Genomic DNA, 51,524 nt, shown 5'->3' with positions numbered 1-51,524 from the left:
GTTACTCCGATCCGATGCAAAGTACGTCGATCGGAGTTAGTGCTTCAGCGGTTACTCCGATCCGATGCAAAGTACGTCGATCGGAGTTAGTGCTTCAGCAGTCACTCCGATCTCATGCAAAGTATGTCAATCGGAGTCGGTGCTTCAGCGGTCACCCCGATCTCATGCAAAGCGAGCCGCACACGGTGGTGCGTCATTTTCCGAAGCGAAGTGTCGATCAAACGCCGCGGGTACGCCGTTTCAAGTTGTAACGATTCGCTGCGCAAACTTGCATGTCAAACACTGTCAAACGCCCGCTCGCGCAAGCGGCGCAAAGGCAGCGTGAAGAAGGGGACGGAAGAAGACGGCGGCGCGGCGGCCGGGATTTACTGGCGGTTACAAAGCAGGCGGGCCTGCCGCCGCCCGCCGCCGCGTTTTGCCCCGGGGAATCGGGCGGGAAAACGGGCGGCGGGCGGCTCGCGAGGCGCTCAGTCCTCGCGGCGCAGATGCGGGAACAGCAGCACGTCGCGGATCGTCGGGCTGTCGGTGAGCAGCATCACGAGACGGTCGATGCCGATTCCGCAGCCGCCTGTCGGAGGCATCCCGTATTCGAGCGCGCGGATGTAGTCGGCGTCGAAGAACATCGCTTCCTCGTCGCCCGCGTCCTTTTGCTCGACCTGCTTCCTGAAGCGCGCGGCCTGATCCTCCGGATCGTTCAGCTCCGAGAAGCCGTTCGCGATCTCGCGGCCGGTGACGAAGAGCTCGAAGCGCTCGGTGATGCCGGCCACCGTGTCCGATTCGCGCGCGAGCGGCGACACTTCGATCGGGTAGTCGATGATGAAGGTCGGCTCCCACAGTTGCGCTTCCGCGGTTTCCTCGAACAGCGCGAGCTGCAGCGCGCCGATGCCGGCGTTCAGGAACGCCGGCTGCGCGACGTCGACGCCGAGGCGCTTCAGTTCGCTGCGCAGGTAGGCGTCGTCCGACAACTGGCCGTCGGTGTACTGCGGCGCATACTTCTGGATGGCCTGCGTGATCGTCAGACGATGGAACGGCTTCGCGAGATCGAGCTCGCGGCCCTGATACTGGATCGTCGCGGTGCCGAGCGCGTCGACGGCCGCCTGGCGGATCAACTGCTCGGTGAAGTCCATCAGCCAGCGGTAGTCGGTGTACGCGGCGTAGAACTCCATCATCGTGAATTCCGGGTTGTGGCGCGGCGACACGCCCTCGTTGCGGAAATTCCGGTTGATCTCGAACACGCGCTCGAAACCGCCGACGATGAGCCGCTTCAGGTACAGCTCCGGCGCGATGCGCAGGAACATCTGCATGTCGAGCGCGTTGTGGTGCGTGACGAACGGTTTCGCGGCTGCGCCGCCCGGGATCGGGTGCAGCATCGGCGTCTCGACTTCCATGAAGTCGGCGTCGCTCATGAACTTGCGGATCGACGCGATCGCCTTGGTGCGCGCGCGGAACGTCGCACGCGTCTCGGGCGTCACGATGAGGTCGACGTAGCGCTGGCGATAGCGCGTTTCCTGGTCGGCGAGGCCGTGGAACTTGTCGGGCAGCGGGCGCAGCGCCTTCGCGAGCAGCCGCAGCTCCGTGCACTTCACCGACAGCTCGCCCTTGTTCGTGCGGAACAGCACGCCGCGCGCGGCGACGATGTCGCCCAGGTCCCACTTCTTGAACGCGTCGTAGGTCTCGGCGCCGACGTCGGCGGGCGTCACGAAGAACTGGATCTGACCCGAGCCGTCCTGCACCGTCGCGAAGCTCGCCTTGCCCATCACGCGCTTGAGCATCATCCGGCCGGCGACCGACACTTCGAGCGGCTTCGCCTCGAGCGCTTCCTTGTCGGCGTCCGCGAATTCGGTCTGCAGATCGGCCGCATGGTGGGCCGGCTGGAAGTCGTTCGGATAGGCGATGCCTTGGTCGCGCAGCGTGCGCAGCTTGTCGCGGCGCTCCGCGATGATCTGGTTTTCGTCCGCTGCGACAGCGGCCTGCGGTTGGGTCGATTCGGTCATGGTGGTCGGGTTCGATGGTAATGCGGCAGCAGCGGGGCGCGGCGCCGACGCGGCCGGCGCGCGGGCCGGCCGGACCGCGCCCGCGCGGGGGCGCTTACACGCCCTGTTTGAGGCTCGCGCTGATGAAGTCGTCGAGGTCGCCGTCGAGGACGGCCTTCGTGTTGCTCATTTCGACGCCCGTGCGCAGATCCTTCACGCGGCTCTGGTCGAGCACGTACGAGCGGATCTGGTGGCCCCAGCCCACGTCCGTCTTGCTCGATTCGAGCTTGTCCTGCTCGGCCTGGCGCTTGCGCAGCTCGGCTTCGTACAGGCGCGACTTCAGCATCGCCATCGCTTCCGCGCGGTTGCGGTGCTGCGAGCGGTCGTTCTGGCACTGGACGACGATGCCCGTCGGCATGTGCGTGATCCGCACGGCCGAGTCGGTCTTGTTGATGTGCTGACCGCCCGCGCCCGAAGCGCGGTACGTGTCGATGCGCAGGTCGGCCGGGTTGATCTCCACTTCGATCGAGTCGTCGATCTCGGGATACACGAACACCGACGAGAACGACGTGTGGCGGCCGCCCGACGAATCGAACGGCGACTTGCGCACGAGGCGGTGAATGCCCGTTTCGGTGCGCAGATAGCCGTATGCGTATTCGCCCGAGACCTTGATCGTCGCGTTCTTGATGCCGGCGACGTCGCCGTCGGACTCTTCGAGCACTTCCGCCTTGAAGCCCTTGCGCTCGCAGTAGCGCAGGTACTGGCGCAGCAGCATCGATGCCCAATCGCACGCCTCGGTGCCGCCTGCGCCCGCCTGGATGTCGATGAAGCAGTTGTTCGGATCGGCCGGGTTCGAGAACATCCGGCGGAATTCGATGTCGGCGACGCGCGCCTCGAGCTTCGCCGCATCGCCTTCGGTCGCGACGAGCGTGTCCTCGTCGCCTTCCTCGCGGGCGAGATCGAACAGGTCCTGCGCGTCGCGCAGGTCGTTATCGAGCCCGGTGAGCGTCATCACGACGCTCTCGAGCGATTTCTTCTCGCGGCCGAGCGCCTGGGCGTTCTTCGAGTCGCTCCAGACGTTCGGATCTTCGAGTTGCTTGTTGACTTCGGCTAGACGTTCGGACTTGACGTCGTAGTCAAAGATACCCCCGTAGCTCGCCCGCGCGCCGGCGCAGGTCCGCGAGGGAGCTTTCGATCGCGTTCAGACGTTCCGCTTCCATGATCTTGTTCGCTTTTGACGCTTCGTGAAAAGGGGAAATTATAGCCGATCGACGGCCTCGGCCGGTACGGCGCCGCCCGCACGGCCGCGCGCGGCGAGGGGCGCGGGAGGCGCCGATCGGGCGGGGCGTGGCGGGGGGCGCCGGGCGGCGGCGGGCGGCGGCGGGCGCCGCGGGATTCGGCGTCGTGCTCGGGCGCCGCGATGGCGTGCGGACGCGCGGACTGCGGGCTGCGCGGATCGTCCGAGCGGTGCCGGCGGTCCGGGACGCGCGGAATCGATTCGCGAGGCAGCCGCGACGGATCGGCGCGCGGGCGTTCGAGCGTGCGACCGCGGCGCGAGCGAAGCGCGATGGAGCGGCGGGCGGGCCGGTGCAACCGCCGAGCGAGGCGTTCGCATGCGCGGCGAACGCGGCACGATGTCGCGTGACCTCGCGTGATGCCGCGCAATGCCTCGCGACGCCGTGTACGCTCGGCATGCGTTCCATGCGTCGCCTGTCGTTGCGCCGAATTTCGTTCGGCCGGTTGCGTATCGCGGCGCGCGTTGCCGCCGCCCGTCGATCGGAAACGCGCGTGGCGTTACGCCGCGTGCTCGACGATCAGCTGCACGCGCGTCATGCCGTTCCACGTGTCGCTCGCGAGCCGGAACGCGACCGTCGCGCGCGCGGGCAGCGGCTGCGCGTGGTTGAACCAGATCGCGTTGAAGCGCTGGCGGCCGCGCATCAATTGCAGCTTCAGGTGCTTGTCCTTGACGAGCGCCTGAGATGCCACGTCGAATTCGCCCGAGAAGAGCGGCGCCGGAAAGCCCTGGCCCCAGACGGCCGAATCGAGCAGCTCGACGATCTGCGGCGTGAAGTACGCATCCTCGAGATCGCCGTCCGTCTCGATCACGCGCGCGAGCGCGTCGTCGGACAGCCATTCGCGCGCGACCGCCTCGAACGCGGCGGCGAAGCGCGGCACGTTTCCGGTATCGAGCGTGACGCCCGCCGCCATCGCGTGGCCGCCGAACGTGACGATCAGATCGGGCTCGCGCTTCGAGATCAGGTCGATCGCGTCGCGCAGATGGAAGCCGGGGATCGAGCGGCCCGAGCCTTTCACGCGCGCGCCGCTGTCGTCCGCGTGCGCGAACGTGAACGACGGCCGGTGGAAGCGCTCCTTCAGCCGCCCGGCGACGATCCCGATCACGCCCTGGTGCCATTGCGGGTTGAAGAGCGTGATCGTCGCCGCGTCGGCCGGGTCGACCGACGCGAGATCGGCGAGCGCCTGCTGCTGCATGCCCGCCTCGATTTCGCGCCGCTCGCGGTTCATCGCGTCGAGTTGCTGCGCGAGCTCCCACGCGCGGCCGACGTCGTCGGTCGTCAGGCATTCGATGCCGAGCGACATGTCCGACAGGCGGCCCGCCGCGTTCAGGCGCGGGCCGAGGCCGAAGCCGAGATCGAAGCCGGACGCGCTGCGCGCATCGCGCGCCGCCGCCCGAAAGAGCGCGGCGATGCCGGGCTGCATCCGGCCGTTGCGGATTCGCTGCAGGCCCTGCGCGACGAGCACGCGGTTGTTGCCGTCGAGGCGCACGACGTCGGCGACGGTGCCGAGCGCGACGAGGTCGAGCAGGCCGTCGAGACGCGGCTCGGGGCGGTCGTCGCCGAACGCGCCGCGTGCGCGCAGCTCGGCGCGCAGCGCGAGCAGCACGTAGAACATCACGCCGACGCCCGCGACGTGCTTGCTCGGAAACGTGCAGCCCGGCTGGTTCGGGTTGACGATCGCGCGCGCGGCGGGGAGCGTGTCGCCCGGCAGGTGGTGATCGGTGACGAGCACGTCGATGCCGCGCGCGTTCGCGGCCGCGACGCCGTCGACGCTCGCGATCCCGTTGTCGACGGTGATGAGCAGATCGGGCTTGCGCGCGGCGGCGAGCTCGACGATCTCGGGCGTCAATCCGTAGCCGTATTCGAAGCGGTTCGGCACCAGGTAGTCGATCTTCGCGCCGAACATCCGCAGGCCGCGCACGGCCACCGCGCATGCGGTCGCGCCGTCGCAGTCGTAATCGGCGACGACGAGCATCTTGCGGCCGGCCTCGAGCGCGTCGGCGAGCAGCGCGGCGGCGGCGGCGCAGCCTTTCAACTGGGCGGGCGGCACGAGGCGCGAGAGCGCGGTTTCGACGTCGGCAGGCGACGTGATCCCGCGCGCCGCGTACAGGCGGGCGAGCACGGGATGCATTCCGTGGCGGGCGAGCGCGTCGAGCGCGGCGGGGGCGGCTATGCGGGTGACGATGCGGGTCATGCGAAATGGTTGTCGTTATTCGAACAGGGAGGCGAGCGCGCGGCGGCGCCAGAACTTGCGCAGGTCGCCGCGCGTCGCGGCGAGCGTCGCGGCGCTCGTGTCGCCGCACAGCGTGAGCGCGAGCTCGCCGATGCGGCCTTGCGCGAGCGCGTCGAGAGCGGGCGCGAACCAGTCGCGCTCGAGCGCGGCGAGCGCGTCGTGCCAGCGCGCCCAGTCGTGCTCGAGGAACGGCGTCGTCAGCGTGTCGAGCTCGACGAGCGTCGCGCCGTCGGGCTGCGGCGCGGCGCCGGCGGCGAGCGCGTCGAACGTGGCGGGCGGTTCGCCCGCGGCCGCGCCCGCGACGAGCGCGAGCCCGCGCGCGCCGGGCGAGCGCGACAGCACGCGCGCGAACGGGCTCGTCACGGGCTTCAGCGCGCCTTGCGCATGAAACCAGATCGAATTGACGGCCGGGTAGCCGCGCGCTTCGCGCGCCTCGTTCACGGGATGCCGGAACCACGCCATCTGCACCTCGTTCTGCAGCTTCATCCATGTGCGCGAGCGTTCGCCCGTCTGCGTCTCGTGCGGCAGCCAGATCTCGATGTTGCGGCCGCTCGCGCGCAGCGGCGCGGCGCCCGCGAGTCCGGCGAGCTGCGGGCTCGACAGGTACCAGCGCGCGGCGCGCGGCGCCTGCACCTTCACGCCGAGTTCCTCGATCAGCGGGCGCGCGGTGTCGAGCAGCGCGGCGGCTTCATCGTCGCCGATCTCGAGCGACGCGGGATCGATCAGCACGAGGTGATCGGTCGCGATCTGCACGTGCACGGGTTCGACGCACGCCCACGTGTCGTCGCCGGGCGTGCCGCCGTCGGCGACGAGCATGTACGGCGCGAGCGGCGCATCGTCGGCGTCCTCGGGAATCGCGCCGAAGCGGCGCGCGAGCCAGCGCTCGTGCGGCAGCGTGCGCTGGAAGTCTTCGCCGACCGTGTGTTCGACGAGGCGCGCGCGAGCGAGAAGCCGGGCGAGCGCGGGGCTGTCGAGCGTGTGGAGGGAAGACGCGGCGTCGGCGGCCGACGGCAGCGCGAAGGGCACGAGGAAATGAAGACGTTGGGCACGCATGATGGTGCGCATTGTAGGCCAAACGGCAAAGCCGGTCGCCGGTGTCGCGCCGCGCGTCGCATGTGCGGCGCGCGCGGCCGAGTTGGTAAAATTGCGGATCGGCGCGCCGTGCGCTTCGGGCCTGCCGCGCGCTCGCGCGCCGGTGGCGCGGCCGCATTCGCGGCTCGATCGGGGCCGAATCGGTCGTGCCGGATTCGGTGGAGGCGCCGGATGGCAGGATGCGGCCGAATCGACCGACCCGATCGACCCGATCGACCCGACTGACCCGATTGATCCGATTGATCCGATTGATCCGATTGATCCGATTGATCCGATCTACCCGTTCGAATCGTTCGAATCGTTCGGATCGTTCGGATCGTTCGGATCGGCCGCGTCGCCGCTGTCCGACTGGCCGGCCGCCGGGCCGCCGTAGCGCGGATCGCTCGATCGCCGGCCGTCCCGGCGCGGGCTGTCACGGCGTGGGCCGCCCTGACGTGGGCCGCCCGATCCGGAACGTTTTCAGGGGCGATTAAGCATTGTGTGGCACACTGCGCGCGTAACCGGGTCCGCCCGGTTCCTGCGCGCGAATTCGCGCAGCGCGCGGCGTTCCAACCAGCAGAAAGGATAGGCTTGAAACTTCCGTACGAATGGCAGATCGGCTGGCGCTACACTCGCGCCGGCAAACGCACGACCGGCAACGGCTTCATTTCGTTCATCGCGCTCGTGTCGATGCTCGGGATCGCGCTCGGCGTCGCGGCGCTCATCGTCGTGCTGTCCGTGATGAACGGCTTCCAGAAAGAGGTTCGCGACCGGATGCTGTCGGTGCTCGCGCACGTCGAGGTCTTCTCGCCGACGGGCTCGATGCCCGACTGGCAACTGAGCGCGAAGGAAGCGCGCCTGAACAAGTCCGTGACCGGCGCGGCGCCGTACGTCGACGCGCAGGCGCTGCTCACGCGGCAGGACGCGGTGAGCGGCGTGATGCTGCGCGGCGTCGAGCCGTCGCTCGAGCCGCAGGTGTCCGATATCGGCAAGGACATGAAGGCGGGCTCGCTCACGGCGCTCGCGCCCGGCCAGTTCGGGATCGTGCTCGGCGACGCGCTCGCGGGCAACCTCGGCGTGGGCGTGGGCGACAAGGTCACGCTCGTCGCGCCGGAAGGCACGATCACGCCGGCCGGGATGATGCCGCGCCTGAAGCAGTTCACGGTGGTCGGCATCTTCGAATCGGGCCATTACGAATACGACAGCACGCTCGCGATGATCGACATCCAGGACGCGCAGGCGCTCTTCAGGCTGCCCGCGCCGACGGGCGTGCGGCTGCGCCTCGTCGACATGCAGAAGGCGCCGCAGGTCGCGCGCGAGCTCGCGCACACGCTGTCGGGCGACCTGTACATCCGCGACTGGACGCAGCAGAACAAGACGTGGTTCTCGGCGGTGCAGATCGAGAAGCGGATGATGTTCATCATCCTCACGCTCATCATCGCGGTTGCGGCGTTCAACCTCGTGTCGTCGCTCGTGATGACCGTGACGAACAAGCAGGCGGACATCGCGATCCTGCGCACGCTCGGCGCGCAGCCGAGCTCGATCATGAAGATCTTCGTCGTGCAGGGCGTGACGATCGGCTTCGTCGGCACCGCGACGGGCGTCGCGCTCGGCTGCCTGATCGCGTGGAGCATTCCGTGGCTCATCCCGATGATCGAGCACGCGTTCGGCGTGCAGTTCCTGCCGCCGTCGGTGTACTTCATCAGCGAGCTGCCGTCCGAGCTCGTCGCGAGCGACGTGATCCGGATCGGCGTGATCGCGTTCGCGCTGTCCGCGCTCGCGACGCTCTATCCGAGCTGGCGCGGCGCGAAGGTGCGCCCCGCGGAGGCGCTGCGCTATGAATGACCGGGTCTTCGAACAGACGATGAATCAGAACCATCAAGGTGGCGCCGCGCGCGAATACGTGCTCGAGGCGCGCGGCGTCACGAAGACGTTCGTGCAGGGCGGCTTCAACGTACAGGTGCTCGACAACGCCGAGGTGTCGGTTCGGCGCGGCGAGAAGCTCGCGATCGTCGGCGCGTCGGGTTCGGGCAAGAGCACGCTGCTGCACGTGCTGGGCGGCCTCGACGAGCCGAGCGCGGGGCAGGTGTCGCTGCTCGGCAAGCCGTTTACGCAGCTCGCCGAGCGCGAGCGCAACGACTTGCGCAATCGCGCGCTCGGCTTCGTCTATCAGTTCCACCATCTGCTGCCCGAGTTCACCGCGCTCGACAACGTCGCGATGCCGCTCAGGATTCGCCGGATGTCGACCGAGGAGGCGCGCCACCACGCGCGCGAGATGCTCGAACAGGTGGGGCTCGGCGCGCGCGCGAAGCACCGGCCGGGCGAGCTGTCGGGCGGCGAGCGGCAGCGCGTCGCGATCGCGCGCGCGCTCGTCACGAAGCCCGCGTGCGTGCTCGCCGACGAGCCGACCGGCAACCTCGACGGCTCGACTGCCGATCACGTGTTCCATCTGATGCTCGATTTGTCGCGCACGCTCGACACGAGCTTCGTGATCGTCACGCACGATCCCGATCTCGCCGCGCGCTGCGACCGTATCCTGCGGCTGCGCGACGGTGTGCTGCACGAGGAGCCGGCCGTGCCGGTGTGACGCGATGTGGATCGACACGCACTGCCATCTCGACGCGCCGGAGTTCGACGCCGACCGCGAGATCGTCGCTGGCGCGGCGCGGGCGGCGGGCGTGTCGCGCATCGTGATCCCGAGCGTCGGGCGAATGAATTTCGCGACGGTGCGCGAGCTCGCGCATGCGACGCAAGGCGCGGTGTACGCGCTCGGCATTCATCCGATGTACACGCCGCAGGCGCGCGACGAGGATCTCGATCGGCTGCGGATGGAGGTCGACGCGAGCCTCGACGATCCGCGCTTCGTCGGCATCGGCGAGATCGGCCTCGACTACTTCGTGCCGGGTCTCGACGACAACCGGCAGCAATTCATCTACGACGCGCAATTGCGGCTCGCGCGCGACTTCGATCTGCCCGTCGTGTGCCACGTGCGCAAGTCGCAGGATCGCGTGCTGGCCGGGCTGCGGCGCGCGGGCGTGCGGCGCGGCATCGCGCACGCGTTCAACGGCAGCTTCCAGCAGGCCGACGCGTATCTCGCGCAAGGGCTCAAGCTCGGCTTCGGCGGCAACGTGACGTTCGGCCGCGCGCTGCAGATCCGGCGGCTCGCTGCGCAACTGCCGCTCGACGCGCTCGTCGTCGAGACCGACGCGCCCGACATTCCCCCCGAATGGCGCTACAAGCAGCGCAATACGCCCGACCAGGTGCCGCTCATCGGCGCGGCGATCGCCGCGCTGCGTGGCATCGACGCCGACGCGCTTTCGCTATCCACTTCGGCCAACGCGCTCGCCGCGCTGCCGCGTCTCGCGCTTTCGTCCGCATAATCGATTCGTGACGGACGTGCGTCGCTCTCGCGGCGCGAAAGACGGAGGCGCGATGCGGGCGATGTGCGGTGCGTTCGCGCTCGGCATTGTCGCGCTGCAGCAGCAGGCGGCGCTGCCGGGTGCGGCGGAATGGGCGGGCGGCGCGCTCGCGCTCGGCTGGTGCGCGTGGCTCGCGGTCACGCTGCGCGGCGATGCGCGCGCGAGCGTGCGACGGGCCGGGTTGTGCGCATGCTGTTGCGCGGCGGCGCTCGCGGGCTTCGGCTACGCGGCGGCGCGCGCGCAGTGGCGGCTCGCCGATGCGCTGCCCAAGCAATGGGAGGGGCGCGACATCGTCGTGACGGGCGCGGTGCGCGGGCTGCCGTCGCGCGACGCGAAAGGCGTGCGTTTCCTGTTCGACGTCGACGCCAACGATGCGGGCATCGCCCGATTTCCCGCGACGCTGTCGCTTGCGTGGTACGCGTTCGGCCGCGCGGCCACGCCGCCGCCCGAATTCGCGCCGGGCGACCGGTGGCGGCTGCGCGTGCGTCTCAAGCGCCCGCACGGCAACGCGAACTTCGGCGTGCGCGACGCGGAGGCGGCGTGGCTCGCGCGCGGCATCCGTGCGCTCGGCTACGTGTCCGCGACGCACGATGCGCGGCGGCTGGCCGGCAGGGCGCCCGGCATCGTCGCCACGGTCGACCGGCTGCGCGCGCGCCTGCGCGGGCGAATCGCCGACGCGCTCGGCGACGCCGCGCATCGCGGGATCGTGGTCGCGCTCGCGATCGGCGCGCAGGACGGCATCGACGACGGCGACCGGCGCATCCTGCGCGATACCGGCACGAGCCATCTCGTCGCGATCTCCGGGCTGCACGTCGGGATGGTCGGCGGCCTGTGCGCGTGGCTCGCGGGCGGGTTCTGGCGGCGCTCGGGCTACGTCGGGCGGAACTGGCCGCTCGTCGTGCCCGCGCAGAAGATCGCGGCGCTCGCCGCGATCGCGGCGAGCGCAGGCTATGCGGCGCTCGCGGGCTTCAACGTGCCCGCGCAGCGCGCGTGGTGGATGCTCGCCGCCGCGGGCGTCGCGTATCTGAGCGGGCGTTCGCTCGCGCCGTCGTCGGTGCTCGCGGCGGCGCTCGGCTGCGTGCTGCTCGCCGATCCGTGGGCGGTGACGTCGCCCGGCTTCTGGCTGTCGTTCGGCGCGGTGGCGGCGATCCTGTTCGTGTCGTCGGGGCGAAGCGCGGCGCGCGACGCACGCGAGACCGACGACGCGCGCGGCGTGCCGGGCGTGATCGACGGCGCGGTGGGCGAGGGAGTGTCGCCGTCGCGCGCGTCGCGGCTGCGCGCCGCGTGCGCGTGGTCGGCGCGGTCGATGAGGCGGCTCTTTCGGCGCTCGAGCGACGCCGCGCGAGCGCAGTACGCGGTGACGATCGCGCTTGCGCCGCTCACCGTGCTGTGGTTCGCGCAGATCCCGCTCGCCGGGCCGCTCGCGAACGCGTTCGCGATTCCCTGGGTCGGCTCGCTCGTCACGCCGATCGTGCTTGCGGGCGTCGTGCTGCCCGCGCCGCTCGATGCATTCGCCTATACGCTCGCGCATGCGCTCGTCGCGATGCTGATGCGGCTACTCGAGGCGACGGCCGGCGCGGGGCGCACGGTCTGGATGCTGCCGACGCCGGACGGTTTCGCGCTCGCGACGGCGGCGGCGGGTGTCGTCTGGGCGCTGACGCCGCGCGGCTGGCCGCTGCGCCGCGCCGCGCCGCTCGCGTGGCTCCCGCTCGTTGTTCCCGCGCCGCTCGCGCCGCCCGAAGGCGCGTTCCGGCTGACGGCGCTCGATGTCGGGCAGGGCTCCGCGGTGCTGATCGAAACCGCGCGGCACGCGCTGCTGTTCGACGCGGGGCCGGGGCCGGAGGCGTCGAACGCGGGCGAGCGGATCGTCGTGCCGTTCCTGCGCGCACGGGGCGTGCGCGTGCTCGACGCGCTCGTCGTGAGCCACGCGGATTCGGACCACGCGGGCGGCGCGCCCGCCGTGCTCGATTCGGTCGCGGTCGCGCAGATGACGGGCGGGCTGCCGCCGTCGAACCGCTTGTGGCGCGCCGCGCGCGCGGCCGGCGTGACGGATGCGCTACCGTGCGCGGCGGGCCAGCGCTGGCGCTGGGACGGCGTCGAGTTCGCGACGCTTTGGCCCGACGGCGGCCCGCGCGCGGGCGGCGCGACGAACGCGCAGTCGTGCGTGCTGCGCGTGTCGGCGGGCGAGGGCTCGGCGCTTCTGACAGGCGACGTCGACGCGCGCTCGGAGCGTGCGCTCGTCGCCGGATCGCGCGATGCGCTCGCCGCGCAGGTGCTCGTCGTCCCGCATCACGGCAGCCGCACGTCGTCGACCGAACCTTTCCTCGATTCGGTCGAACCGCGCATTGCCATATTTCAGGTAGGCTACGCCAACAGGTTTCAGCATCCGCATCCGACCGTCTGGGCGCGCTATGCCGGGCGCGGCATCGAACTGCCGCGCACGGATCGCGACGGCGCGGTGCGCATCGACGTGGCGTCGAGCGGCGCGGTTCCCGCTCCGATACGATACCGGGACGCGCACTGGCGCTACTGGATGGACCGGTGACGTGACGCGGAGGCTACGACAGGGAGACAGCGGCGTTTGAAGGACATCATCCATTTTTCGCATGCGAACGGCTTTCCGGCTTCCACTTACCGGACGATCTTCGCCGAGCTCGCGGACGACTACGAGTGGCGCTACATCGAGCGGATCGGCCACGACCGGCGCTTTCCGGTGACGCGCGATTGGCCGCACCTCGTCGAGCAACTGCTCGACGACATCGGCCGCGCGTACGAGCGGCCCGTATGGCTCGTCGGCCATTCGCTCGGCGGTTACCTGTCGCTGATGGCGGCGCTCAAGCGCCCGCAATGGGTGCGCGGCGTCGTGATGCTCGATTCGCCGGTGATTGCAGGCTGGCGCAGCAGCGCGCTGCGCGTGAGCCAATGGACGGGGCTCGACGAGCGCCTGTCGCCCGCCGCCGCGACGCGCAACCGCCGCGTCCATTGGGCGAGCCGCGACGACGCGTGGCGCCACTTCCGCGCGAAGCCGTCGTTCGCGCGCTGGGACGAGCGGATGCTGTCCGATTACATCGACTACGGCATTCCGCAGACGAGTGCGGCGGGCGAGCGCGCGCTCGCGTTCGATCGGCAGATCGAATACATGATCTACCGGACACTGCCGCACACGCTCGGCCCGCGCCTCGCGCGCGGCGCGCCCGTGCCGGTCGGCTTTCTCGCCGGCACGCGCTCGCGCGAGATCCGCCAGATCGGGCTCGCGGCGACGCAGCGCGCGGCGCGCGGCCGGATCGAATGGCTCGAGGGCAGCCACCTCTTCCCGATGGAGCGCCCGCTCGAGACCGCGCGAGCGCTGCAGCGCATGCTCAACATGCTGCGTGCCGCGGAGGGCGGCGGCACCGACGCGCGGCGCGGGTGATCGCGGCGGCGCGCGGCACGCATATGTCGCATATGCCGCGGCGCGCACCGACGGTCGATTGCGACGCCGGATGAGCCGCTGGGGCGGCGCACCGGATTCGCGTGGCGTGCGGTGCGACGCGCGGTGATACGCGGCATGCGGCGTGCGCGCCCCGCACGACGGCCGGGCGGCTGCCGGCAAGCTCGGAAAGGAGAAGGAAAGGGTGCGATCGAGCGTCGATTGCTGAGTGGCGCGCGGCCTTTACGGTATAATCCGTTTTTCCCGCGAGCATCCAGCGATGACCAAATATGTTTTCGTCACCGGCGGCGTAGTTTCTTCCCTCGGCAAGGGCATTGCCGCCGCTTCTCTCGCCGCGATCCTCGAATCGCGCGGCCTCAAAGTCACCCTCCTCAAACTCGATCCCTACATCAACGTCGACCCCGGCACGATGAGCCCGTTTCAGCACGGCGAAGTGTTCGTGACGGAAGACGGCGCGGAAACCGATCTGGACCTCGGCCACTATGAGCGCTTCATCAGCACGAAGATGCGCAAGGCCAACAATTTCACGACCGGTCAGATCTACGAATCGGTGATCCGCAAGGAGCGTCGCGGCGATTACCTCGGCAAGACCGTGCAGGTGATCCCGCATATCACGAACGAGATCCAGGCGTTCATCGAGCGCGGCGCCGCGTCGGCCACGTGCGGCGAGCCGGACGTCGCGATCGTCGAGATCGGCGGCACGGTGGGCGACATCGAGTCGCTGCCGTTCCTCGAGGCGGCGCGCCAGATGAGCCTGCGCCTCGGGCGCAACAGCGCATGCTTCGTTCACCTGACGCTCGTGCCTTTCATCGCGACGGCGGGCGAGCTGAAGACGAAACCGACCCAGCACAGCGTGCAGAAGCTGCGCGAGATCGGCATTTCGCCGCACGTGCTGCTTTGCCGCGCCGATCGCCCGATCCCCGACGACGAATCGAAGAAGATCTCGCTCTTCTCGAACGTGCCGGAAGACGCGGTGATCTCGGTGTGGGACGTCGACAGCATCTACAAGATCCCGCAGATGCTGCACGACCAAGGCCTCGACAAGATCATCTGCGAAGAGCTCAAGCTCGATCCGAAGCCGGCCGACCTGAGCATGTGGTCGGAGCTCGTCGATAAGCTTCAGAACCCGAAGCACGAGGTGACGATCGGAATGGTCGGCAAGTACGTCGACCTGACGGAGTCGTACAAGTCGCTGATCGAGGCGCTGCGCCATGCGTCGATCCACACGTCGACCAAGGTCAACATCGAGTACATCGATTCGGAAGAGCTCGAGACGAACGGCGCCGCGAGCCTCGCGCATCTGGACGCCGTGCTCGTGCCGGGCGGCTTCGGCCGGCGCGGCACCGAAGGCAAGATCGCCGCGATCCGCCATGCGCGCGAGGCGAAGGTGCCGTATCTCGGCATCTGCCTCGGGATGCAGCTCGCTGTCATCGAATTCGCGCGCGACGTCGTCGGCCTCGCGCGGGCGAACAGCACCGAGTTCGATCAGAACACGCCGGAGCGCGTCGTCGCGCTGATCACCGAGTGGTACGACCGCGAAGGCAAGGTCGAGAAGCGCACCGAGGATTCGGATCTCGGTGGCACGATGCGGCTCGGCTCGCAGCGCTGCCCGATCAAGGTGGGCACGCTCGCCGAGGAGATCTACGGCAAGGACGTGAACGAGCGCCACCGCCACCGCTACGAGGTCAACAATCGCTTCGTGCCGCAGCTCGAGGCGGGCGGCCTCGTGATCAGCGCGCGCACGCCGAGCGAGGATCTGCCGGAAATGATGGAGCTGCCGCGCACGATGCACCCGTGGTTCGTCGGCGTCCAGTTCCACCCGGAATTCACGTCGACGCCGCGTGACGGCCATCCGCTCTTCAAGTCGTTCGTCCAAGCCGCGCTCGCGTATCAGCAGTCGCGCGCCGGAGCGAAAGCATGAATCTCGCAGGGTTCGAAGTCGGGCTCGACAAGCCGTTCTTCCTGATCGCCGGCACGTGCGTCGTGGAATCGGAGCAGATGACGATCGACACGGCGGGCCGGCTGAAGGAAATCTGCGCGAAGCTCGGCGTGCCGTTCATCTACAAGTCGTCGTACGACAAAGCCAATCGCAGCTCGGGCAAGTCGTTTCGCGGGCTCGGGATGGACGAGGGCCTGCGGATTCTCGCCGAGGTGAAGCGGCAGCTGAACGTGCCGGTGCTGACCGACGTGCACGAGATCGACGAGATCGCGCAGGTGGCGGCCGCAGTCGATGTTCTTCAGACGCCCGCGTTCCTGTGCCGCCAGACCGACTTCATCCGCGCGTGCGCGCAATCGGGCAAGCCCGTGAACATCAAGAAGGGCCAGTTTCTCGCGCCGCACGACATGAAGAACGTGATCGACAAGGCGCGCGACGCCGCCCGCGAGGCGGGGCTGTCGGACGACCGCTTCATGGCGTGCGAGCGGGGCGTGTCGTTCGGCTACAACAACCTGGTGTCGGACATGCGTTCGCTCGCGATCATGCGCGAGACGGGCGCGCCCGTCGTGTTCGACGCGACCCACTCGGTGCAGTTGCCGGGCGGGCAGGGCACGAGCTCGGGCGGCCAGCGCGAGTTCGTGCCGGTGCTCGCGCGCGCGGCGGTGGCGACGGGCGTCGCGGGCCTGTTCATGGAGACGCATCCGAACCCGGCCGAGGCGAAGTCGGACGGCCCGAACGCGGTGCCGCTCGGCAGGATGGCCGCGCTGCTGGAGACGCTCGTCACGCTCGATCAGGCGGTGAAGCGCGCGCCGTTCCTGGAAAACGATTTCAATTGATGAACTCGGCGGCCGCGGCGCGCGTCAGTAGCAGGAGCGGCTGCCGCGCACGCATCGGCAGCCGTCGCTGAAGACAGAATCCGTCGTTATTTTCAGAGGAAACCATGAGTGCAATCGTAGACATCATCGGCCGCGAAATTCTGGATTCGCGCGGCAACCCCACCGTCGAATGCGACGTGCTGCTCGAATCGGGCACGATGGGCCGCGCGGCGGTGCCGTCGGGCGCATCGACCGGCTCGCGCGAGGCGATCGAGCTGCGCGACGGCGAAGCCGGCCGCTACAACGGCAAGGGCGTGCTGAAGGCGGTCGAGCACATCAACACCGAGATCTCCGAAGCGATCATGGGCCTCGATGCGTCCGAGCAGGCGTTCCTCGACAAGACGCTGCTCGAGCTCGACGGCACCGACAACAAGTCGCGCCTCGGCGCGAACGCGATGCTGGCCGTGTCGATGGCCGTCGCGAAGGCGGCCGCCGAGGAAGCCGGCCTGCCGCTGTACCGCTACTTCGGCGGCTCGGGCGCGATGCAGCTGCCGGTGCCGATGATGAACATCGTCAACGGCGGCGCGCACGCGAACAACAGCCTCGACATCCAGGAATTCATGATCGTCCCGGTGAGCCAGCCGACGTTCCGTGAAGCCCTGCGTTGCGGCGCCGAAGTGTTCCACGCGCTGAAGAAGATTCTCAGCGACCGCGGCATGAGCACGGCAGTCGGCGACGAAGGCGGCTTCGCGCCGAACTTCGGCAGCAACGACGAATGCCTGTCGACGATCCTGCAGGCGATCGAGAAGGCCGGCTACCGCGCGGGCGAAGACGTGCTGCTCGCGCTCGACTGCGCGGCCTCCGAGTTCTACCACGACGGCAAGTACCAGCTCGCGGGCGAAGGCCTGCAGCTGTCGTCGGCCGAGTTCACCGACTACCTCGCGACGCTCGCCGACAAGTTCCCGATCGTGTCGATCGAGGACGGCATGCACGAAAGCGACTGGGACGGCTGGAAGCTGCTGACCGACCGTCTCGGCAAGAAGGTGCAGCTGGTCGGTGACGACCTGTTCGTCACGAACACGCGCATCCTGAAGGAAGGCATCGAGAAGGGCATCGCGAACTCGATCCTCATCAAGATCAACCAGATCGGCACGCTCACCGAAACGTTCGCGGCCATCGAGATGGCGAAGCGCGCCGGCTACACGGCCGTGATCTCGCACCGCTCGGGCGAAACGGAAGATTCGACGATCGCCGACATCGCGGTCGGCCTGAACGCCGGCCAGATCAAGACGGGCTCGCTGTCGCGCAGCGATCGCATTTCGAAATACAACCAGCTGCTTCGCATCGAAGAGGATCTGGGCGACATCGCGAGCTACCCGGGCAAATCGGCGTTCTACAACCTGCGCTGACGTGCGCTGACGCGTTACTATCGCTCTTGTTCATCGATGATGACGCCGCTTCGCGATATCGTGAAGCGGCGCTTCTTATATCTGCGGCTTATTCATGCGGCTCGTTACCGTCGTTCTGATCGCTTTGCTGGTCGTGATTCAGTACCCGTTGTGGTGGGGGCATGGCGGCTGGCTGCGGGTGCATGAACTGCGGCAGCAGTTGAACGACCAGTTGCAGAAGAACGCCGACGCGAAGCTGCGCAACGAGCGGATTGCGGGCGAAGTGCAGGATTTGCAGAACGGCACGTCGGCGATCGAGGAACGCGCGCGCTACGAGATGGGCATGGTGAAGGACAGCGAGGTGTTCGTGCAGTTCGTGTCGCCGAATTCGCCGGCGCCGACGGCGCAGGGCAACGCGCAGCCGGCGGCGTCGACGCGCGGCGAGGTGTCGGCCGCGCCGGTGCGCGTCGTGCCGAATCCCGTGTCGCGCGCGAAGCCTGAAAAGCGGCACGGCGGCGACAAGGCCCACAAGCCCGCGCACGGCTGACGGGCGCGCCGTCGGGCTGCACGCCGAGCGCGCCGGATCGCGGTGCGGGCGATGCCGGCTCGGAGGTGCGGAGCGGTACGGTTTTCACGCAATCGAGATGCTTCGGAAAGCCTAGTAAAAAAGCGCGGTCTTGCGGCCGCGCTTTTTTGTTTCTCGTGGGTTCTTAATTCGCCGGAACTGCCGGAATTCGGCGTTTCACCACCACCAGCCCGGGTAGCCGTAGCTGAAGCCCGTGCCCCAGCCGTGTCCCCAGCCGCCGCCGTAGTAGCCGCCGTAATAGGTGATGGGCGGCGGATAGTAGTACGACCACGCGCGCGCCGCTTCGTCGGCCGCGATCGCCGCGTTCTGCTCGCGCAGCACTTGCCGGTCGATCTCGTCGTAGCGCTTGCGCTCGTCGGGCGTGAGCGTGTGCATCGTCGTGCCCGCTTGCTCGGGCAGACGGCTCAAGACGGTCATCGACGGCGGCGCGACGCATCCGCTCAGCGACGCGGCCGCAACGAGCGCCGCGAGCGGCGCGGCGCGAACGAGTATCGGTTTCATGCTACTGCCTCCTGGCTTGTGCCGGCGCCGTGCCCGCCGCACGGCGCGCGCGGCGCGTTGCCCGTGCGCGGGCGCCTCAGTGCTTCTGCGCAGCGGCGGGCGCGACGCCCGCACCGAGTTCGGATGTCGAGAATAGCTGCGTGACATCGACCGGATCAAATTCGTAACGCTGGTTGCAGAATTCGCAGTGGATTTCGACGTGGCCGCGCTCCTCGATCACGCCGTCGATTTCGACGCGCCCGAGCATGCGCAGCATCCCGCCGACCTTCTCGCGCGAGCACGTGCACTGGAAGCGCGTGGCGGTCGGTTCGAAGTGCTGCACATTCTCCTGCCAGAACAGACGCCGAAACACGGTCGCGGGTTCCACTTCGAGCAGTTCTTTCGGCGACAGCGTGCCGCCGAGCGTGCAGACGCGCTCCCACGTGTCCTCGTCGGTTTCCTCCACGCGCGGCACGATGCCGCCGTCGCCCGGCAGCTTCTGCAGCAGCACGCCGACCGCGCGATCGTGATCGGCCGCGAGCCAGAGGCGCGTGTCGAGCTGCTCGGAGTGCCGCATGTAATGCTCGAGCACGTCGGCGATCGACGCGAGCGGGCCGTCCTCGCCGTTCAGCGGCACGATGCCCTGATACGGCTGCTGGCCCGGCCGCTTGTCGGCCGGATCGAGCGTGATCACGCAGCGGCCGTGGCCGCTCGCGTTGATCAGCTCGGCGAACGAAGTGCCGTCGCCGACGCTCTGCGCGGCGTTGCCCGAGAACTTCGCGGTCGCGCGCATCGCGAGATCCGAGCTGCACTGCACGACGAGCATCTTCACCGGGCCGTCGCCGAAGATCTGCATGATGAGCGTGCCGTCGAACTTCAGGTTCGCCGACAGCAGCGCGCACGCCGCCATCATTTCGCCGAGCACGTTGCGCACGGGCATCGGATAATCGCGGCGCGTGAGCACCTCCTGCCACGTGTTGCGCAGCGAGACGATCTCGCCGCGCACCGGGGCCGCGTTGAACATGAATTTCTGTAACTGGTCGCTCACTTTTTTCCCTTGACGATCAAACGGCTCGCGCGCGGCGGATCAGCCGATCCGCACGAGCTGCTCCTTGAAATACGCGCGCCGCATCGCGTAGCTCTTCGTGTTCATGTGCATCCGCGCGATGTCCTCGTCGGACAGCGTACGCACGACCTTCGCCGGCGCGCCGAGAATCAGCGAATTGTCCGGAAACGTCTTGCCCTCGGTGATCACCGCGCCGGCGCCGACGAGACAGTTGCGGCCGATCACCGCGCGATTCAAGATCACCGCCTGGATGCCGATCAGCGAGCCTTCGCCGATCGTGCAGCCGTGCAGCATCGCCTGATGGCCGACCGTCACGTTCGGCGCGATCGTGAGCGGGCATCCCGGGTCGGTGTGCAGCACCGCGCCTTCCTGAACGTTGCTGCCCGCGCCGACCGTGATCGGCTCGTTGTCGCCGCGGATCGTCGCGCCGAACCACACGCTCGCGTTCTCTTCGAGCACGACCTTGCCGACGATCGACGCGCTGTCCGCGACGAACACGCTTTCGTGGATGGACGGGGCGTTGTCGCCGAGCTTGTAGATGGTCACGATGTCTCCCTTGGGGCTTGTCTGGGCGGCCGGTACAATGGCGCGCGGTTGTGTCGCGCTTGGATGCGGCGCGATCGAATCCTTTATTGTAAACGGTTGTCCCGGCCGTTCGCGCGCGTGCCGCGCGGGCGCGTCGCCTTCTCATGCCACACGTGCCGATTTCGTCGCCCGAACCCTTGCGCTGCGCGCGCAGCGACGCGCTTGCCGCGCTTTGCGAGCCCGATCCCGTGCGCAAGGCCGCGCTCGTCGCCGAGTTGCGCGCGGCGCTCGCCGACGGCCGCGCGGCGGCCTGGCCCGAGCGCGAGCTGAGCGCGCCCGGGGGCGGCCTGCCCGGGCGGCCCGCGCGCCCGGCGCTCGTCGAGCCGCGCCGGCTCGAGCGGCGCAGCATGCGTTCGCCGCAAGGGCGCGCGGTGCTGTTGCACGCGCTCGCGCATATCGAGTTCAACGCGATCAATCTCGCGCTTGACGCAGTGTGGCGCTTCGCGCAGATGCCCGCGGCGTTCTATGCGGACTGGCTGAAGGTCGCGGCCGAGGAGGCGTATCACTATTCGCTGCTCGCCGCGCGCCTTGCCGAATTCGGCCATGCGTACGGCGATTTTCCCGCGCACGACGGCCTCTGGGAGATGTGCGAGCGCACGGCAGGCGATGTGCTCGCGCGAATGGCGCTCGTGCCGCGCACGCTCGAGGCGCGCGGGCTCGATGCGTCGCCGCCGATCCGCGCACGGCTTCAGCAAGCGGGCGACGATGCGTCTGCGGCGATTCTCGACGTGATCCTGCGCGACGAGATCGGCCACGTGTGGATCGGCAATCGGTGGTTTCGCCATCTGTGCGACGAGGCGGGGCTCGATCCGCGTGCGGCCTACGAACGGCTCGCTGCGCAGTACCGTGCGCCGCGGTTGCGCGGCCCGTTCAATTTCGATGCCCGCCGCGCCGCGGGATTCGACGACGACGAATTGAACGCGCTCGTCGCGCAGGACATCGAGCCGAAGGCATGACGGGCTCGCGCTGCGTGTGCGGCCGTGGTCCGGCGGCCGCGCATGCGCCGTGAGCGGGACGGCAGGTCGACAGGACCGGCGGGCGGATCGGGAGGGGCGGTCGCCGGGTGACGCGGTGACGCGGTGATCGGCGCGTCGAAGCTGTCGTGCGATCTGTGCGCCTCGCTCGCCAAACCGGGGCGTGAGCGCGCCACGATCGGTATCCGCCGATCAACGTTGGCGGTCGGAGATGCCGCCGTTGCTCAACCCGGCGAGTCGCGACGAATTCGAATTGCGGCGAATCGCGGTGAATCGCGACGGTTTTCGACGATTGGTGCCGATTCGGGCCGATTCGTGGCGGTTTGCGCGGTTCCTCTAGATCTGCCCCTCAATTGAGCGCCCGCTGCAGCCGCTCGGCTTACCTAGAGAAGTGCCTCGACACGCACGCCGACTTGAAGCCCGGCCGACGCCAGGTGAGCCGGATCGATATAATCGAACGGTCATTCTTTTTTTGGCGGCTGCGATGCATTCCACTCAATCTGTCTCCGATTTCGTCACGGTTCGCGGCGTGAAACTGCATGTGCGCCGCTGGGGGCGGCCCGATGCGCCGACGCTCTACATGTTGCACGGCTGGATGGACGTCGCGGCGTCGTTTCAGTTCGTCGTCGACGCGCTCGCGGGCGACTGGCAGGTGATCGCCCCCGATGCGCGCGGCTTCGGGCTGTCCGATTGGCCGGTCGCCGCGCAGGGCGGCGGCCATTACTGGTTCCACGAATACCTGGCGGACCTCGATGCGCTGATCGACCACTACACGCCCGACGGCGAAGTCAATCTGATCGGCCACAGCATGGGGGCGAACGTCGTTTGCCTGTACGCGGGCGCGCGGCCGCAGCGGGTGCGGCGGGTCGTCGATCTGGAGGGATTCGGGCTCGCGCCCGCGCGCGTCGAGCAGGCGCCGCGGCGCGTCGGGCAATGGCTCGACGAGCTACGCACGCCGCCGACGCTCAAGCGCTACGCGTCGCTCGAGGACGTCGCCGCGCGCCTCGTCAAGACCAATCCGCGCCTCGAGCCGCGCCGCGCGGCGTTTCTTGCCGAGCATTGGTCGATGCGCGATGCGCACGGTCAATACCAGCTGCTCGCCGATCCCGCGCACAAGCTGCGCGGCCCGCTGCTGTACCGGCTCGACGAGGTGATGGCGATCTGGTCGAAGGTGCGCGCGAAGGTGCTGCACGTCGAGGCGGTCGATTCGCCGACGCTGGCGTTTCTCGCGGGCGAGATTCCGATTCCCGAATTCAAGGCGCGTTTTGCGGCGTTCGCCGACTGGCGCGAAAAACTCGTCGAGGATGCGGGGCACATGGTCCATCACGACCAGCCGGAACAGATCGCGGCGCTGATCGAGGCGTTTTGCGCGTGAGCTGACATCGGGATCGCCGCTCCGGCTCGGCGACAAGTCGACCAATCAGCCAATCAGCCAATCGGCCAATCGGCGAAAGGAGATACGCGAAACGCGAGAGAGCACCGAGGCAAGGCCCCGGAATCGGCCGCGGCCCCGTCCATTGGCATCGGGGGCGCATTCGGCGAATTTGCGCATTGCAGTAGAATGAACGCTTAGTCTCCGATGCCCACGATGAACGCCGATCTCCACTGCCATTCGAACGTCTCCGACGGTCAGCTTTCTCCCGCCGACGTCGCGCGTCGCGCGCATGCGGGCGGCGTCACGCTGTGGGCGCTGACGGATCACGACGAGGTCGGCGGCCAGCGCGCCGCGCGCGAAACCGCCGAGGCGCTCGGCATGCGCTATCTGCACGGCGTCGAGATTTCGGTGACGTGGGCGTCGCGCACCGTGCACATCGTCGGCCTGAACATCGATCCGGAGAACCGCACGCTCGTCGATGGCCTTTACCGCACGCGCAACGGCCGCGCGGCGCGCGCAATGGCGATCGGCGACGCGCTCGCGGCGCTCGGCATCGAAGGCGCTTACGAAGGCGCGCTCGCATACGCGTCGAATCCCGATCTGATCTCGCGCACCCACTTCGCACGCTTTCTCGTCGACAACGGGCATGCGGCGTCGATTCCCGACGTGTTCGACCGCTATCTCGGCGACGGCAAGCCAGGCTACGTCGCGCACCGCTGGGCGAAGCTGTCCGACGCCGTCACGTGGATTCGGCAGGCGGGCGGCGAGGCGGTCGTCGCGCATCCGGGCCGCTATGCGTATACGCCCGTCGAATTCGACGCGTTCTTCGCCGAATTCATCGATTTGGGCGGCGTCGCGATCGAGGTCGTGACGGGCAGCCACACGCCCGACCAGTACCGCGAATACGCCGACGTCGCGCGGCGCTTCGGCTTCGAGGCGTCGCGCGGCTCCGATTTCCACGCGCCGGGCGAAGGGCGTACCGAGCTCGGCAGCCTGCCGCCGCTGCCGTCCGATCTCAAACCCGTCTGGGAGCGCTGGCTGTAGCGGCGTCCGCCGGCGGCGCGTCCGGCCGCGGGCCGGCGTGCGCGCCGAACCATACTCTTTGTCCCCATGTCCCAATTCTTCAGGATTCATCCGGATAATCCGCAGCCGCGCCTCGTCAAGCAGGCGGCCGAAATCGTGCGGGGCGGCGGCGTGATCGCGCTGCCGACCGATTCGAGCTATGCGCTCGCGTGCCATCTCGACGACAAGGACGCGGTCGAGCGCGTGCGCCGCATCCGCGGGCTCGACGAGAAGCAGCATCTGTCGCTGCTCGTGCGCGATCTGTCCGAGCTCGCGACGTTCGCGATGGTCGACAACCGGCAATACCGGCTGATCAAGTCGGTGACGCCGGGGCCGTACGTGTTCATCCTGCAGGCGACGAAGGAAGTGCCGCGGCGGCTGTCGCACCCGTCGCGCAAGACGATCGGGCTGCGCGTGCCCGCGCATGCGATCACGCTCGCGCTGCTCGAGACGCTCGGCCAGCCGCTCCTCGGCACGACGCTGATCCTGCCGCCCGACGACGAGCCGCTCAACGAGCCCGAAGAAATCCGCGTGCGCCTCGAAAAGCAGGTCGACCTCGTGATCGACGGCGGCGCGTGTCCGCGCGAGCCGTCGACGGTGATCGACCTGACGGGCGACGCGCCGCAGCTCGTGCGGGCCGGCCGCGGGCCGCTCGAGCCGTTCGGCCTCGCCGCGTGAGCGCAGCCGCGCCGCCCCGGCGCACCGGAGCGGCCGCCGTTGCGGTCCGCATGCACGCGCGTCGTTCGCGCGTTTCCCGCTTGTTACAATAGCGCGCTATGAATGCTTCTTCCCTGATACAGACAATCGCCGTCTATGCGCTGCCCGTGATCTTCGCGATCACGCTGCACGAGGCCGCCCACGGCTACGTCGCTCGCCTGCTCGGCGACAACACCGCTTACATGATGGGCCGCGTGTCGTTCAACCCGATGCGCCACATCGATCCGTTCGGCACGATCGTGATTCCGCTCGTGCTGTACTTCCTGACGAGCGGGGCGTTCCTGTTCGGCTACGCGAAGCCCGTGCCCGTCACGTTCCGCAATCTGCGCAACCCGCGCTGGGGCAGCCTGTGGGTCGCGCTCGCGGGGCCGGGCTGCAACTTCGTCCAGGCGCTGATCTGGGGCTTCGTGAGCATCGGCCTCGCCGCGCTCGCGATCGACGAGCCGTTCTTCACGCGCATGGCGGGCGCGGGCGTCGGCGTCAATCTGGTGCTCGCGGTGCTGAACCTCTTTCCGCTGCCGCCCCTCGACGGCGGGCGCGTGCTCGCGGCGCTGCTGCCGCCGAAGCAATCGATCGCGCTGTCGCGGCTCGAGCCGTACGGCTTTTTCATCGTGCTCGCGCTCGTCGCGACGGGCCTTCTGACGAAATTGTGGCTCAGGCCGCTGGTGGGCGCCGGCTACGCCGTCGTGACGGCCATCCTGACTCCTTTCGCCTCGCTTTTCTAACGACAATCATGTTCCCAGACCGTATCTTTTCCGGCATGCGACCCACCGGGTCGCTCCACCTCGGCCACTATCACGGCGTGCTGAAGAACTGGGTCAAGCTGCAGTCCGAGTACCCGTGTTTCTTCTGCGTCGTCGATTGGCATGCGCTGACGACGCACTACGAAACGCCCGAGGTGATCGAGAAGAACGTCTGGGACGTGCTGATCGACTGGCTCGCGTCCGGCATCGACCCGGCGCAGGCGACGCTCTTCATCCAGAGCAAGGTGCCCGAGCATGCCGAGCTCGCGCTGCTGCTCGGGATGAGCACGCCGCTCGGCTGGCTCGAGCGCGTGCCGACCTACAAGGAGCAGATCGAGAAGCTGAAGGACAAGGATCTGTCGACGTACGGCTTCCTCGGCTACCCGGTGCTGATGGCGGCCGACATCCTGCTTTATCGCGGCTCGCTCGTGCCGGTCGGCGAGGATCAGGTGCCGCATGTCGAGATGACGCGCGAGATCGCGCGCCGCTTCAATTACCTGTACGGCCGCGAGCCGGGCTTCGAGGAGAAGGCGCTCGAAGCGGCGAAGAAGCTGGGCGGCAAGCGCGCGAAGCTCTATCACGAGCTGCGCAACGCCTATCAGCAGGAAGGCGACGACGAGGCGCTCGAACAGGCGCGCGCGATGCTGCAGGAATCGCAGAGCCTGTCGATGAGCGACCGCGAGCGCCTGTTCGGCTATCTCGAAGGCGCACGCAAGATCATCCTCGTCGAGCCGCAGGCGCTCCTCACCGCGGCGTCTCGGATGCCCGGCCTCGACGGGCAGAAGATGTCGAAGTCGTACGGCAACACGATCGGCCTGCGCGAGGACGCGGAGACGATCACGAAGAAAGTCCGCACGATGCCGACCGATCCGGCGCGCGTGCGCCGCACCGATCCGGGCGATCCGGACAAGTGCCCGGTGTGGCAACTGCACCAGGTCTATACGGACGAAGCAACGCACGAGTGGGTGCAGAAGGGCTGCCGCTCGGCGGGCATCGGCTGTCTCGACTGCAAGCAACCGGTGGTCGAAGGGATTTTGCGCGAACAGCAGCCGATGCTCGAGCGCGCTCAGAAGTACATGGACGATCCGTCGCTGCTGCGCGCGATCGTCGCGGACGGCTGCGACAAGGCGCGCAAGCACGCGGTCGAGACGATGCGCGACGTGCGCGAGGCGATGGGGCTCGCGTACAGTTGAAGACGCTGACGATCGCGGTAGACGGCGCGCCGAGCGCGGCGGCGCACGGCGCGTCGGCCGAGGCGTCCGCGTGGATACGCAAGTGGTCGCATCTCGTGCCGGCGGGCGGCACGGTGCTCGATGTCGCCGCGGGCCACGGCCGCCACGCGCGCTGGTTCGCCGAACGCGGCCATCCGGTGTGCGCGCTCGAGCGGGAGCCGGCCGCACTCGCGTCGCTCGGCGCACTGCCGGGCGTCGCCGAGCAGGCGGCCGATCTCGAAGCCGCGCCGTGGCCGCTTGCCGACGACGCGCGCTTCGCCGCGGTCGTCGTGACGAATTATCTGCATCGTCCGCTGCTGCCGCGTCTCGTCGCCGCAGTCGCGCCGGGCGGCGTGCTGTTGTACGAGACGTTCGCGCAAGGCAACCAAACGGTCGGCAAACCGTCCAATCCGGCGTTTCTGCTCGCGCCGGGCGAGTTGCTCGGCGCGGTGCGCGGGCAGTTGCGCGTCGTCGCGTTCGAGGACGGGTTCGCCGCCACGCCGCGCGACGCATTCGTCCAACGAATCTGCGCGGTGCGCGAGCGCGCCGCGGCGGAAGAAGGGGCGGGATATCCGCGTTACGGACTGGCAGGCTAATCCGCTACAATCAACTTTTACCGATTTTTCATCGCGTTTGTTTCATGGCTAACGGCACTCAAGACGGCATTCAAATCCGCGGCAGCGTCCCCGCGATCGTCACCCCGATGCTCGAGGACGGCGGCCTCGATCTGGCGGCCTTCCGCAAGCTGGTCGACTGGCATATCGAAGAGGGGACGGATGCCCTCGTCGTGGTCGGCACGAGCGGCGAATCGGCGACGCTTTCCGTCGACGAGCACGTCCTCATGATCGAAACCGCGGTCAAGCATGCGGCGAAGCGGATTCCGATCGTCGCGGGCGCGGGCGGCAATTCGACGGCCGAGGCGATCGAGCTGTCGAAGCACGCGAAGGCGGTGGGCGCCGACGCGACGCTGCAGGTGGTGCCGTATTACAACAAGCCGACGCAGGAAGGGATGTACCGCCACTTCAAGGCGATCGCCGAAGCGGTCGACTTGCCGGTGATTCTCTACAACGTGCCGGGGCGCACGGTCGCGGACATGTCGAACGAGACGATCCTGCGGCTCGCGCAGGTGCCGGGCATCATCGGCGTGAAGGACGCGACGGGCAACATCGATCGCGCCGCGCAGCTGATCAACGCGGCGCCCGCGAACTTCTCGATCTACAGCGGCGACGATCCGACCGCGATCGCGCTGATGCTCCTCGGCGGCCACGGCAACATCTCGGTGACGGCGAACGTCGCGCCGCGCGCGATGAGCGAACTGTGCCGCGCGGCGCTTGCCGCCGACGCGAAGGCGGCGCGCGAGATTCATATGAAGCTCCTGTCGCTGCACAAGAATCTGTTCATCGAGGCGAACCCGATTCCGGTGAAGTGGGCGCTGCAGCAGATGGGCAAGATCGCAGGCGGCATCCGCCTGCCGCTTACGCCGCTCGACGAGCGCTGCCACGAAGCCGTGCGCGGCGCGCTTCGCGAGGCCGGCCTCCTGTGAGGCCCAACGCGGCCGCCCGTGCGGCCGCGCCGCATCCCGATCGATCCGACCCGACCCGGCCGCTCCCGGCGTCGTGCGTGACACGCGTTCTAGCAAGACGAAGGACTTCATGAAACATTCCGCCTTTTCCTCCCGTGCGATCCAGGTTTCGGTGCTGGCGCTCGCGCTGGGCGCGCTCGCCGGCTGCGACACGCTGAACGACTATCTCGCGCCCGACCGGGTCAACTACAAGGCGACCGGCTCGGCGCCTCCGCTGCAAGTGCCGCAGGATCTGACGGCGATGCCGCTCAGCCCGTCGTACGTCGCGCCGCCGACGAACTCGGGCCTCGGCTCCGCACCGACGCGCGCCGTGACGGCTGCGGGCAACGCGACGGAAGGGCAGCCGAGCGCGCAGGACCCGTTCGGCATGCACGTCGAGCGTGACGGCGACCGCCGCTGGCTCGTCGTCGACGGCCGCACGCCCGAGCAGCTCTGGCCGCAATTGAAGGAATTCTGGCAGGACAACGGCTTCGTGCTGAAGACGGACGCGCCTTCGACCGGCATCATGGCGACCGACTGGGCGGAAAACCGCGCGAACATCCCGGACGACTGGTTCCGCCGCACGATCGGCCGAGTGATCGATTTCGCCTATTCGTCGGGCACGCGCGATCGGTTCCGCACGCTCGTCACGCGTACGTCCGGCGGCAACACCGACATCTCGATCACGCATAGCGCGATGGAGGAGAAGCTGACGGGCGCGCAGGGCGGCACGTCGTCGCGCTGGGAAGAGCGTCCGCGCAATCCGGTGCTCGAAGCGGTGTTCCTCGCGAAGCTGATGGAAAAATTCGGCCTGACCGACGCGCAGGCGAAGCAACTGCTCGCCGATGCGCGTCCGGCGACGGCGCCCGCGACGGTCGTCGGCGCCAACGGCGGCGCGTCGACGCTCGATCTGGCCGAATCGTTCGACCGTGCGTGGCTGCGTGTCGGCCTCGCGCTCGACCGGACGAACTTCACGGTCGACAATCGAGATCGCTCGAAGGGCATCTACTACGTCCGTTACGCGAATTCGATGGAAGAGCTCAAGCGCGACGGCCTGTTCGGCAAGCTGTTCTACGGTGGCCCGACGGCCGCGAAGCCGGGCAAGGAATTCCTCGTCAACGTGCGCGCGCAGGGCGACTCGAATACGCAAGTGGCCGTCCTCGACACGAACGGCCAGATCGACAACTCGTCCGACGCGCAGCGGATCATCTCGCTGCTGCACGCGCAGCTCAACTAGGCTCGTGCGATTCGCGAGCCTCGGAAGCGGCAGCGAAGGCAACGCGCTCGTCGTCGAAGCATCGGATGGCGTGACGACGACGCGCCTTCTGCTCGACTGCGGCTTCTCGGCGAAAGAACTCGAACGCCGGCTCGCGCGCCTCGATTTGCGCGTCGACGATCTCGACGCGATCCTCGTCACCCACGAACACGGCGACCACGTCGGCTGCGCGCTGACGCTCGCGCGCCGTGCGTCGCTGCCGTTGTACATGAGCTGGGGCACCGCGCGCGCGGTCGGCGCGGACGAAGCCGACGTCGACCTCCACGTGCTCTGGAGCGACGAGGAGGCCGCGCTGGGCGACGTGTGCGTGCGGCCCTACACCGTCCCGCACGACGCGCGCGAGCCGCTCCAGTTCGTCTTCAGCGACGGCGCGGCGCGTCTTGGCGTGCTGACCGACGTCGGCATGTCGACGCCGCACATCGGCGCCGTGCTGAGCGGCTGCGACGGCCTCGTGCTGGAGGCGAACCACGATGTCGCGATGCTTGCGGCAAGCCGCTATCCGGCGTCGCTGAAGGCGCGCATCGGGGGCTCGCACGGCCATCTGAGCAACGAGGCGGCGGCCGCCATCCTCGCCGAGCTCGATCGCAGCCGGCTGCGGCACCTGGTGGCCGCGCACCTGAGCCAGCAGAACAATACGCCGGCGCACGCGCAGGCGGCGCTGGCGGCGGCTTTGGGGGGCGGGGCGGGCGACGTGCTCGTCGCGTCGCAGGAGGAGGGTTTCGGCTGGCTCAGCCTGCGTTGATGCGTCGGCGCCGTCGGCGGGCGTGCACGCGCCCGAGCGCGGCCTGCGGGCGCCGCAACGATTCGTCGGCGTCCGCGAAACCGCGGAACAGATGCACGGGACCGTGCGAAGGACGTAAAAAAAACCGGCCCACGGGCCGGTTTTTTTTTCAGCTGATGCTGGTGCGACTTACTGGCTTGCGCCCGAAGCCGGAGCAGCCGTCGCTGCCGAAGCAGCCGACGCCACAGCAGCAGCTGCATCGCTCGCAGCAGCGGCAACGCTCGAAGCCGCTTCCGAAGCAGCAGCGGCAACGCCCGAAGCAGCCGAAGCAGCAGCGGCGGTAGCGTCGCTAGCAGCCGACGAAGCAGCTTGCTCGGAGCTCTTGTTGCACGCAGCCAGCGCAACGGCAGCCAACAGGGAAGCTACGAGGAGGGATTTCTTCATGATCACGTCCTTTTATGGTTAAAGGTAAGCAACAGCGCGAAACAATACCGGTAATGTGCTCCAACACCGACCTGGGCCGCTGGTGGAGATGCACTTCTAGAGCGTGAATCTTCCCTACGGCTTGGGCGGAAATTATATGCACTTTCCTATCGACCGTCGACAAATGCGGGGTCAATACGTTGTCTTTCCCATACAAAACATGCGTTCGTATGGGCGTACGGCCGGGCAACTCTACTCCATCTCACCCACCCGTATCCAGCCCGCACAATACCACTCGTGCAGCAGGCCTGTCATGGCGGGGTCCCGGGAGAGTGTTACAAACCGTTTCGCCCCCATCCGGCGCGAATCGGCCAGTTCCGGCAGCCATTTCGCCGCCGTCGCGAGCGAATACGCGTCGCCGTTGATGAAGTACGAGCGCGCGTTATACAACAACGCCGCTTTCCTGTCGAGCCGGACGCCCCGGCGCGCGGCCTGGGCCGCGAACGCGGTTTCGCCGAGCCGGCGGGCAGGAGGATCGAAAACGACGTTCGATTTGGGCTCGCTCAAATAGCAGCCAAGAAAATTGCCAATATCGTGCTCGTCCCATTTGATGCCGGCGAGCGTCCTGGCGACGCGCTCGGTCATCTCCGGGGGCAGCCTCGCGGGGGCGTCGACCGCGGGCTGCGCGGGATCGCGATACGGCGCGTCGTCGCGTGCGCCCGTGCGCAAGCCGCCGCGCTCGGCCAGGTGATAGAGGAACTGCGTGCGCAACTCGCCCGCGGACGGAGCTCTGAAGCCGATCGAGCACGTCATGCATTCGCCGATCGCGACGCCGTCGTGCGCGACGTGCGGGGGCAGATACAGCATGTCGCCGGGCTCGAGCACCCATTCGTCGGTCGGCTCGAAATGCTCGAGGATCTTGAGCGGCAATCCTTCCTGCAGCGACAAGTCCTGCTGCGCGCCGATTCGCCAGCGACGCTTGCCGTGCACCTGCAGCAGGAACACGTCGTACGAGTCGAAATGCGGGCCGACGCCGCCGCCGTCCGTCGCGTACGAGATCATCAGATCGTCGAGGCGCGCATCCGGAACGAACCGGAACCGTTCGAGCAACGAGCGGGCGCTGTCGTCATGCAAATCGAGACCCTGCACGAGGAGGGTCCATTCGCGCCGTTTCACGGGCGGCAGATGCTCGAGCGAGAACGGACCATGCTCCAGTTGCCATCTGTTACGAAAATGGGTGATGAGACGCGATTCGACGTCATAGTCGCCCGCGAGCTCGAACAGCGCGTCGCGCGAGAGCGGCGGCGCGACGTCGGGAATCGCCTGCCGGATCAGAAGCGGTTTTTTCTGCCAATATCGGCGCATGAAATGCGCGGGCGTGAGGTTGCCGAGAAGCTGGGTCGGCGCCTCGGACAGCGGCGCGCGAGTGCGCTCGCGCACACGGCCGGACGGTTCGGGTAGTGGCCGTTTGGGCATCGTATAATGACTGTTGTACTTGGGAGAATTGGATGAAAATCGCAAAAAATACTGTCGTGTCGGTCGCTTACAAGCTGTCGGATGCGCAAGGCAATCTGATCGAGGAGAGCGATGAGCCGATGGTCTATCTGCACGGCGGCTATGATGGCACGTTCCCCAAGATCGAGGAACAACTCGACGGCCAGGAACCCGGCTATCAAGCGCAAATCCAGCTGGAGCCGCAGGATGCGTTCGGCGATTACGATCCTGAACTCGTGAAGATCGAGCCGCGCGACCGCTTCCCCGAGCCGCTCGAAGTCGGCATGCAATTCGAAGGCACGCCGGAAGACGGCGACGAGGAAATCGACTCGCTGATCTACACGGTGACCGACATCGCGGAAGACAAGGTCGTCCTCGACGGCAATCACCCGCTCGCCGGCATGGCGCTGCGCTTTTCGCTGACCGTCAAGGACGTGCGCGAAGCGACCGCGGACGAGATCGAGCACGAGCACGCGCACGGCGCGGAAGGGCTCGAAATCGTCGACGAAGACGAGGACGACGATAACGACAACGAAGACAACAGCTCAGTGCGCACCCTGCATTGAGCGGGGCGCGGCGACGCCCGGAGTCTCGCCGGATGTCGCGCTCGACGGCGCGCGGTGATCGAATGGGTCGTCGCGCGCGCCATGCCAATCATCATAGCCGGGCGGTTGCGCGCCGCTCGCGCCCGAATCGGGCAGCGCCGGCGACGCGGGGATTTCCGGCATTTCGGGCAGCGGCGTGTCGTCATGCGGCACGACGGGCAGGGCAGGCGGTTGAGGCAGATGCTTCGGCACGGTCTGCATGCTCACGTTGAACATCGGCTGCTTCGCCGGATCGACGCCGATTCGCACCCATTGAGCCAGGCGCGCATGCGGCGCGATCGCGATGCGCGTCAGGTTGCCGACCAGATCCCCTTTGTCGTCGCGTAACGGACGGTCGATCCTGAAGCCGTTCGCGAGCGTCTCGCCGTTCGGATGGACGACGACGATCGAGCCGCGAAAAACCGTGGCCGCCTTCACCAATGCGCGTTTGAATTCGCGAAAGCCGTCGCGCGTGCGAGGGCGGTTGAAGCGCAGCCATCCGAAGCGCTCCGAACGTTCGTAGCGGTCGAACTGCGGATCGCCCTCGAGAAAGATCACAAGCGCACGCGCCTTGCGGCGCTTCGCGTACTCGGCCGCGTGATCGATCCAGAACGCATTCGCGATGACACGATCCTCGAACTCGCCGTTGCGGCCGCCCGCCGTCAGGTAGCGGTTGTTCGGCGCGGGCGCGTTCAGGCCGATGAACACCGTGTCGTCGCGCACCCAGCGAACGTTCTCCCGATAGGGATGAAAGCGCGGCACTTCGCTCTCGCGCGTGAGCAGCATCGGATTCGCGGCGGGCAGTGCCGGCTCGGTGAAGACGCTTTGGCGCAGGAAGTCGAGCCGTTCGACGGGGTCGTACGCGCCGGCGTCGCGCGCGCCGCACGCGGCCCAGTCGAACTGGCCCGGCAGCAGCACGATAGGAACGCGGGACGTCGCGAACAGTGCGTTGCGCTGCTCGTACAACTGATCGCGGCATGCTTCCTTCGGCCCCTTCAGGTTGCCTTCGTAGACGATGAACGACACCGAGCGGTCGCGTGCGATTGCGTCGAGCAGGCGCCGAGCGGGCGGCTCGTCGTCGGACGACGCGATCACGCCGGACAGAACCCCGAACGTATACGGCTCGCCGCCCGCACGCGACGACGCGGGCGCGGCCAGCATGCCGCCTGCAAGCGCGCACGTGAGCGCGAAAGCGGCGACGCGCGAGCGAAGCGCCGCGTGAGGCGCGTGAGGCGCGTGAGGCGCGATGCCGTCAGCGTTGCGCATCCGTTGCGCCTGTGCGGGCGAGCGCGTGCAGTTCATAGAGCAGGTCGAGTGCGTCGCGCGGCTTCAAGTCGTCCGGATCGAGTGCGAGCAGGCGCTCGAGAGCCGGATGCGGCACGGCCGCCGGCGGTTCGTCGTATTCCGGTTCGTCGACGGCCGGCTGCGCGGCGAAGAGATCGAGCTGCGGCGTTGCTTGCGCGGCGGACTGCTGTTCGAGGTGCGCGAGATGCTTGCGGGCGGCGCGAATCACCGGCGCGGGGACGCCTGCAAGCTGCGCGACCTGCAGCCCATAGCTCTGATTCGCTGGGCCTTCCTCGACTGCGTGCAGGAATACGATGCCGTGCCCATGTTCGACCGCCGACAGATGCACGTTCGCCGCTTGCGGGAATTCGGCCGGCAGTTGCGTGAGCTCGAAGTAGTGCGTCGCGAACAGCGTGTAGCAGCGATTGTGCGACAGCAGGTGGCGCGCGATCGCCCACGCGAGCGCGAGGCCGTCGAACGTCGACGTGCCGCGGCCGATTTCATCCATCAGCACGAGGCTTTGCGGCGTGGCGTCGTTCAGGATCGCGGCGGCTTCCGTCATTTCGACCATGAACGTCGAGCGGCCGCCCGCGAGATCGTCCGCCGCGCCGATGCGCGTGAAGATGCGGTCGATCGGACCGAAGCGGGCCGCCTTCGCCGGCACGTAGCTGCCGACGTACGCCATCAGCGCAATGAGCGCTGTTTGCCGCATGAACGTCGATTTACCGCCCATGTTCGGGCCGGTGATGAGGAGTAGCTTGCGATCGGTGTTCAGCGAGCAGTCGTTCGCGATGAACTGCTCGACCTGCGCTTCGACGACCGGATGGCGGCCTTGATCGATTTCGATGCCGATCTCGTCGGTGAATTCCGGTGCAACCCAGTCGAGCGTGCGGGCCCGTTCGGCGAAGGCCGCGAGCAAGTCCAGTTCCGCGAGGCCGCTTGCGACGCGCTGGCATCCTTCGATGTGAGGCAGCAGCGCCTGCAGTACGCTGTCGTAAAGCGCGCGCTCGCGGGCGAGTGCGCGCTCCTGCGCGGACAGCGCCTTGTCCTCGAACGTCTTCAGCTCGGGCGTGATGTAGCGTTCGGCGTTTTTGAGCGTCTGGCGGCGACGGTAGTCGTCGGGCACCTTATCGGTCTGGCCGCGTGTGACCTCGATGTAGAAGCCGTGGACCTTGTTGTATTCGACGCGCAGATTCGAGATGCCCGTGCGCGCGCGCTCGCGCGTTTCGAGGTCGATCAGGAACTGACCGCAGTTCTCCGAGATGTCGCGCAGCTCGTCGAGTTCCGCGTCGTAGCCGCGGGCGATCACGCCGCCGTCGCGGACCATCGCAGCAGGCTCGGGCGCGATCGCGCGCGTCAGCAGATCGAGGCAGCCGGCGGGCGGCTCGAGCGCGGCTTCAAGGCGGCCGAGCGCGGCCGCGTTCGGTGCGATTTCGGCGACGCGCTCGCGCAGCACGGGCAGGGCGGCGAACGTGTCGCGCAGGCTGGACAGATCGCGTGGCCGCGCGGACAGCAGCGCGAGGCGGCCGGTGATCCGTTCGACGTCGGCAATTTGCCGCAGCGCCGAGCGCAGGCTGTCGAGGCTCGCGTTCGCGGCGGCGTCGAGTAGTGCGCCGATCGCCTGGTGGCGCGCTTGCGCCGCGACCGACGCGCGCGGCGGATGATGCAGCCAATGGCGCAGCAGGCGGCTGCCCATTGCGGTGCAGCAGGTGTCGAGCAGCGAATAGAGCGTCGGCGACTCGGTGCCGCGCAGCGTTTCGGTGAGTTCGAGATTGCGTCGCGTCGACGGATCGAGCCCGATGTATTCGGACTCGTTTTCCACCTTGAGACTGCGCACGTGGCGAAGCTGCTGGCCCTGAGTCGACGCCGCGTAGATCAGCAGCGCGCCGGCGGCCCCACAGGCGCTCGTGAGCGCCTGCGCGCCGAAGCCGTCGAGACTCGCGACTTCGAGCTGATCGCAAAGGCGCTGTGTGCCCGATGCGATGTCGAAGTGCCAGGCGGGCACGCGCGTGATCGCGCCCATGCCGGCCGGCACCGATTCGATCGTGCCGTCGGCCGCGAGGATTTCCGCGGGCCGGATGCGCTCGAGCGCCGCGGCGATCTGATCCGGCGCGACCTCGGCGAGCCGCAGCGCGCCGCTCGCCAGGTTGAGCCAGGCGAGACCGATGTTCGACGCTACGCCGCGCTTGTTGTGTCCGACGCAAAGCGCGAGCAGGAACACGTCGCTCTTGTCGGACAATAATGCGGCGTCGGTCAGCGTGCCCGGCGTGACGACGCGCACGACCTTGCGCTCGACGGGCCCCTTCGACGTCGCGGGGTCACCGATCTGCTCGCAAATCGCGGCCGATTCGCCGAATTTCACGAGCTTCGCGAGGTATTGCTCGACCGCGTGATGCGGCACGCCCGCCATCTTGATCGGTGTGCCGGCGGACGCGCCGCGCTGCGTGAGCGTCAGATCAAGCAGGCGCGAGGCTTTCTCCGCGTCCTCGAAGAAGAGCTCGTAGAAGTCGCCCATCCGGTAGAACACGAGTGTTCCGGGATGTTCTGCCTTGATGCGTAAGTACTGCTGCATCATCGGCGTGTGCTGCGCGGCGGCCGCTGCCGCTGCGTCGGGGGAGGCATCGATTTGGGTGGCCATCTTGCGAATATCTGTCTGCGTATGCGGAATTGGGTGAGAGTTTACCTTGTCGTAGCGCTGCGCGAAGCCGGCCGGATGGCCAACGTGTTCGGGCAGCGCCGATTCGTGCGCATCGTGCGGCTTGATCGCGGGCGAGTGCGGCGTTTCGTGGCGCGCCGGCCGTCGCCTCGAACGAAAGAAAATTCGGTGTTGAACATGCGCGGGTTTGACGAGCATCGTCACGGTTCATTCGCCGGACGCCGTCGACGTTCGAATTCGACGCCGACCCATCGACAATCGAAACCGTTGGGACCGTTTCAGCCGCGCGTCGACGCGGATCGAACCGCGATGTCGAGCGATCGTCGCGCATCCGAGCGTAGGGCGGCGGCAGGCGGGCGACGCGTCGACACCGCGGAGATTCAATGCCCGTATTCGAACGCGATCGCGAACAATAATTGGAACGCGAATTAAAAGGCAAAATTGATGCCGAGCGTGCTGAATTCGGTGCTGCATTGTTTATTGATTCATTCCCGATGTAAAAATATGATTGTATGATGGTGTTTATATTGTCTATTTTGTTATCGATGCATGGCGAATGCTATTGATTGAGGGGGCGGATAAATTAATACCATTGGTTTTGTTGGAGGAGTGGTAATAGTCTCCGTCGAGCGCAGAAATAAAAAGAATCCGGAAATGCGCGATTGCTATCAGGCGTGTGCGACGAAGTGACGAAAACAGCACGTCGACACGCCGGATTGACGATGGCCGTACAGTGTTGACCGAGAAGAAATCAGCATACGGCGTTGTCGGGTATCTCCACCCGAGTATCTCTGCCGGATGATCATTGATTGAAATGCCGATGTCCGCCGATTGACTCGTTCGAGTCGAAACGATGCGGCATCGTGGAAGTCGGGGAAGTAGCGGGAAAATGATTAATCGAACGATGCGGCGATTTCGCGCGCGTCGCCAATATCCCGCGAAAAAAAAGGGGTCATGATGTCTCGTCAAATCTTGTCGGCTTTGCAGCGGGTGGGCTCGATACGAGTGCGCGCGGCGTGGCGCTTCGCACGCGGTCGCGCGATGATGACGGATTCGTGATTTTTCGATTGCCGATGCAGGCCGTGCCGATCGCGGATTCGGCACTGCCATGAATCTCGGCGCTTGAATCCATTGCAATTCACGGTGCGTCCACCGAATCGGGTGGGATGTCATGCCGCGCCCGTTTATTTCGAATTCGACGGATGTGTATCCGGTGCGCGCTGCGGCCGACGCGATGCGATCGAGCGCCCGCGATCCGTACAGGCCGAACTCTGTCGCGCATCGATCCGCGACGAATGCTCGAGTGTTGAAGTGTTGGTGGAGTTGAGTGTGTAGTGCAAGAGTGTATGCATGCAGTCAGTGTTTCAATCGAAGCGTCATTTTTTTATTTAGGAGAATGAAATGAAAAAGACTCTCGCCGCTGTCGTTTCCGCAATGCTTTTGGCTTCGTCGTACGCGCACGCCGATACGTTGTGCACGTCGGGCACGATCAGCAAGCTCTTCATCGACAAGAACGGGGTCATGGAGGTGACGGTCGGCACCCTGTCGTACTTGAACGGAAACAAGGATGTGTATCCGCTCATCACGTCGGCATTTGTGATGGGCAAGCAACTCTACATCTACGCGAGCAATTGCCAGCCGGGCACGTCGATGGGAGGCTTTGCCGTTCGGTAATGGAGGCCGGCGAAGCAGGCGGCGCAAGTGTGATGGCCGTCGTTCGCGTCGCGATGTGGCCCGCCGGCCGCCCTTTTTCGTCGCGATGAAGCGCGCTGCGGTACGTTTCACCGCGACGTCGTAAAGCGGAAAGCGTTATCCGCGATGCGAGCCGGCTCGTTCGAGCCGGCCTGAAAGCGAAACGGCCCGCGGCGCTCGAGGCGCCGCGGGCCGCCGATCTCGCCGCCGAAGCGACTTGGCGTCACGCGCCTTCGGTGCGGCCGCTGCTCATTCCTCGGCCGGCCGCGTGTGCGTGTAGCGGCTCAGGATCGGGATCATCTGCGCGTAGATCTTCGGGTTCGCGGCAACGATCTCGCGCCGATGCAGGAAGTCCGAATCGCCCGTGTAGTTGCCGACGAGGCCGCCCGCCTCGGTGACGAGCAAGCTGCCTGCGGCGACGTCCCAGACGTTGATGCCCTGCTCGAAGAACCCGTCGAGGCGGCCCGCCGCGACGTTGGCGAGGTCGAGCGCGGCCGCGCCCGGGCGGCGTAGCCCGGTGCACGCTTGCGTCATCTCGGTGAAAAGGCGTGAATATGCGTCGAGGCCGTCTTTCTCGCGGAACGGGAAGCCTGTGCCGATCAGCGCGTCGGCGAGGCGGTCGCGTCGGCCGACGCGGATGCGCCGATCGTTCAGGAATGCACCGCGGCCGCGCGTCGCCGTGAAGAGGTCGTTGTGGTTCGGATCGTAGACCACGGCCTGCGTGACGACGCCCTTGTGCGCGAGCGCGATCGACACGCAGTAGTACGGAAAGCCGTGAATGAAGTTCGTCGTGCCGTCGAGCGGATCGATGATCCACTGGAATTCGGATTCGTTGCCCGATTCGCCGGATTCCTCGGCGAGGATCGCGTGATCGGGGTAGGCGGTCTTCAGTGTTTCGATGATCGAGTCTTCCGCCGCCTTGTCGACTTCCGTCACGAAATCGTTCTGCTGTTTCTTGCGGATCTCGATCAGGTCGAGGTCGAGCGATGCGCGATTGATGATCTGTCCGGCGCGGCGAGCCGCCTTGACAGCGATGTTGAGCATGGGATGCATGAGCCTGAATCCTGAAGCCGGCGGCGCAAGGCCGCCACGAGTGGTGATCGAACCAGCGAGACGCGCCCGGGCGCGCACGTGGCGGCAGGCGGGCGTTTCGCTGACGGAAGACGAATTGGCAAAGAGCGGGGGCGGGCCGAACAGTGCGGGCGCCGCGGACAAGGACGTAATTTTACCCGACTCGCGGCGGTTTTTTGTGAAACGATCGCGTGCACGGTTCGGCTGGCCATTCGGACGAGTGGGTTTGTCGGCGAGTTGGCGATACCATACCGGCATCCCGATCAGTCAAATGAAAGTCTTGGAATCTCAGCAGAAACCGTCCGCGCCGTCCGCCGGCGCGGCCACATCCCGTCCGGCGCGCGCCGCACGCGGCGGATTCACGTCGACGCGCTTCGTGCTCGTCGAGCCGAGTCACCCCGGCAACGTCGGCGCGGCGGCGCGCGCGCTGAAGACAATGGGTTTTTCGCGCCTCGTGCTCGTCGCGCCGCGCGTGCCGCACGTGCAGAGCGATCCGGAAGCGCTCGCGATGGCGAGCGGCGCCGACGACGTGCTCGCGTCCGCGCATGTCGTGCCGACGCTTGCCGATGCGCTGAACGGCGTGCAGTGGTCGATCGCGCTCACCGCGCGGTCGCGCGAATACGGGCCGCCGCGGCTCGCGCCCCGCGCGGCCGCCGCGAGTGCCCTCCGGCACGTGCATACCGGCGACATCGCGTTCGTGTTCGGCAACGAGCGCACGGGCCTGTCGAACGAGCAGGTCGAGCGCTGCAGCGCGCTCGCGCATATTCCGGCGAATCCCGCGTACAGCTCGCTCAATCTCGCGCAGGCGGTGCAGGTGCTCGCGTACGAGTTGCGCGTCGCGCTGCTCGAAGGCGACGCATCGGCCGCGCCGCGGGACGCCGCGCTCGGCACGCTCGCGCAGAGCGACGAGATCGAGCGAATGTTCGTGCATCTGGAAAATGCGCTGATCGCGCTCGACTTCCTCGATCCGCGCAATCCGAAGAAGCTGATGCCGCGGCTGCGGCGGCTCTTTGCGCGCACGGGGCTCGAACGCGAGGAGGTGAACATCGTCCGCGGGATCGCGAAGCACATCCTGCTGAAGTCGGGCGGCGCGCAAGCGGGTGCGGGCGCCTCGGGCGACGGCGAAGGCGAAGCGGGCGAGGCCGGCGACGCGGTCGACGCGGACGATTCCGGCATCGGCGCCGGGCGAGGCGAGTAGCGGCGTGCGCCGGTCTGCCGCCGGCGCGCTATATCCGTGATCGCGGCAGGGAGAACGCGGCGCCCGCTGCGCACTCGCGGCGGCCGATCTACAATCGTCCGAACATCATAAGCAAAGCTGTCAAAGCGATAACGGCTCCGCCCGGCGGCCGCGCGCCGGGTTTCCTCCTTCCATCGTCACCATCATGTTCACGAGACTTCGCGAAGACGTCGCCACGATCCGCGAGCGAGATCCCGCCGCCCGCAGCGCCTGGGAAACACTCACGTGCTATCCGGGGCTGCATGCGCTCGTGTTCCACAGGCTCGCGCACGCGTGCTGGCGCTCGGGCTGGCGCTGGCTCGGCCGGTTCGTGTCGCAGGTCGGCCGCTTCCTGACCGGCATCGAGATCCACCCGGGCGCGACGCTCGGCCGGCGCGTGTTCATCGATCATGGGATGGGCGTCGTGATCGGCGAAACGGCCGTCGTCGGCGACGACTGCACGATTTACCAGGGCGTGACGCTCGGCGGCACGTCGCTCACGCGCGGCGCGAAGCGTCACCCGACGCTCGAGCGCGGCGTGATCGTCGGAGCCGGCGCGAAGGTGCTGGGCGGCTTCACGGTTGGCGCGGGCGCGAAGATCGGCTCGAACGCGGTCGTCGTGAAACCGGTGCCGGCGGGCGGCACCGCGGTCGGCAACCCGGCGCGGGTCGTGATGCCGGCCGACGCGAAGCGCGCGCCCGAGCGCGCGGCGTTCTGCGCGTACGGGATCACGCCGAACGCCGACGATCCGATGTCGCTCGCGGTCCACGGCCTCATCGATCATGCGGCGAAGGAGGCGCAGCGCGTCGACGAAATCGTCGCCGCGCTCGAGCGGCTGGGCGCGCATCTGGATGCATTGCAGGGCGCGGACGGCGCGCGGCTCGATTTGCGCCGACTTTCCGCGGCGTTCGAGGGCGGGGCGCTCGACGGGAAGACGGCCGGGCGCTGAGTCGGGCGGGCGCAGGATGCGCCGCGCGCGGCATGCCTCGCATCGGATATCGCCGCGTGCGGTCCGTTTGCGATGCATCGTCATATTCGAGCCGACACCGAGCGGCATCGCGCGAAAGCTGATCAAAGCGACGCGAACCTGCCGTCGCGCGCGGCGCGAAGGTTCGCCGCATCGCTCGTCAGGAATCCAATGAGCGTGGAGCATGGGGGCGCGCCGGGTTCGCTCGGCGCGGCACGACCGAGTTCGCGGGGCAGCCGGAAGCCGCGCAGCCCGCTTGTCCGTCTCGAACGTGCCCGATGCTCAATCGAGCGGCAGCGCGCGTATCCCTTGTGCGTCGACGCACAGGTAGCCGCCGCGGTGCGGCGCGTGGTCGAGTTCCCAGTCGGGCAATACCCAGCGCACGCCGCCCGCCTCGACGTGCCGCGCCGGCTTGTGCGTGTGGCCGTGGATGATCGTGCGCGCGCCGCTGCGTTTGAATAGCGCGGCGATGCCCTTGCGCGTCACGTCATAGCGCGGCGATGCGGGGCGCATCCGGCCGGATTCGCTCGACGCGCGCATCCGCTCGGCGAGCGCGCGGCGCCACGCGAACGGCCACGCGAGAAAGAGCCGCTGCGCGAGGCCGTTGCGCGCGAAGCGGCGAAACCATTGATAGCCGCGGTCGGCCGTGCACTGCGCATCGCCGTGCGCGAGCGCGATGCGGTTGCCGAACGCGACGACGACGGACGGATCTGGAATGAAGAGCGCGCCCGCCGCTTTCATGAAACGCTTGCCGAGCAGGAAGTCGCGATTGCCGCGCATCACGTAAAGCGCGATGCCGCGCTCGGAGAACGTGCGCAGCAGCGCGGCCATTCGCGCGGCGAACGGATCGTGGTCGAGGACGTCGTCGCCGATCCAGTATTCGAACAAGTCGCCGAGGATGAATACCGAATCCGCGCTGTCGGCCGTCACGCGCACGAAGTGCTCGAACGCCGCGACCGTGCGCGGAATCGCTTCGCTCAAATGCAGATCGGAGACGAACAGGAACGGGCGAGCCGCGTGCGCGAGCCCGCGTTCGCCCGGCACGCCCGCAAAGACGCTTCGCGGCGGCGTTTCCTGCAACATTCCGGTGCCTCGTCGCGCCAGGTTCAGACCACGACGGCCTTCTCGATCACGACGTCGTCGTTCGGCACGTCCTGATGGAAGCCCTTGCTGCCCGTCTTGACGGCCTTGATCTTGTCGACGACGTCCTGGCCTTCGACGACCTTGCCGAACACCGCGTAGCCCCAGCCCTGCGGCGTCGGCGACGAGTGGTTCAGGAAGTCGTTGTCGTTCACGTTGATGAAGAACTGCGCGGTCGCCGAGTGCGGATCGTTCGTGCGCGCCATCGCGATCGTGTACGTGTCGTTCTTCAGGCCGTTGTTCGCTTCGTTCGCGATCGGCGCGTCGGTCGGCTTTTGCTTCAGGCCCGGCTCGAAGCCGCCGCCCTGGATCATGAAGCCGTTGATCACGCGGTGGAAGACCGTGCCGTCGTAGTGGCCCTTCTTCACGTAGTTGAGGAAGTTCTCGACCGTCTTCGGCGCCTTCGCCTCGTCGAGTTCGAGCTTGATGACGCCGTGGTTCGTATGCAGTTCGATCATGATGGTTCCTTCGGTGGATGGGGGTTAAACGGCGCGCGGCCGCTCGGGACGACGCGGCCGCGCGGAAGAGTCGGGCGGGCTTATTTCGAGACGATCGTCGCCGATTCGATCACGATCGGCTTTTCCGGCACGTCGCGCATCGGCCCGCGCACCGTCGTCGTCGTGGCTTCGATCTTCTTCACGACGTCCATGCCCGACACGACCTTGCCGAACACCGCGTAGCCGTTGCCGTCCGGGTTCGGATAGTCGAGGCCGGCGTTGTCGACGGTGTTGATGAAGAACTGCGCGGTCGCCGAGTTCGGATCGCTCGTGCGCGCCATCGCGATCGTGCCGGTCGCGTTCTTCAGGCCGTTCTGGCTCTCGAGCGGGATCGGCGCGCGGGTCGGCTTCTCGTCGAAGTTCGTCTTGTAGCCGCCGCCCTGGATCATGAAGCCCTTGATCACGCGATGGAAGATCGTGCCGTTGTACTGGCCCGCCTTCACGTAATCGAGGAAGTTGGCGACGGTCTTCGGCGCCTTCTCCGGGTACAGCTCGACGCGGATGTCGCCCTGCGTGGTCTTCAGCTGCACGACGGGGTGCGTCGCGGCCGATTGCGCGAACGCGGGGGCGGTCGCGAGGAGGGCGGCGCTGCCGAGCGCCAGCAACAGACGTTTCATAACGGTCCTCTGGGTGGGTGAAGGAAAGGCGCGGCGTCGCGGCGTTATTGCGACGGCGCGACGTAGGGCGGCATCGCGAGCGTGCCGCTCGGTCCGCCGAACTGGAACGTCGGGGAAAGCGGCAGGGTGGTCGTCGTCACGTTCGCGGCCGCCCGCGCCGAATAGTCGCGCGTGGCCGACGCCGGCGCGGCCGCCGATTTCGCCTTCGGCGGCGCGATGATCTTCTGCAGGTCCGACAGGCGCTGCGCGGTCGCGCCGCTCGTGCGGCCGAGCGATTGCGCGCGCTTGTACGATTCGGCCGCGAGGCGCAGGTAGAGATCGCCGAGGTTCTCGTAGGCGAGGCCGTAGTTCGGGTTCGCCTGCGTCGCGGTGACGAGCGCGCTGCGCGCTTCGTCGTAGCGGCCGTGTTTCGCGTAGAGCGCCGCCAGGTTGTTGTAGGGTTCCGGCAGCTCCGGGTAGGCCTGTGTCAGCTCGACGAACTGCTTGATCGCTTCGTCGTCGCGGTTCAGGCGCGCGAGTACCGCGCCGCGCTTGAACTGCGCCTGCACGTCGCGCGGGTTCGACGCGATGCGCGCGTCGAGCTGCGCGAGCGCCTGCGTCCAGTTCCGGCTCGCGATCGACGCGTCGATTTCCGGCGTGCCGTCGATGGGGGCGGGCGCTTTCTGCGCAAGGGCCGCCGCGCCCGGAAAGAGCGCGAGCGCGGCGCTCACGGCGGCGGTCGCAACAAGGGTCGCAGCGCTCGGCGCACGGCCGCGGGAAGGTTTCATAGGCTCAAATCGGAATGTTATACTCCGACCCATTCTAACAAAACGTCCGCGCGTTCCGGCGAGCCGCGGATAGTCTTTGCCTCTCGTGGCCGTCACCGCTTCACTTGCGGATCGATCGCCGCATGTCATCCGAGGAAGCGCACGGCACGCGGCCCAGCCAACAGAAGTCCTGTCGGGTGCCGCATGCACGGCGAGCATCGCCAGGCGGTTTCCTTCGGCTCACTTTCGTCTCTATGGAATCACTGCGCATCTACAACACGCTCGCGCGTGACAAGCAAGTTTTCGTGCCGCGGCAGCCCGGCGAAGTGCGGATGTACGTTTGCGGGATCACCGTTTACGACTACTGCCATATCGGTCATGCGCGGATGGTCGTCGTGTTCGACATCGTCCAGCGCTGGCTGCGTGCGATCGGCTATCGCGTGACGTACGTGCGCAACGTCACCGACATCGACGACAAGATCATCCGCCGCGCGGTCGAGAACGGCGAGACGATCAAGTCGCTCACGCGCCGCTTCACCGACGCGATGAACGCGGACTTCGACGCGCTCGGCGTCGAGCGCCCGGACATCGAGCCGCGCGCGACCGATTTCATTGCGCAGATGCTCGGCATGATCGAGAAGCTCGAGGCGAACGGCTACGCGTATCAAGCGAAGGACGGCGACGTCAATTATTCGGTGCGCAAGTTCGCGGACTACGGCAAGCTTTCCGGCAAGTCGCTCGAGGATCTGCGCGCGGGCGAGCGCGTCGCCGCGAACGACGCGAAGGAAGATCCGCTCGATTTCGTGTTGTGGAAGCGCGCGAAGCCGGAGGAGCCGGCGGGCGCGTCGTGGGAATCGAAATACGGCCTGGGCCGTCCGGGCTGGCACATCGAATGCTCGGCGATGGGTTGCACGCTGCTCGGAAATCATTTCGACATCCACGGCGGCGGTCAGGACTTGCAGTTTCCGCACCACGAGAACGAGATCGCGCAAAGCGAGGGTGCGACGGGACAAACTTTCGTCAATTATTGGATGCACAACGGTTTCGTGCAGGTCGATAGTGAGAAGATGTCGAAATCACTCGGCAACTTCTTCACGATCCGCGAGGTGCTCGAGAAGTACGATGCCGAGGTCGTGCGCTTCTTCATCGTTCGCACGCACTACCGTTCGCCGCTCAACTACAGCGACGTTCATCTCGACGACGCGCGCGCGTCGCTCACGCGTCTTTACACGGCGCTGAAGGACGCGACGCCGGATGCGGCGCCGCTCGACTGGAACGAGGCGCACGCGCAGCGTTTCGCGGCCGCGATGAACGACGATTTCAACACGGCCGTCGCGGTCGCCGTGCTGTTCGAGCTCGCGACCGAGGTGAACCGCACGCGCGATCCGGCGCTCACGCGCCAGCTCAAGCGGCTCGCGGGCCTGCTCGGCCTGCTCGGCCGCGAGCCGCGCGAGTTCCTGCAGCAGGCGTCGGGCACGGCGCGCGCGGGCGCGCTCGAGCCGGAAGAGATCGAAGCGAAGATCGCCGCGCGCGTCGCGGCGAAGCAGGCGAAGAACTATGCCGAAGCGGACCGGATTCGGGCGGAACTGCTCGAGGCCGGGGTCGCACTTGAAGACAAACCGGGCGGGTCGACCGAGTGGCGCCGCGTATGAGCGCGCATCGTCTGTCCCACTGATCGATTCGCCAGGTAGGAGGCTAGATGGCAACGGCCAGAAAAGCGCCGGCCAAGCGTGCGGCGACGCAGCCGCCGATTGCGGCCAAGCGGGCCGGCGCGCGTGCGCCGGCGGTGCACGAGGCGAGCGCGAAGCGCGCGGCGCCGAACGGCGCGGCCAATGGCGCCGCGCATAAGCCGAGCTTGCGCGCGGCGGCCACGAAGCCGGCGCGCGCGAAGGTCGACGGCGAGCGGGGCGCCGACGCGCTGCCGCGCGAGGCCGTCGTCGTCGCATCGGCGGAGCCGGCCGCGCGCAAGGCGCGCGTGTCCGAGGCGGCCGTGCCGGTGCAGCTCACCGACGCCGAGGCGGTCGCGCGTCCGCCATATTGGGACAAGGCGTGCGCCGATCTCGTCAAGCGCGACCGAATCCTGAAGAAGCTGATTCCGAAGTTCGGCCCGGCGCATCTCGTCAAGCGCGGCGATTCGTTCGTCACGCTCGCGCGCTCGGTCGTCGGGCAGCAGATCTCGGTCGCGGCCGCGCAGTCGGTCTGGGTCAAGATCGAAACCGCCTGCCCGAAGCTCGCGCCGCCGCAGATCATCAAGCTCGGCCAGGAAAAATTGATCGCGTGCGGCCTGTCGAAGCGCAAGTCGGAATATATTCTGGATCTGGCTCAGCACTTCGTGTCGGGCGCGCTTCACGTCGACAAATGGGCGACGATGGACGACGAGGACGTGATCGCGGAGCTCACGCAGATCCGCGGGATCGGCCGGTGGACGGCCGAGATGTTCCTGATCTTCAACCTGTCGCGGCCGGACGTGCTGCCGCTCGACGATCTGGGGCTCATTCGCGCGATCAGCGTCAATTACTTCAGCGGAGAGCCCGTCACGCGCAGCGAGGCGCGCGAGGTGGCGGCGAACTGGGAGCCGTGGCGGACGGTTGCCACCTGGTATATGTGGCGCAGTCTCGATCCGCTGACGGCCAATAGCTGAACGCGGCTATTGCTTTTCGCTAATCGATAGTTGCGACCCGGTCTTGCGCCAGGCGAGCGCGGTTAGAATACGCGCTGCCGCAAGACCCAAGGATTTCAAACACATGAAGACCACATTTCTGGATTTCGAGCAGCCGATCGCCGAGCTCGAGGCGAAGATCGAGGAACTGCGTTTCGTGCAGGACGATTCGGCTGTCGACATCTCGGAAGAGATCGAGCGGCTGTCGAAGAAGAGTCAGCAGCTCACGAAGGATCTGTATGCGAATCTGACGCCGTGGCAGGTGTCGCAGATCGCGCGCCATCCGCAGCGGCCGTACACGCTCGACTACGTGAGCGAGCTTTTCACCGATTTCCACGAACTGCACGGCGACCGCGCGTTCGCGGACGATCAGTCGATCGTCGGCGGCCTCGCCCGCTTCAACGGCCACGCGTGCATGGTGATCGGCCATCAGAAGGGCCGCGACACGAAGGAGCGCGCCGCGCGCAATTTCGGGATGCCGCGCCCGGAAGGCTATCGGAAGGCGGAGCGCCTGATGCGCCTCGCCGAAAAGTTCGGGCTGCCGATCTTCACGTTCGTCGACACGCCGGGCGCCTATCCGGGCATCGGCGCGGAAGAGCGCGGCCAATCGGAGGCGATCGGCCGCAATCTGTACGTGATGGCCGAGCTCAAGACGCCGATCATCGCGACGGTGATCGGCGAGGGCGGCTCGGGCGGCGCGCTCGCGATCGCGGTTGCCGACACGGTGATGATGCTGCAGTTCTCGACGTACTCGGTGATCTCGCCGGAAGGCTGCGCGTCGATCCTGTGGAAGAGCGCCGCGAAGGCGCCGGAAGCGGCCGAGGCGCTCGGCCTGACCGCGCATCGCCTGAAGGCGCTCGGCCTCATCGACAAGATCATCAACGAGCCGCTCGGCGGCGCGCACCGCGATCCGAAGGGCATGGCCGCGCTGCTGCGCCGCGCGCTCGCGGATTCGCTGCGCCAGTTCCAGGGCATGAGCATCGATGCGCTGCGCGAGCGCCGCTTCGAGCGCCTGATGGCCTACGGCAAGTTCAAGGAAACGACGCCGGGCGCGTGAGCGCCGGGCCGTCGACTCGCGAGGCGCGACGCGCCTTCCCGCTGTGATTCCCCCACAAGAGTTTTCCGCCGATCGCGTCGTGCTCGATGCGATCGGCGTCGCGCTGTCCGCGCTGCCGGGCGATGCGCGCATCGCGCTCGCGTATAGCGGCGGCCTCGATTCGACCGTGTTGCTGCACGCGGCCGTGCGGGCAGCGGGCGCCGGGCGTTGCATCGCGCTGCACGTCCACCACGGCCTGAGCGCGAACGCCGACGCGTGGCTCGCGCACTGCGCGGAAACGGCGAGCGCGCTCGGCGTGCAGTTCGACGCGGCGCGTGTCGACGTGTCGCGCGCGAGCGGGCAGGGCGTCGAAGCGAGCGCGCGCGATGCGCGCTATCGCGCGCTCGAGTCGATGTGCGCGCGCCACGGCGTGCACGCGCTGTGGCTCGCGCAGCATGCGGATGATCAGGCCGAGACGGTGCTGCTGCAATTGCTGCGCGGCGCGGGCATCGCGGGGCTTGCCGCAATGGCGCCGCAATACCGGCCGGCATCGGCCGACGTCGTGCGCGTGCGTCCGTTCCTGCACCTGCTGCGCGCGCAGCTCGAGCGCTATGCGCAACAGCATGCGCTGCGCTGGATCGACGACGAATCGAACACGAACACGCGCTACGCGCGCAATGCGCTGCGCGTCGACGTGCTTCCCGCGCTCGCGCCGCACTTCCCGGGCTTTCGCGACGCGCTCGGCCGCGCCGCGCAGCACGCGGCGGCCGCGCAGCGGCTGCTCGACGACCTCGCCGCGATCGATCTTCGCGCGCTCGCGCGCGAAGACGGCCGCGTGCTGTCGCGCGATGCGCTTGTCGCGCTCGACGACGAGCGCGGCGCGAATCTGCTGCGCTACTGGATGCGCTCGCTCGGGCTGCCGGGCGCGTCCGCCGCGCGTCTTGCCGAGATGATGAAGCAGCTGCGCGCGGCGCGCGATGCGCACGCGCTGCGCGTCGATCACGCCGGATGGCGCTTGCGCCTTTATCGCGACCACGTCCAATGGGAAGTCGGCGAGGGCGCGGAAGCGACGGACGTGCAAGCGGTCGGCGCTCATGTGCCTGACGACGATGCCGATGCGCGCGACGAAGCGGCCGCTGCCGCCGCGCCGCTGCCGGAATGCGCGCTTGCATGGCGGGGGCAGGAGGTCTGGCGCTTGCCCGCGTGGCGCGGCACGTTCGTGTTCAGCCCGGCCGCCGCGCACGAGCACGATGCGGTGCCGGAGGCGCTGCTCGCCGCGGCCGACTTGCATGCCCGCGCGCGCGCGGGCGGCGAGCGGATGCGCACCTGGCAGGGCGGGCCCGGGCGCACGCTGAAGAACCTGTTCCAGGAGCGGGGCGTGCCCGCATGGCAGCGCGACGTGCCGCTGCTGTACGTGGGCGACCGGCTGCTGTTCGTGCCGCGCGTCGGCGTGAACCGCGCGGCGCACGACGGCGTCGACACGCCGGGCGGCTGGCGGCGCATCGAATGGCGGCCGGACGTGCTGATCGCATAGCGCGGCGTATCCGGCGCGCGTCGCGGCAGCCGTGAATTCCGCGTCGCCGGAAAAAGGTTGCGACCCGGCCTGCCGATGTCCGCGCGGCTTGTCAAGCGGCCGTCGATCGGGTACGCTCAAGCGTTTGCTCGGCTCGATTTTCGAGCGTTTTGTGCAGGTTTTCCGCGTGACGTACCCGGTTTGCGCGGCCTGATCCGCCTTTTCCGGGCAAATCGCCACGCCCGTGTGCTGCGCCCCAGCCGTTCTCCCCGTCGTCCGTCCACAGCCACAAGCCGCGTGACCGAACGGCATCGCGGTCTGTCCAGTACGCCCGTGCGGCCCTTCTTCAGTTCTGAACGACAATGGCACTCATCGTACATAAATACGGCGGCACTTCGATGGGCTCGGTCGAGCGCATCAAGAACGTCGCGAAACGCGTCGCAAAATGGCATCAGGCCGGGCACCAGATGGTGGTCGTGCCGTCCGCGATGTCCGGCGAAACGAACCGCTTGCTCGGTCTCGCGAAAGAGATTTCGAGCCAGCCGAGCCCGCGCGAACTCGACGCGATCGCGTCGACGGGCGAACAAGTCAGCGTCGGCCTCTTGTCGATCGCGCTGCAAGAGATCGGCGTCGAAGCGGTGAGCTACGCCGGCTGGCAGGTGCCGATCAAGACCGACAGCGCGTACACGAAGGCGCGCATTCATTCGATCGACGACGAGCGCGTGCGCCGCGATCTCGACGCGGGCAAGGTCGTCATCATCACGGGTTTTCAGGGCGTCGATCCGGACGGCCACATCACGACGCTCGGCCGCGGCGGCTCGGACACGTCGGCGGTCGCGGTCGCGGCCGCGCTCGAGGCCGACGAATGCCTGATCTACACGGACGTCGACGGCGTGTACACGACCGATCCGCGCGTCGTCGAAGAGGCGCGCCGGCTCGATAGCGTGACCTTCGAGGAAATGCTGGAAATGGCGAGCCTCGGCTCGAAGGTGCTGCAGATCCGCTCCGTCGAATTCGCGGGCAAGTACCGCGTGAAGACGCGCGTGCTGTCGAGTCTCACCGATCCGCAAATTCCGCTCGACGAGGAGATGCGCTCGGGCACCCTGATCACTTTTGAAGAAGACGAGACCATGGAAAAGGCAGTCATTTCGGGCATTGCGTTCCAGCGCGACGAAGCGCGCATCGCGGTGATGGGTGTGCCCGACAAGCCGGGCATCGCGTATCAGATCCTCGGCCCGGTCGCCGATGCTAATATCGACGTCGACATGATCATCCAGAACCAGAGCGTCGAGGGGAAGACTGATTTCACGTTTACCGTCGGCCGCGGCGACTACCAGAAGGCGATGGACATCCTCACGAATCAGGTGAAGGGCCACGTGAACGCCGAGCAGGTGCTGGGCGATCCGAAGGTGTCGAAGGTGTCGGTGGTCGGCGTCGGGATGCGTTCGCACGTCGGCGTCGCGAGCACGATGTTCCGTACGCTGTCGGAAGAGGGCATCAACATCCAGATGATCTCGACGTCCGAAATCAAGATTTCGGTGCTGATCGACGAGAAATACATGGAGTTGGCGGTCCGCGCGCTGCACAAGGCATTCGAACTCGACCAGGCGTGATGAAATTTCCATGACGCACGAAAGAAAATGCGTCTTGGAAATTGACCTTGGCCCCGTAACCCTATAGAATCTTGGCTTCGTCGCGCTGCCTCCCTGGCGCGAGCGAAGGTTTGGGAGACGTGGCCGAGAGGTCGAAGGCACTCCCCTGCTAAGGGAGCATCTGGGCCAAAACCTGGATCGAGGGTTCGAATCCCTCCGTCTCCGCCAGAAATGGCGGAACAAGCCCCGCAAGTTCTCGGACTTGCGGGGCTTTTCTTTGGTTCATCGCAGGAAACCGTGGAGGGTTTTCGAGCGATTGCGTAATCTGACACCTGATTTTAAGGATGTCGGAGGAAGCAATTGCTCGATCGAAAGGCACTTCAGGCACTGGGCTGCTGGACAGGTTATCGGCTGGAACGT

Annotated in this window: 47 protein-coding genes and 1 tRNA gene; 31 read left to right on the top strand and 17 right to left on the bottom strand. The window is 67.5% G+C overall.

Annotated features, from left to right (window positions below):
* Positions 1-467: 467 nt before the first annotated feature.
* The 4 genes from lysS to X946_RS18535 form a co-directional block, all read right to left on the bottom strand.
* Positions 468-1,994, bottom strand: a complete 1,527-nt coding sequence (gene lysS, locus X946_RS18560) for a lysine--tRNA ligase (RefSeq protein ID WP_038750493.1) — start codon at positions 1,992-1,994, stop codon at positions 468-470.
* A 94-nt stretch (positions 1,995-2,088) separates the two neighbouring features.
* A protein-coding gene (gene prfB, locus X946_RS18555; protein WP_152611743.1) for a peptide chain release factor 2 occupies positions 2,089-3,193 on the bottom strand; the annotation gives its coding sequence in 2 pieces (ribosomal slippage) (positions 2,089-3,111 and positions 3,113-3,193; 1,104 coding nt in all).
* A 574-nt stretch (positions 3,194-3,767) separates the two neighbouring features.
* Positions 3,768-5,462, bottom strand: coding sequence for a single-stranded-DNA-specific exonuclease RecJ (gene recJ / locus X946_RS18540; RefSeq protein WP_038750485.1), 1,695 nt, complete (start codon positions 5,460-5,462; stop codon positions 3,768-3,770).
* A gap of 15 nt (positions 5,463-5,477) precedes the next feature.
* The gene (locus X946_RS18535; protein WP_081989785.1) at positions 5,478-6,554 is read right to left on the bottom strand and encodes a regulator; all 1,077 of its coding nucleotides are present in this window, start codon (positions 6,552-6,554) and stop codon (positions 5,478-5,480) included.
* On the opposite strand from X946_RS18535, the gene X946_RS35885 reads away from it, so the two are divergent.
* From X946_RS35885 to ftsB, 10 genes are all read left to right on the top strand, one after another.
* Entirely contained in the window at positions 6,553-6,966 is a 414-nt protein-coding gene (locus X946_RS35885; protein ID WP_200886437.1) for a hypothetical protein, read from the top strand. The two genes, X946_RS18535 and X946_RS35885, sit on opposite strands and share 2 nt — an antisense overlap.
* A 197-nt stretch (positions 6,967-7,163) precedes the next feature.
* Positions 7,164-8,417 carry a lipoprotein-releasing ABC transporter permease subunit gene (locus X946_RS18525; protein ID WP_038750474.1) on the top strand — a complete coding sequence of 418 codons (1,254 nt, stop codon included), beginning with the start codon at positions 7,164-7,166 and terminating at the stop codon, positions 8,415-8,417.
* Positions 8,410-9,159 (top strand): lipoprotein-releasing ABC transporter ATP-binding protein LolD, encoded by a 750-nt coding sequence (lolD, locus tag X946_RS18520; RefSeq protein ID WP_052145120.1) that lies wholly within the window; start codon positions 8,410-8,412, stop codon positions 9,157-9,159. The genes X946_RS18525 and lolD overlap by 8 nt, the downstream gene beginning before the upstream one ends.
* 4 nt (positions 9,160-9,163) lie before the next feature.
* Positions 9,164-9,952, top strand: a complete 789-nt coding sequence (locus tag X946_RS18515; protein WP_038750467.1) for a TatD family hydrolase — start codon at positions 9,164-9,166, stop codon at positions 9,950-9,952.
* A 52-nt stretch (positions 9,953-10,004) separates the two neighbouring features.
* Complete coding sequence (locus X946_RS18510; RefSeq protein ID WP_038750505.1) at positions 10,005-12,536, top strand: DNA internalization-related competence protein ComEC/Rec2; 2,532 nt, start codon at positions 10,005-10,007, stop codon at positions 12,534-12,536.
* A 36-nt stretch (positions 12,537-12,572) separates the two neighbouring features.
* Positions 12,573-13,403 (top strand): alpha/beta fold hydrolase, encoded by an 831-nt coding sequence (locus tag X946_RS18505; protein ID WP_038750464.1) that lies wholly within the window; start codon positions 12,573-12,575, stop codon positions 13,401-13,403.
* A gap of 277 nt (positions 13,404-13,680) precedes the next feature.
* Entirely contained in the window at positions 13,681-15,342 is a 1,662-nt protein-coding gene (locus X946_RS18500) for a CTP synthase (protein WP_038750462.1), read from the top strand.
* Positions 15,339-16,193, top strand: a complete 855-nt coding sequence (kdsA, locus tag X946_RS18495) for a 3-deoxy-8-phosphooctulonate synthase (RefSeq protein ID WP_038750459.1) — start codon at positions 15,339-15,341, stop codon at positions 16,191-16,193. Before X946_RS18500 ends, kdsA begins: the two co-directional genes overlap by 4 nt.
* Before the next feature lie 104 nt (positions 16,194-16,297).
* Positions 16,298-17,581 carry a phosphopyruvate hydratase gene (gene eno, locus X946_RS18490; RefSeq protein ID WP_006478406.1) on the top strand — a complete coding sequence of 428 codons (1,284 nt, stop codon included), beginning with the start codon at positions 16,298-16,300 and terminating at the stop codon, positions 17,579-17,581.
* 94 nt (positions 17,582-17,675) lie between these two features.
* Positions 17,676-18,107: a cell division protein FtsB gene (gene ftsB / locus X946_RS18485; protein ID WP_038750455.1), complete on the top strand. Its 432-nt coding sequence runs from the start codon at positions 17,676-17,678 to the stop codon at positions 18,105-18,107.
* A gap of 195 nt (positions 18,108-18,302) precedes the next feature.
* Here the strand turns inward: ftsB and X946_RS18480 are convergent, their stop codons facing one another.
* From X946_RS18480 to X946_RS18470, 3 genes are all read right to left on the bottom strand, one after another.
* Entirely contained in the window at positions 18,303-18,647 is a 345-nt protein-coding gene (locus X946_RS18480; protein WP_038750452.1) for a hypothetical protein, read from the bottom strand.
* A gap of 76 nt (positions 18,648-18,723) precedes the next feature.
* Positions 18,724-19,674 (bottom strand): Hsp33 family molecular chaperone HslO, encoded by a 951-nt coding sequence (hslO, locus tag X946_RS18475; protein ID WP_038750451.1) that lies wholly within the window; start codon positions 19,672-19,674, stop codon positions 18,724-18,726.
* Between the two features lie 39 nt (positions 19,675-19,713).
* Positions 19,714-20,238 (bottom strand): gamma carbonic anhydrase family protein, encoded by a 525-nt coding sequence (locus X946_RS18470; protein ID WP_038750448.1) that lies wholly within the window; start codon positions 20,236-20,238, stop codon positions 19,714-19,716.
* A gap of 176 nt (positions 20,239-20,414) precedes the next feature.
* Here X946_RS18470 and X946_RS18465 point away from each other — a divergent pair, with 176 nt between their 5' ends.
* From X946_RS18465 to X946_RS35495, 11 genes are all read left to right on the top strand, one after another.
* Positions 20,415-21,233: a ferritin-like domain-containing protein gene (locus X946_RS18465; protein ID WP_038750445.1), complete on the top strand. Its 819-nt coding sequence runs from the start codon at positions 20,415-20,417 to the stop codon at positions 21,231-21,233.
* 502 nt (positions 21,234-21,735) lie between these two features.
* On the top strand, positions 21,736-22,626 hold the full coding sequence (locus X946_RS18460) for an alpha/beta fold hydrolase (RefSeq protein WP_038750442.1): 891 nt from the start codon (positions 21,736-21,738) through the stop codon (positions 22,624-22,626).
* A 213-nt stretch (positions 22,627-22,839) separates the two neighbouring features.
* Positions 22,840-23,670 (top strand): 3',5'-nucleoside bisphosphate phosphatase, encoded by an 831-nt coding sequence (locus X946_RS18455; protein WP_038750502.1) that lies wholly within the window; start codon positions 22,840-22,842, stop codon positions 23,668-23,670.
* Positions 23,671-23,736: 66 nt separating this feature from the next.
* Positions 23,737-24,366 (top strand): L-threonylcarbamoyladenylate synthase, encoded by a 630-nt coding sequence (locus X946_RS18450; protein WP_038750439.1) that lies wholly within the window; start codon positions 23,737-23,739, stop codon positions 24,364-24,366.
* A gap of 98 nt (positions 24,367-24,464) precedes the next feature.
* Positions 24,465-25,130: a site-2 protease family protein gene (locus X946_RS18445; RefSeq protein WP_038750436.1), complete on the top strand. Its 666-nt coding sequence runs from the start codon at positions 24,465-24,467 to the stop codon at positions 25,128-25,130.
* 8 nt (positions 25,131-25,138) lie between these two features.
* Entirely contained in the window at positions 25,139-26,341 is a 1,203-nt protein-coding gene (locus X946_RS18440; protein ID WP_038750434.1) for a tryptophan--tRNA ligase, read from the top strand.
* Entirely contained in the window at positions 26,338-26,955 is a 618-nt protein-coding gene (locus tag X946_RS18435; protein WP_038750431.1) for a class I SAM-dependent methyltransferase, read from the top strand. The genes X946_RS18440 and X946_RS18435 overlap by 4 nt, the downstream gene beginning before the upstream one ends.
* 44 nt (positions 26,956-26,999) lie before the next feature.
* Positions 27,000-27,902, top strand: coding sequence for a 4-hydroxy-tetrahydrodipicolinate synthase (gene dapA, locus X946_RS18430; RefSeq protein ID WP_038750428.1), 903 nt, complete (start codon positions 27,000-27,002; stop codon positions 27,900-27,902).
* A gap of 109 nt (positions 27,903-28,011) precedes the next feature.
* Entirely contained in the window at positions 28,012-29,157 is a 1,146-nt protein-coding gene (bamC, locus tag X946_RS18425) for an outer membrane protein assembly factor BamC (protein WP_038750426.1), read from the top strand.
* 4 nt (positions 29,158-29,161) lie between these two features.
* Positions 29,162-29,938, top strand: coding sequence for an MBL fold metallo-hydrolase (locus tag X946_RS18420; protein ID WP_038750423.1), 777 nt, complete (start codon positions 29,162-29,164; stop codon positions 29,936-29,938).
* Between the two features lie 161 nt (positions 29,939-30,099).
* Complete coding sequence (locus X946_RS35495) at positions 30,100-30,261, top strand: hypothetical protein (RefSeq protein ID WP_162483267.1); 162 nt, start codon at positions 30,100-30,102, stop codon at positions 30,259-30,261.
* Positions 30,262-30,266: 5 nt separating this feature from the next.
* Here X946_RS35495 and X946_RS36710 read toward each other — a convergent pair whose 3' ends face one another.
* Positions 30,267-30,536 (bottom strand): hypothetical protein, encoded by a 270-nt coding sequence (locus X946_RS36710; RefSeq protein ID WP_081989774.1) that lies wholly within the window; start codon positions 30,534-30,536, stop codon positions 30,267-30,269.
* Positions 30,537-30,592: 56 nt separating this feature from the next.
* Entirely contained in the window at positions 30,593-31,780 is a 1,188-nt protein-coding gene (locus X946_RS18415; RefSeq protein WP_038750420.1) for a cupin domain-containing protein, read from the bottom strand.
* Positions 31,781-31,848: 68 nt separating this feature from the next.
* Between X946_RS18415 and X946_RS18410 the strand changes: the two genes are divergently transcribed.
* Complete coding sequence (locus tag X946_RS18410; protein WP_038750417.1) at positions 31,849-32,400, top strand: FKBP-type peptidyl-prolyl cis-trans isomerase; 552 nt, start codon at positions 31,849-31,851, stop codon at positions 32,398-32,400.
* Here the strand turns inward: X946_RS18410 and X946_RS18405 are convergent.
* The gene (locus X946_RS18405; RefSeq protein WP_038750499.1) at positions 32,380-33,684 is read right to left on the bottom strand and encodes a hypothetical protein; all 1,305 of its coding nucleotides are present in this window, start codon (positions 33,682-33,684) and stop codon (positions 32,380-32,382) included. The genes X946_RS18410 and X946_RS18405 overlap by 21 nt on opposite strands.
* Positions 33,671-36,340 carry a DNA mismatch repair protein MutS gene (gene mutS, locus X946_RS18400; RefSeq protein WP_038750496.1) on the bottom strand — a complete coding sequence of 890 codons (2,670 nt, stop codon included), beginning with the start codon at positions 36,338-36,340 and terminating at the stop codon, positions 33,671-33,673. The genes X946_RS18405 and mutS overlap by 14 nt, the downstream gene beginning before the upstream one ends.
* 1,419 nt (positions 36,341-37,759) lie before the next feature.
* Between mutS and X946_RS18395 the strand changes: the two genes are divergently transcribed.
* Positions 37,760-38,032, top strand: a complete 273-nt coding sequence (locus tag X946_RS18395) for a hypothetical protein (protein WP_038750414.1) — start codon at positions 37,760-37,762, stop codon at positions 38,030-38,032.
* Positions 38,033-38,299: 267 nt separating this feature from the next.
* Here X946_RS18395 and X946_RS18390 read toward each other — a convergent pair whose 3' ends face one another.
* Positions 38,300-39,103, bottom strand: a complete 804-nt coding sequence (locus tag X946_RS18390; protein ID WP_038750411.1) for an inositol monophosphatase family protein — start codon at positions 39,101-39,103, stop codon at positions 38,300-38,302.
* A 298-nt stretch (positions 39,104-39,401) separates the two neighbouring features.
* On the opposite strand from X946_RS18390, the gene X946_RS18385 reads away from it, so the two are divergent.
* Positions 39,402-40,319, top strand: a complete 918-nt coding sequence (locus X946_RS18385; protein ID WP_038750408.1) for an RNA methyltransferase — start codon at positions 39,402-39,404, stop codon at positions 40,317-40,319.
* Between the two features lie 184 nt (positions 40,320-40,503).
* Positions 40,504-41,286 carry a serine O-acetyltransferase gene (cysE, locus tag X946_RS18380; RefSeq protein WP_038750406.1) on the top strand — a complete coding sequence of 261 codons (783 nt, stop codon included), beginning with the start codon at positions 40,504-40,506 and terminating at the stop codon, positions 41,284-41,286.
* Positions 41,287-41,586: 300 nt separating this feature from the next.
* On the opposite strand, the gene X946_RS18375 is transcribed toward cysE, so the two are convergent.
* The 4 genes from X946_RS18375 to X946_RS18360 all read right to left on the bottom strand — a co-directional run bounded on the left by X946_RS18375 (position 41,587) and on the right by X946_RS18360 (position 44,325).
* On the bottom strand, positions 41,587-42,387 hold the full coding sequence (locus X946_RS18375) for a UDP-2,3-diacylglucosamine diphosphatase (RefSeq protein WP_038750403.1): 801 nt from the start codon (positions 42,385-42,387) through the stop codon (positions 41,587-41,589).
* Between the two features lie 23 nt (positions 42,388-42,410).
* Positions 42,411-42,902, bottom strand: coding sequence for a peptidylprolyl isomerase (locus tag X946_RS18370; RefSeq protein ID WP_038750400.1), 492 nt, complete (start codon positions 42,900-42,902; stop codon positions 42,411-42,413).
* An 80-nt stretch (positions 42,903-42,982) separates the two neighbouring features.
* A complete protein-coding gene (locus tag X946_RS18365; RefSeq protein WP_038750397.1) occupies positions 42,983-43,558 on the bottom strand; it encodes a peptidylprolyl isomerase in 576 nt (191 codons plus the stop codon).
* A 44-nt stretch (positions 43,559-43,602) separates the two neighbouring features.
* The gene (locus tag X946_RS18360; protein WP_038750395.1) at positions 43,603-44,325 is read right to left on the bottom strand and encodes a tetratricopeptide repeat protein; all 723 of its coding nucleotides are present in this window, start codon (positions 44,323-44,325) and stop codon (positions 43,603-43,605) included.
* Positions 44,326-44,558: 233 nt separating this feature from the next.
* On the opposite strand from X946_RS18360, the gene cysS reads away from it, so the two are divergent.
* From cysS to tilS, 4 genes are all read left to right on the top strand, one after another.
* Positions 44,559-45,956: a cysteine--tRNA ligase gene (gene cysS, locus X946_RS18355; protein WP_038750392.1), complete on the top strand. Its 1,398-nt coding sequence runs from the start codon at positions 44,559-44,561 to the stop codon at positions 45,954-45,956.
* A 47-nt stretch (positions 45,957-46,003) separates the two neighbouring features.
* Positions 46,004-46,945, top strand: a complete 942-nt coding sequence (locus tag X946_RS18350; protein WP_038750389.1) for a DNA-3-methyladenine glycosylase family protein — start codon at positions 46,004-46,006, stop codon at positions 46,943-46,945.
* Positions 46,946-47,048: 103 nt separating this feature from the next.
* Positions 47,049-48,020, top strand: coding sequence for an acetyl-CoA carboxylase carboxyltransferase subunit alpha (locus tag X946_RS18345; protein WP_038750386.1), 972 nt, complete (start codon positions 47,049-47,051; stop codon positions 48,018-48,020).
* A 43-nt stretch (positions 48,021-48,063) separates the two neighbouring features.
* Positions 48,064-49,533, top strand: coding sequence for a tRNA lysidine(34) synthetase TilS (gene tilS / locus X946_RS18340; protein ID WP_038750383.1), 1,470 nt, complete (start codon positions 48,064-48,066; stop codon positions 49,531-49,533).
* A gap of 116 nt (positions 49,534-49,649) precedes the next feature.
* On the opposite strand, the gene X946_RS31615 is transcribed toward tilS, so the two are convergent.
* Positions 49,650-49,892 (bottom strand): hypothetical protein, encoded by a 243-nt coding sequence (locus X946_RS31615; RefSeq protein ID WP_081989770.1) that lies wholly within the window; start codon positions 49,890-49,892, stop codon positions 49,650-49,652.
* Between X946_RS31615 and X946_RS18335 the strand changes: the two genes are divergently transcribed.
* A complete protein-coding gene (locus X946_RS18335; RefSeq protein WP_038750380.1) occupies positions 49,875-51,125 on the top strand; it encodes an aspartate kinase in 1,251 nt (416 codons plus the stop codon). The two genes, X946_RS31615 and X946_RS18335, sit on opposite strands and share 18 nt — an antisense overlap.
* Before the next feature lie 113 nt (positions 51,126-51,238).
* Positions 51,239-51,332: transfer RNA gene (locus tag X946_RS18330), tRNA-Ser, on the top strand.
* The last annotated feature ends 192 nt before the right edge of the window (positions 51,333-51,524 follow it).

The organism is Burkholderia sp. ABCPW 111 (assembly GCF_000773065.1).
Taxonomy (GTDB): Bacteria; Pseudomonadota; Gammaproteobacteria; order Burkholderiales; family Burkholderiaceae; genus Burkholderia; species Burkholderia savannae.
The sequence above is the reverse complement of the archived record's forward strand: the minus strand, read 5'-3'. Positions and strand labels throughout refer to the sequence as shown.

Bases quoted from the DNA above. Each gene is read 5' to 3' on its own strand.
- lysS (WP_038750493.1), bottom strand. From the start codon at position 1,994: ATGACCGAATCGACCCAACCGCAGGCCGCTGTCGCAGCGGACGAAAAC.
- recJ (WP_038750485.1), bottom strand. From the start codon at position 5,462: ATGACCCGCATCGTCACCCGCATAGCCGCCCCCGCCGCGCTCGACGCG.
- X946_RS35885 (WP_200886437.1), top strand. From the start codon at position 6,553: ATGATGGTGCGCATTGTAGGCCAAACGGCAAAGCCGGTCGCCGGTGTC.
- X946_RS18535 (WP_081989785.1), bottom strand. From the start codon at position 6,554: ATGCGTGCCCAACGTCTTCATTTCCTCGTGCCCTTCGCGCTGCCGTCG.
- lolD (WP_052145120.1), top strand. From the start codon at position 8,410: ATGAATGACCGGGTCTTCGAACAGACGATGAATCAGAACCATCAAGGT.
- X946_RS18515 (WP_038750467.1), top strand. From the start codon at position 9,164: ATGTGGATCGACACGCACTGCCATCTCGACGCGCCGGAGTTCGACGCC.
- X946_RS18510 (WP_038750505.1), top strand. From the start codon at position 10,005: ATGCGGGCGATGTGCGGTGCGTTCGCGCTCGGCATTGTCGCGCTGCAG.
- X946_RS18500 (WP_038750462.1), top strand. From the start codon at position 13,681: ATGACCAAATATGTTTTCGTCACCGGCGGCGTAGTTTCTTCCCTCGGC.
- kdsA (WP_038750459.1), top strand. From the start codon at position 15,339: ATGAATCTCGCAGGGTTCGAAGTCGGGCTCGACAAGCCGTTCTTCCTG.
- eno (WP_006478406.1), top strand. From the start codon at position 16,298: ATGAGTGCAATCGTAGACATCATCGGCCGCGAAATTCTGGATTCGCGC.
- ftsB (WP_038750455.1), top strand. From the start codon at position 17,676: ATGCGGCTCGTTACCGTCGTTCTGATCGCTTTGCTGGTCGTGATTCAG.
- X946_RS18480 (WP_038750452.1), bottom strand. From the start codon at position 18,647: ATGAAACCGATACTCGTTCGCGCCGCGCCGCTCGCGGCGCTCGTTGCG.
- X946_RS18460 (WP_038750442.1), top strand. From the start codon at position 21,736: ATGCATTCCACTCAATCTGTCTCCGATTTCGTCACGGTTCGCGGCGTG.
- X946_RS18455 (WP_038750502.1), top strand. From the start codon at position 22,840: ATGAACGCCGATCTCCACTGCCATTCGAACGTCTCCGACGGTCAGCTT.
- X946_RS18450 (WP_038750439.1), top strand. From the start codon at position 23,737: ATGTCCCAATTCTTCAGGATTCATCCGGATAATCCGCAGCCGCGCCTC.
- X946_RS18445 (WP_038750436.1), top strand. From the start codon at position 24,465: ATGAATGCTTCTTCCCTGATACAGACAATCGCCGTCTATGCGCTGCCC.
- X946_RS18440 (WP_038750434.1), top strand. From the start codon at position 25,139: ATGTTCCCAGACCGTATCTTTTCCGGCATGCGACCCACCGGGTCGCTC.
- dapA (WP_038750428.1), top strand. From the start codon at position 27,000: ATGGCTAACGGCACTCAAGACGGCATTCAAATCCGCGGCAGCGTCCCC.
- bamC (WP_038750426.1), top strand. From the start codon at position 28,012: ATGAAACATTCCGCCTTTTCCTCCCGTGCGATCCAGGTTTCGGTGCTG.
- X946_RS18410 (WP_038750417.1), top strand. From the start codon at position 31,849: ATGAAAATCGCAAAAAATACTGTCGTGTCGGTCGCTTACAAGCTGTCG.
- X946_RS18405 (WP_038750499.1), bottom strand. From the start codon at position 33,684: ATGCGCAACGCTGACGGCATCGCGCCTCACGCGCCTCACGCGCCTCAC.
- mutS (WP_038750496.1), bottom strand. From the start codon at position 36,340: ATGGCCACCCAAATCGATGCCTCCCCCGACGCAGCGGCAGCGGCCGCC.
- X946_RS18395 (WP_038750414.1), top strand. From the start codon at position 37,760: ATGAAAAAGACTCTCGCCGCTGTCGTTTCCGCAATGCTTTTGGCTTCG.
- X946_RS18390 (WP_038750411.1), bottom strand. From the start codon at position 39,103: ATGCATCCCATGCTCAACATCGCTGTCAAGGCGGCTCGCCGCGCCGGA.
- cysE (WP_038750406.1), top strand. From the start codon at position 40,504: ATGTTCACGAGACTTCGCGAAGACGTCGCCACGATCCGCGAGCGAGAT.
- X946_RS18375 (WP_038750403.1), bottom strand. From the start codon at position 42,387: ATGTTGCAGGAAACGCCGCCGCGAAGCGTCTTTGCGGGCGTGCCGGGC.
- X946_RS18370 (WP_038750400.1), bottom strand. From the start codon at position 42,902: ATGATCGAACTGCATACGAACCACGGCGTCATCAAGCTCGAACTCGAC.
- X946_RS18365 (WP_038750397.1), bottom strand. From the start codon at position 43,558: ATGAAACGTCTGTTGCTGGCGCTCGGCAGCGCCGCCCTCCTCGCGACC.
- X946_RS18360 (WP_038750395.1), bottom strand. From the start codon at position 44,325: ATGAAACCTTCCCGCGGCCGTGCGCCGAGCGCTGCGACCCTTGTTGCG.
- cysS (WP_038750392.1), top strand. From the start codon at position 44,559: ATGGAATCACTGCGCATCTACAACACGCTCGCGCGTGACAAGCAAGTT.
- X946_RS18350 (WP_038750389.1), top strand. From the start codon at position 46,004: ATGGCAACGGCCAGAAAAGCGCCGGCCAAGCGTGCGGCGACGCAGCCG.
- X946_RS18345 (WP_038750386.1), top strand. From the start codon at position 47,049: ATGAAGACCACATTTCTGGATTTCGAGCAGCCGATCGCCGAGCTCGAG.
- X946_RS18335 (WP_038750380.1), top strand. From the start codon at position 49,875: ATGGCACTCATCGTACATAAATACGGCGGCACTTCGATGGGCTCGGTC.
- X946_RS31615 (WP_081989770.1), bottom strand. From the start codon at position 49,892: ATGTACGATGAGTGCCATTGTCGTTCAGAACTGAAGAAGGGCCGCACG.